This window comes from Salinicola sp. DM10 (assembly GCF_017306975.2).
GTDB lineage: Bacteria > Pseudomonadota > Gammaproteobacteria > Pseudomonadales > Halomonadaceae > Salinicola.
The window spans coordinates 597,784-655,454 of the sequence record NZ_JAFLEN020000001.1; the positions used below are offsets into that span (position 1 = coordinate 597,784).

Annotated in this window: 45 protein-coding genes and 4 tRNA genes (1 of these 49 running past the window's edge); 17 read left to right on the top strand and 32 right to left on the bottom strand. The window is 66.8% G+C overall.

The window, feature by feature from the left end:
* Window position 1 precedes the first annotated feature (1 nt).
* Window positions 2–75 (bottom strand) — tRNA-Val (locus J0A90_RS02785).
* Window positions 76–101: 26 nt separating this feature from the next.
* Window positions 102–178: transfer RNA gene (locus tag J0A90_RS02790), tRNA-Val, on the bottom strand.
* Window positions 179–563: 385 nt separating this feature from the next.
* On the opposite strand from J0A90_RS02790, the gene J0A90_RS02795 reads away from it, so the two are divergent.
* From J0A90_RS02795 to J0A90_RS02805, 3 genes are all read left to right on the top strand, one after another.
* Window positions 564–1,355 (top strand): DeoR/GlpR family transcriptional regulator, encoded by a 792-nt coding sequence (locus tag J0A90_RS02795; RefSeq protein ID WP_207035986.1) that lies wholly within the window; start codon window positions 564–566, stop codon window positions 1,353–1,355.
* Window positions 1,356–1,729: 374 nt separating this feature from the next.
* A complete protein-coding gene (gene glpD / locus J0A90_RS02800; protein ID WP_207035987.1) occupies window positions 1,730–3,286 on the top strand; it encodes a glycerol-3-phosphate dehydrogenase in 1,557 nt (518 codons plus the stop codon).
* Window positions 3,287–3,401: 115 nt separating this feature from the next.
* On the top strand, window positions 3,402–4,475 hold the full coding sequence (locus J0A90_RS02805) for an endonuclease/exonuclease/phosphatase family protein (protein ID WP_207035989.1): 1,074 nt from the start codon (window positions 3,402–3,404) through the stop codon (window positions 4,473–4,475).
* Window positions 4,476–4,743: 268 nt separating this feature from the next.
* Here J0A90_RS02805 and J0A90_RS02810 read toward each other — a convergent pair whose 3' ends face one another.
* The 3 genes from J0A90_RS02810 to attM all read right to left on the bottom strand — a co-directional run bounded on the left by J0A90_RS02810 (window position 4,744) and on the right by attM (window position 8,393).
* Window positions 4,744–6,123 (bottom strand): aspartate ammonia-lyase, encoded by a 1,380-nt coding sequence (locus tag J0A90_RS02810; RefSeq protein WP_207035991.1) that lies wholly within the window; start codon window positions 6,121–6,123, stop codon window positions 4,744–4,746.
* 208 nt (window positions 6,124–6,331) lie between these two features.
* Window positions 6,332–7,459: a zinc-dependent alcohol dehydrogenase family protein gene (locus J0A90_RS02815; protein ID WP_207035993.1), complete on the bottom strand. Its 1,128-nt coding sequence runs from the start codon at window positions 7,457–7,459 to the stop codon at window positions 6,332–6,334.
* A gap of 148 nt (window positions 7,460–7,607) precedes the next feature.
* Window positions 7,608–8,393: an N-acyl homoserine lactonase AttM gene (gene attM, locus J0A90_RS02820; protein WP_207035995.1), complete on the bottom strand. Its 786-nt coding sequence runs from the start codon at window positions 8,391–8,393 to the stop codon at window positions 7,608–7,610.
* Window positions 8,394–8,579: 186 nt separating this feature from the next.
* Between attM and J0A90_RS02825 the strand changes: the two genes are divergently transcribed.
* A complete protein-coding gene (locus J0A90_RS02825) occupies window positions 8,580–8,999 on the top strand; it encodes a secondary thiamine-phosphate synthase enzyme YjbQ (protein WP_207035997.1) in 420 nt (139 codons plus the stop codon).
* 18 nt (window positions 9,000–9,017) lie between these two features.
* Here the strand turns inward: J0A90_RS02825 and J0A90_RS02830 are convergent, their stop codons facing one another.
* The 6 genes from J0A90_RS02830 to J0A90_RS02855 all read right to left on the bottom strand — a co-directional run bounded on the left by J0A90_RS02830 (window position 9,018) and on the right by J0A90_RS02855 (window position 17,575).
* The gene (locus J0A90_RS02830; RefSeq protein WP_207035998.1) at window positions 9,018–10,772 is read right to left on the bottom strand and encodes an IlvD/Edd family dehydratase; all 1,755 of its coding nucleotides are present in this window, start codon (window positions 10,770–10,772) and stop codon (window positions 9,018–9,020) included.
* Window positions 10,773–10,842: 70 nt separating this feature from the next.
* Complete coding sequence (locus J0A90_RS02835; RefSeq protein WP_207036000.1) at window positions 10,843–12,243, bottom strand: GntP family permease; 1,401 nt, start codon at window positions 12,241–12,243, stop codon at window positions 10,843–10,845.
* 235 nt (window positions 12,244–12,478) lie between these two features.
* The gene (gene araH, locus J0A90_RS02840; RefSeq protein ID WP_035471575.1) at window positions 12,479–13,480 is read right to left on the bottom strand and encodes an L-arabinose ABC transporter permease AraH; all 1,002 of its coding nucleotides are present in this window, start codon (window positions 13,478–13,480) and stop codon (window positions 12,479–12,481) included.
* Window positions 13,481–13,543: 63 nt separating this feature from the next.
* Window positions 13,544–15,043 (bottom strand): L-arabinose ABC transporter ATP-binding protein AraG, encoded by a 1,500-nt coding sequence (gene araG / locus J0A90_RS02845; protein WP_207036002.1) that lies wholly within the window; start codon window positions 15,041–15,043, stop codon window positions 13,544–13,546.
* A 110-nt stretch (window positions 15,044–15,153) separates the two neighbouring features.
* Window positions 15,154–16,143: an arabinose ABC transporter substrate-binding protein gene (locus J0A90_RS02850; RefSeq protein WP_207036004.1), complete on the bottom strand. Its 990-nt coding sequence runs from the start codon at window positions 16,141–16,143 to the stop codon at window positions 15,154–15,156.
* A gap of 310 nt (window positions 16,144–16,453) precedes the next feature.
* Complete coding sequence (locus tag J0A90_RS02855; RefSeq protein ID WP_207036006.1) at window positions 16,454–17,575, bottom strand: aldose epimerase family protein; 1,122 nt, start codon at window positions 17,573–17,575, stop codon at window positions 16,454–16,456.
* A gap of 131 nt (window positions 17,576–17,706) precedes the next feature.
* Here J0A90_RS02855 and J0A90_RS02860 point away from each other — a divergent pair, with 131 nt between their 5' ends.
* Window positions 17,707–18,681 (top strand): LysR substrate-binding domain-containing protein, encoded by a 975-nt coding sequence (locus J0A90_RS02860; protein ID WP_207036008.1) that lies wholly within the window; start codon window positions 17,707–17,709, stop codon window positions 18,679–18,681.
* Between the two features lie 64 nt (window positions 18,682–18,745).
* Here J0A90_RS02860 and J0A90_RS02865 read toward each other — a convergent pair whose 3' ends face one another.
* Window positions 18,746–20,038 carry an FAD-binding oxidoreductase gene (locus J0A90_RS02865; RefSeq protein ID WP_207036010.1) on the bottom strand — a complete coding sequence of 431 codons (1,293 nt, stop codon included), beginning with the start codon at window positions 20,036–20,038 and terminating at the stop codon, window positions 18,746–18,748.
* 227 nt (window positions 20,039–20,265) lie between these two features.
* Between J0A90_RS02865 and J0A90_RS02870 the strand changes: the two genes are divergently transcribed.
* Entirely contained in the window at window positions 20,266–21,027 is a 762-nt protein-coding gene (locus tag J0A90_RS02870; RefSeq protein ID WP_207036012.1) for a lipopolysaccharide kinase InaA family protein, read from the top strand.
* A gap of 15 nt (window positions 21,028–21,042) precedes the next feature.
* Here the strand turns inward: J0A90_RS02870 and J0A90_RS02875 are convergent, their stop codons facing one another.
* From J0A90_RS02875 to hemA, 5 genes are all read right to left on the bottom strand, one after another.
* Window positions 21,043–21,786 (bottom strand): molybdopterin-synthase adenylyltransferase MoeB, encoded by a 744-nt coding sequence (locus tag J0A90_RS02875; RefSeq protein WP_035471564.1) that lies wholly within the window; start codon window positions 21,784–21,786, stop codon window positions 21,043–21,045.
* Window positions 21,787–21,825: 39 nt separating this feature from the next.
* Window positions 21,826–22,326 (bottom strand): Lrp/AsnC ligand binding domain-containing protein, encoded by a 501-nt coding sequence (locus J0A90_RS02880; protein WP_035471562.1) that lies wholly within the window; start codon window positions 22,324–22,326, stop codon window positions 21,826–21,828.
* A gap of 452 nt (window positions 22,327–22,778) precedes the next feature.
* Window positions 22,779–23,609: a peptide chain release factor N(5)-glutamine methyltransferase gene (prmC, locus tag J0A90_RS02885; protein WP_207036014.1), complete on the bottom strand. Its 831-nt coding sequence runs from the start codon at window positions 23,607–23,609 to the stop codon at window positions 22,779–22,781.
* Window positions 23,606–24,694 carry a peptide chain release factor 1 gene (gene prfA, locus J0A90_RS02890; RefSeq protein WP_207036016.1) on the bottom strand — a complete coding sequence of 363 codons (1,089 nt, stop codon included), beginning with the start codon at window positions 24,692–24,694 and terminating at the stop codon, window positions 23,606–23,608. Before prfA ends, prmC begins: the two co-directional genes overlap by 4 nt.
* A 16-nt stretch (window positions 24,695–24,710) precedes the next feature.
* Window positions 24,711–25,985: a glutamyl-tRNA reductase gene (hemA, locus tag J0A90_RS02895; protein WP_207036017.1), complete on the bottom strand. Its 1,275-nt coding sequence runs from the start codon at window positions 25,983–25,985 to the stop codon at window positions 24,711–24,713.
* A 305-nt stretch (window positions 25,986–26,290) separates the two neighbouring features.
* Between hemA and J0A90_RS02900 the strand changes: the two genes are divergently transcribed.
* The 9 genes from J0A90_RS02900 (at window position 26,291) to J0A90_RS02940 (ending at window position 33,807) form a co-directional block, all read left to right on the top strand.
* The gene (locus tag J0A90_RS02900; protein WP_207036019.1) at window positions 26,291–28,054 is read left to right on the top strand and encodes a tetratricopeptide repeat protein; all 1,764 of its coding nucleotides are present in this window, start codon (window positions 26,291–26,293) and stop codon (window positions 28,052–28,054) included.
* The gene (gene lolB, locus J0A90_RS02905; RefSeq protein ID WP_233076443.1) at window positions 28,029–28,721 is read left to right on the top strand and encodes a lipoprotein insertase outer membrane protein LolB; all 693 of its coding nucleotides are present in this window, start codon (window positions 28,029–28,031) and stop codon (window positions 28,719–28,721) included. Before J0A90_RS02900 ends, lolB begins: the two co-directional genes overlap by 26 nt.
* Complete coding sequence (gene ispE / locus J0A90_RS02910; protein ID WP_233076445.1) at window positions 28,718–29,581, top strand: 4-(cytidine 5'-diphospho)-2-C-methyl-D-erythritol kinase; 864 nt, start codon at window positions 28,718–28,720, stop codon at window positions 29,579–29,581. The genes lolB and ispE overlap by 4 nt, the downstream gene beginning before the upstream one ends.
* 123 nt (window positions 29,582–29,704) lie before the next feature.
* A tRNA-Gln gene (locus tag J0A90_RS02915) sits at window positions 29,705–29,779 on the top strand.
* Between the two features lie 270 nt (window positions 29,780–30,049).
* On the top strand, window positions 30,050–30,991 hold the full coding sequence (locus J0A90_RS02920; protein WP_207036021.1) for a ribose-phosphate pyrophosphokinase: 942 nt from the start codon (window positions 30,050–30,052) through the stop codon (window positions 30,989–30,991).
* A 131-nt stretch (window positions 30,992–31,122) separates the two neighbouring features.
* On the top strand, window positions 31,123–31,770 hold the full coding sequence (locus J0A90_RS02925) for a 50S ribosomal protein L25/general stress protein Ctc (protein ID WP_035471551.1): 648 nt from the start codon (window positions 31,123–31,125) through the stop codon (window positions 31,768–31,770).
* Window positions 31,771–31,803: 33 nt separating this feature from the next.
* Window positions 31,804–32,388: an aminoacyl-tRNA hydrolase gene (gene pth / locus J0A90_RS02930; protein ID WP_233076447.1), complete on the top strand. Its 585-nt coding sequence runs from the start codon at window positions 31,804–31,806 to the stop codon at window positions 32,386–32,388.
* Window positions 32,389–32,500: 112 nt separating this feature from the next.
* Window positions 32,501–33,592, top strand: a complete 1,092-nt coding sequence (gene ychF / locus J0A90_RS02935; RefSeq protein ID WP_106420049.1) for a redox-regulated ATPase YchF — start codon at window positions 32,501–32,503, stop codon at window positions 33,590–33,592.
* A gap of 138 nt (window positions 33,593–33,730) precedes the next feature.
* Window positions 33,731–33,807, top strand: a tRNA-Met gene (locus J0A90_RS02940).
* A gap of 101 nt (window positions 33,808–33,908) precedes the next feature.
* On the opposite strand, the gene dgcA is transcribed toward J0A90_RS02940, so the two are convergent.
* Both dgcA and J0A90_RS02950 read right to left on the bottom strand, forming a co-directional pair.
* The gene (gene dgcA / locus J0A90_RS02945; protein ID WP_207036023.1) at window positions 33,909–34,889 is read right to left on the bottom strand and encodes an N-acetyl-D-Glu racemase DgcA; all 981 of its coding nucleotides are present in this window, start codon (window positions 34,887–34,889) and stop codon (window positions 33,909–33,911) included.
* 77 nt (window positions 34,890–34,966) lie between these two features.
* Window positions 34,967–36,322, bottom strand: a complete 1,356-nt coding sequence (locus J0A90_RS02950; protein WP_207036025.1) for a M18 family aminopeptidase — start codon at window positions 36,320–36,322, stop codon at window positions 34,967–34,969.
* Window positions 36,323–36,508: 186 nt separating this feature from the next.
* Here J0A90_RS02950 and J0A90_RS02955 point away from each other — a divergent pair, with 186 nt between their 5' ends.
* Together J0A90_RS02955 and J0A90_RS02960 are read left to right on the top strand one after the other, a co-directional pair.
* The gene (locus J0A90_RS02955; protein WP_207036027.1) at window positions 36,509–38,614 is read left to right on the top strand and encodes a carboxy terminal-processing peptidase; all 2,106 of its coding nucleotides are present in this window, start codon (window positions 36,509–36,511) and stop codon (window positions 38,612–38,614) included.
* A 319-nt stretch (window positions 38,615–38,933) separates the two neighbouring features.
* Entirely contained in the window at window positions 38,934–40,148 is a 1,215-nt protein-coding gene (locus J0A90_RS02960; RefSeq protein WP_207036029.1) for a hypothetical protein, read from the top strand.
* A gap of 136 nt (window positions 40,149–40,284) precedes the next feature.
* On the opposite strand, the gene J0A90_RS02965 is transcribed toward J0A90_RS02960, so the two are convergent.
* The 13 genes from J0A90_RS02965 to J0A90_RS03025 all read right to left on the bottom strand — a co-directional run.
* Window positions 40,285–41,310: a glycosyltransferase gene (locus tag J0A90_RS02965; RefSeq protein ID WP_207036032.1), complete on the bottom strand. Its 1,026-nt coding sequence runs from the start codon at window positions 41,308–41,310 to the stop codon at window positions 40,285–40,287.
* Window positions 41,311–41,371: 61 nt separating this feature from the next.
* A complete protein-coding gene (locus J0A90_RS02970) occupies window positions 41,372–42,322 on the bottom strand; it encodes a glycosyltransferase family 2 protein (protein ID WP_035471541.1) in 951 nt (316 codons plus the stop codon).
* Between the two features lie 119 nt (window positions 42,323–42,441).
* Window positions 42,442–44,748 carry a glycosyltransferase gene (locus J0A90_RS02975; RefSeq protein WP_207036034.1) on the bottom strand — a complete coding sequence of 769 codons (2,307 nt, stop codon included), beginning with the start codon at window positions 44,746–44,748 and terminating at the stop codon, window positions 42,442–42,444.
* Window positions 44,748–46,589: a glycosyltransferase family 2 protein gene (locus tag J0A90_RS02980; RefSeq protein WP_207036035.1), complete on the bottom strand. Its 1,842-nt coding sequence runs from the start codon at window positions 46,587–46,589 to the stop codon at window positions 44,748–44,750. Before J0A90_RS02980 ends, J0A90_RS02975 begins: the two co-directional genes overlap by 1 nt.
* A 54-nt stretch (window positions 46,590–46,643) precedes the next feature.
* Window positions 46,644–48,809 (bottom strand): rhamnan synthesis F family protein, encoded by a 2,166-nt coding sequence (locus J0A90_RS02985; RefSeq protein ID WP_207036037.1) that lies wholly within the window; start codon window positions 48,807–48,809, stop codon window positions 46,644–46,646.
* A 20-nt stretch (window positions 48,810–48,829) separates the two neighbouring features.
* Window positions 48,830–49,876: a hypothetical protein gene (locus J0A90_RS02990; RefSeq protein WP_207036039.1), complete on the bottom strand. Its 1,047-nt coding sequence runs from the start codon at window positions 49,874–49,876 to the stop codon at window positions 48,830–48,832.
* Between the two features lie 1,090 nt (window positions 49,877–50,966).
* Window positions 50,967–52,313, bottom strand: coding sequence for a UDP-glucose/GDP-mannose dehydrogenase family protein (locus J0A90_RS02995; RefSeq protein ID WP_207036041.1), 1,347 nt, complete (start codon window positions 52,311–52,313; stop codon window positions 50,967–50,969).
* A gap of 239 nt (window positions 52,314–52,552) precedes the next feature.
* Window positions 52,553–53,098, bottom strand: a complete 546-nt coding sequence (gene rfbC / locus J0A90_RS03000) for a dTDP-4-dehydrorhamnose 3,5-epimerase (protein ID WP_207036044.1) — start codon at window positions 53,096–53,098, stop codon at window positions 52,553–52,555.
* Between the two features lie 82 nt (window positions 53,099–53,180).
* Complete coding sequence (gene rfbA, locus J0A90_RS03005) at window positions 53,181–54,074, bottom strand: glucose-1-phosphate thymidylyltransferase RfbA (RefSeq protein ID WP_106420039.1); 894 nt, start codon at window positions 54,072–54,074, stop codon at window positions 53,181–53,183.
* A 113-nt stretch (window positions 54,075–54,187) separates the two neighbouring features.
* Complete coding sequence (rfbD, locus tag J0A90_RS03010; protein ID WP_207036046.1) at window positions 54,188–55,072, bottom strand: dTDP-4-dehydrorhamnose reductase; 885 nt, start codon at window positions 55,070–55,072, stop codon at window positions 54,188–54,190.
* On the bottom strand, window positions 55,069–56,172 hold the full coding sequence (gene rfbB / locus J0A90_RS03015) for a dTDP-glucose 4,6-dehydratase (RefSeq protein ID WP_207036048.1): 1,104 nt from the start codon (window positions 56,170–56,172) through the stop codon (window positions 55,069–55,071). Before rfbB ends, rfbD begins: the two co-directional genes overlap by 4 nt.
* Before the next feature lie 87 nt (window positions 56,173–56,259).
* Window positions 56,260–57,357 (bottom strand): chain-length determining protein, encoded by a 1,098-nt coding sequence (locus J0A90_RS03020; protein ID WP_207036050.1) that lies wholly within the window; start codon window positions 57,355–57,357, stop codon window positions 56,260–56,262.
* Window positions 57,354–57,671, bottom strand: partial view of an ABC transporter ATP-binding protein gene (locus J0A90_RS03025; RefSeq protein ID WP_207036052.1) — the end only. It continues 660 nt past the right edge of the window; 318 of the gene's 978 nt are visible here — the last part of the coding sequence; its start codon lies off the right edge, out of view; the stop codon is at window positions 57,354–57,356. Before J0A90_RS03025 ends, J0A90_RS03020 begins: the two co-directional genes overlap by 4 nt.

The window sequence follows — 57,671 nt, forward strand, 5'->3', positions numbered from 1 at the left end:
GTAGGACCGAGCGGATTTGAACCGCTGACCTCCACGATGTCAACGTGGCGCTCTAACCAACTGAGCTACGGTCCTGCAAACTGAGGGCACTTTGAAGCGACTGGTAGGACCGAGCGGATTTGAACCGCTGACCTCCACGATGTCAACGTGGCGCTCTAACCAACTGAGCTACGGTCCTGCTGATGTCGCTGTGGTGCTGCCGCCAAACTGATTTAGCTGACTTTGCACCGAAGTCATCCGGCCTGCCTCGCCGTGACAACGGAAGCGAATTCTACCCATGCCGCAGAGTATTGCAACCCTTGGCGCGTAAAAAAATTCGCCAAGCCGTTGTCTGCCCTGACTTTAATCACCCCAAGCGAACAGATACCAGACCATGGTCTACCCCTGGAGGGCCCTGTAGAAGCCGTCTCGGGCCCCTTTTATGCCTGCGTGAACGGCACCTTCTGATAATATTCGCATCACAACATCGGCCGTGCAGCTCGCCGGCCATGGCAGGACAACGCCGCGCTCGAGCCTGTGCCCGCGGCGTTGTCACCGTGTCGCCAGCCGCCCCAGGACCCAACATGACCCAGCAGGACCGCCACGAAGCCATCATCGCCCTGGTCAAACGTCAGGGCTACGCCGCCATCGAGCAGCTGGCAACAGAGTTCAACGTCACCCCGCAGACCATTCGCCGGGACCTCAACCAGCTCGCCGAAGAGGGCGCGGTACGCCGAGTCCATGGTGGCGCCGGGCTGGAATCGAGCACCGTCAACACCGCCTACCACACGCGCAAGACGCTCAATCTCGAGGCCAAGCGACGCATTGCCGAGCTGTTGGTCACCCAGATTCCCGACTCGGCCTCCCTGTTCATCAACATCGGCACCAGCAACGAGTTCATCGCCGAGGCGCTGTGCCAGCACAGCGGTCTCGAGGTGATCACCAACAATCTCAACGTCGCCGCCATCCTCCAGCACAAGACCGACTTCAACGTCATCGTCGCCGGCGGCCAGGTGCGCTCTCGCGATGGCGGCATCATCGGCGAGGCGACGATCGACTTCATCAATCAGTTCAAGGTCGACTACGGCATCATCGGCATCAGCGGTATCGACCGCGACGGCTCGCTGCTGGAGTTCGACTATCAGGAAGTGCGCGTGGCCCAGGCGATCATCCGCAACTCGCGCCAGGTCTACCTCGCCGCCGATCACTCCAAGTTCCAGCGCAACGCCGTGGTACGCCAGGGCAACCTGAGCCAGGTCGACGCCTTCTTCACCGACCGCCAGCCGCCGGATACCCTGGTCCGCCTGATGCACGAGCACGGCGTCGAACTGCATGTGGCCGGCGAAGCGGCGGCGGCCCAGGCCAGCGAGAACTGAGCCACAGCGCACTGAGCCGGCGCCGGACACGCGGCCTGCTCTGCTCCCACCGCCCCACCCCCGGTTCGGGGCGGCGTCACGGCACCGGCCTATCTTCTGCCCCCTGTTCTAGCCCCGCTGTGCTAGCCCGCCTTGTTCCGCCCCGCTGGACGCCATCTCGAGACGCCACCACGGGACGGCCAGGCTCACCGCCGACGCCGCGGCACGGCGTCCCGCGATTCGACCATCCGAGGCGAGCGGCGAGTCAGCGACTCATGCCCCCGCCCTCAGCGCCGATTTTCACCGCGAAAACAGATACCGCCTATTGATGTTCGAAAATGATTGGTCTATTTTCGTTTTCGAAAACACATCTCACACGACACGGGGGAGACGGCATGAGCACGGTGGCGCAAGACAAGACCTACGACATGATCGTCGTGGGCGGCGGCATCAATGGCACCGGTATCGCCAACGATGCCGCTGGCCGCGGCCTGTCGGTGCTGCTGTGCGAGCAGGCCGACTTGGCCAGCGCGACCTCTTCCGCCAGCAGCAAGCTGATCCATGGCGGTCTGCGCTATCTCGAACACCGCGAGTTCCGACTGGTGCGCGAGGCGTTGCGCGAGCGCGAGGTGATGCTGCGCAAGGCACCGCATATCGTCTGGCCGATGCGCTTCATTCTGCCCCACCAGCCGCACCTGCGCCCCGCCTGGATGATCCGTGCCGGGCTCTTCCTCTATGATCACCTCAGCCACCGCGACAGCCTGCCCAACGCCAAGCGGCTGACATTCGATGCCCAAGGCCCCCTCGTGCCGGAGATCAAGCGCGGCTTCGAGTACTCCGACTGCTGGGTGGACGACGCCCGTCTGGTGCTGCTCAACGCGCTCCAGGCCCAGGACAAGGGCGCCGATATCCGCCTGCGTACGCGCTGCAGCGCGGCCAACGAGGAGAATGGCGGCTGGCGGGTGACGCTGGAAGATCGTCTCTCCGGCGAGACCCGTCAGGTCCGCGGCAAGGTACTGGTCAACGCCAGCGGGCCGTGGGTCGAGTCCTTCGTCAAGGGCAGCGCCCAGCGCCAGTCGCGCTACGGTATCCGCATGATCCAGGGCAGCCATCTGATCGTACCGCGGCTCAACCAGGACGAGCGCGCCTACATCCTGCAGAATCAGGATGGGCGTATCGTCTTCGTGCTGCCCTACCAGCAGCACTACAGCCTGATCGGCACCACCGACCGCCGCTATCAGGGCGATCCGTCCTGCGTCGGTATCAGCGAGGAGGAGATCGGCTATCTGCTCGAGGTACTCAATGGCCATTTCCAGCGTCAGCTCAGCCGCGACGATGTCATCGCCACCTACTCCGGGGTGCGCCCGCTGTGCGACGACGAGTCGGAAAACCCCTCGGCGATGACCCGCGACTACACCTTGGACCTCGACACCCACGGCGCCCCGCTGCTGTCGATCTTCGGCGGCAAGATCACCACCTATCGCAAGCTCGCCGAAGCGGCCCTGCGCAAGCTGCAGCCGCTGCTGCCGCAGATGCGCGCGGCCTGGACCGCCGAGGCCACCCTGCCCGGGGGCGACATCGATGGCCGCGAGGCGTTCGCCGCCCGCCTCCAGCGCGACTACGCGTTTCTGCCGGCGGCGTGGGCAGAGCGCTTCGCCTCCAGCTACGGCAGCCTGTGTCTTCGCTTCCTCGACGGCGTCAGCCGCCGTGAGGCGCTGGGGGAAGAATTCGGTGGCGGCCTGACCCGCGCCGAGGTCGACTATCTGATCGACCACGAGTGGGCCCGCACCAGTGACGACATCCTGTGGCGACGCACCAAGCTGGGGCTGGCGATGACGCCGGCCCAGGTCGCGGCGCTGGACGCCTATCTCGCCACCCATCCGCGCCTGACCGCAACCAGCAATGTAGCCAGCGACGTAGCCAGCCCGGCAGCGGCGGTGAGCGAGACCTGAGCCGGGCAGCGATCCCCGCGCCGGGCGTCGTTCCCTGCGCTCGGAAAACGGCGGTGTGTTCCCGGCCCTCTGCTACGCTGGAGGCACCCGCCGCTCTTTTCCGAGGATTTCCGCCTTGCAACTCCTGTTCACGCTGCTGGGCTGCCTGGTACTGATCGTGACCCTGGTGCCCTATCTGCGGATCCGGCACTGGAGCGTGAGAAGTTTCGACTTCCCCCTGCTGCAGATCGCCTGTATCGCCACCGCGCTGGCACTGCTCCAGCTCGCCTGTCAGCCCCACGCCTGGTGGCACTGGTGCGGCGTCGGCGCCAGCCTGGTCGCCGCCGGCGTGCAGTGGGCCCGCATCTACCCCTGGACCCCGCTGGCCCGCTGCGCGGTGGTCAAGGCACGCGAGCGCGATGCCAGCCACGAGCTCACGCTGCTGGTCTCCAACGTGCTCACCCCCAACCGCCAGGCACACAAGCTGATCTCTCAGGTCGAGCAGCACCGGCCCGACCTGCTGCTGACGCTGGAATCCGACCGCTGGTGGGGAGACCGCCTCGACGAAGCGCTGGGCGAACAGTTCCCCGACGCGGTGCGCATTCCGCTCGACAACCTCTACGGCATGCACCTCTATTCGCGCCTCCCGCTCGAAGAGGTCGAAGTGAAGTGGCTGATCCAGGATGACATCCCCTCGATCCACGCCTGGGTGCGCCTGGAAAGCGGCAAGCGCATACGGCTGCATGCCCTGCACCCGCGCCCGCCCGCGCCATCGGAGAGCGACGAGTCACTGTGGCGCGATGCCGAGCTGCTGCTGGTGGGCGAAGCAATCGCCGGTGACAAGCGAGCGACGCTGGTGGCCGGAGACCTCAACGATGTCGCCTGGTCGCGCACCACCAAGCTGTTCTGCAAGGTCAGCGGCATGCTCGATCTACGCCGCGGCCGCGGTCAGTACAGTACCTTCCACGCCAAGTATCCGTTCCTGCGCTGGCCGCTGGATCACGTCTTCGTCTCCGAGCAGTTCACGCTGGTGGCGATGCGCAGATTGGAAGAGGTCGGTTCGGATCACTTCCCGATGCTGGTCACCCTGCGTCACGATCCCAGCCGGGCCGACGAGAACGAGCCGGAAGCCGCCGACGCCGAGGAACGCCGCGACGCCGACGACACCATCGAAGAGGCCAAGGAGCGTCACGGCGAAGCGCCGGTATGAGCCACACGCTGACTCTGGCCGGCAACAGCAGCGCTCCCCTTCACGCCACCAACGCCAGATCATATCTGCTGTAGGAGCGAGCTCTGCTCGCGAATCTTTGGCCGGCGGCCATCGCCGGGCATGACGCAACGCACGCGCAAGCCCAAGCCCCGCTGCCCACGTCAGCCGAAGATGAATGTATCAGCTACTGCCCTTCGCGAGCGAGCCCACTCCTACAGGCGGCTGAACCCGGTGCGCCACCCCGAAAGGTGGCGCGCGTCGCATTCGTTCACTCGGGAATACCACCCTCGGTCAGCTTGGCCGGGTCGAGCAGACGTTTCAGCTCTTCGCGGGAAAGATCGGTCTCCTCCTCGGCCACGTCGATGATCGGGCGGCCACCCTGGTAGGCTTTCTTGGCCACGGCGGCGGCGGCATCGTAGCCGATCACCGAGTTGAGCGCGGTGACCAGGATCGGATTCTTGGACAGCGGCGTCTCGATGTTGTCCCGACGCACGTTGAAGGTGGCGATAGCCCGATCCGCCAGCAGCCGGCTGACGTTGGTCAGCAGCCGGATCGATCCGAGCAGATTGTGGGCGATCAGCGGCAGCATCACGTTGAGCTGGAAGTTGCCGCTCTGGCCCGCCACGGTGATCGCGGTGTCATTGCCGATCACCTGGGCCGCCACCTGGATCGCCGACTCCGGAATCACCGGATTGACCTTGCCCGGCATGATCGAGCTGCCCGGCTGCAGCGCCTCCAGCTCGATCTCGCCCAGGCCCGCCAGCGGCCCAGAGTTCATCCAGCGCAGGTCGTTGGCGATTTTCATCACCGCGCAGGCGTAGGTGCGCAGATGCCCGGAGAGTTCCACCGCCGCGTCCTGGGAAGCGAGGCTGGCGAAGAAACTGTCGTTGGGCCGGAACTCGAGATGGGTATCGCGGGCCAGCCGCTCCGCCACCCGCTGGGCGAACTCGGGGTGGGCATTGACCCCGGTCCCCACCGCGGTGCCGCCCAGCGCCAGGCGCGTCACCCGCTTGAGCCCATCCTCCAGCCGCTCGATCGCCTGGCCGATCTGACTCGACCAGCCGCCCAGCTCCTGGCTCAGACGCACCGGCATGGCGTCCATCAGGTGGGTGCGCCCGGTCTTGACCACGTCGTCGAGACTCTGCGCCTTGTCGTCGATGCTCGAGCGCAGGTAGTGCAGCGCCGGCAGCAGCCGCTCTCTCACCTGAACCGCCGCGGCCAGATGGATCGCAGTGGGGATCACGTCGTTGCTCGACTGCCCCATGTTGACATGATCGTTGGGGCCGACCGTGAGCGAATCGCTGCTGGCCAGATGCGAGATCACCTCGTTGACGTTCATGTTGGTCGAGGTGCCGGAGCCGGTCTGGAACACGTCCACCGGAAACTGATCGGCGTGCTGCCCCGCGATGATCTCGTCGGCGGCGGCGATGATCGCCCGTGAGCGCGCCTCGTCGAGCAGCCCCAGCTCCTGATTGACCTCGGCGGCGGCGCGCTTGATCTGCGCCACCGCGGCGATGAACTCGCCCGGCAGCGGCTGCCCGCTGACCGGGAAGTTGTTCACGGCGCGCTGGGTCTGGGCGCCGTAGCGTGCACTGGCGGGCACCTCGAGCTCGCCCATGCTGTCACGTTCGATACGCTGTTGAGTCATGGTTGCCTCCTGACGATGGCGGATGAATGCCGTTGAAATCGGGCCGCGGGACGGCGCTAAGAACACTCACGGAACTCACTCAAGACTAGCAGGCCCAGCACCGCTTGCAGCGCCCATCGCTAGCGCTGGGCATGCCCCGAAAACGCCACCGCCCGCGCGGATGGAGCGCGGGCGGTGGCAGGTCTCGCCGAGGCGCAGCCTGGACGCGTCAGTCGAAGTCGATGATCTGGCGGATCGCCTCGCCACTGGCAAGCCGGTCGAAACCCAGATTGATCTCGTCCAGCTTCAGACGGTGGGTCAGCAGCTTCTCCACCGGCAGCCGGCCGGCGCGGTAGAGCGCGATATACTCAGGCACGTCCAGCGACGGCACGTGCCCGCCCAGATAGGAACCCTTGAGCGTACGCTCCTCGGCGACCATCCGCGTAGGGCTGATGGCGAAACGCACGTCCGGATGCGGTAGCCCCGAGGTCACCGTGGTACCGCCGCGGGCGGTAGACTCGTAGGCGAACTCCAGCGCCCTGGAGACACCGGCGAACTCGGCGGCGATATCCACCCCACCGCCGCTGATCTCGCGCACCTGCTCGATGGCATCGGCGTCGCTGCTGTTGACCACATGGGTGGCGCCCATTGCCTTGGCGGTTTCCAGCTTGTCTGGGGCGATGTCGGCGGCAATCACCTGACGAGCGCCGCCCCCGGCAGCCCCCATCACCGCCGCCAGACCGACCCCACCGAGGCCGACCACCAGCACCGACTGCCCCAGACGCAGGCCGGCGGTATGAACCACCGCGCCGACCCCGGTGAGCACGGCGCAACCGAACAGCGCCGCGATATGGAACGGCAGATCGGCATCGATCCGCGTCAGCGACCGTCGCGAGGCCACCGCGTACTCGGCGAAGCCGGAAACCCCGATATGGTGATAGATCTTCTGCCCGCCCCGGTGCAGGCGCATGCCCCCGCCCAGCAGGTGCCCGGCGCCATTGGCCACCTGCCCCGGCGCGCACAGCGCCGCACGCCCGGAGAGACACGAAGCGCAGGCGCCGCAGCTGGGAGCGAACGAGAACACCACATGATCGCCGGGCGCGAGATCCTCGACGCCCTCGCCGACCTCGACCACCTCGCCGGCGGCCTCGTGCCCCAGCACCATCGGCAGCGGTCGCGGCCGATCGCCGTTGATGGTGGAGAGATCCGAGTGGCACAGCCCGGCGGCGCGCATGCGCACCAGCACCTCGCCGCGCCCGGGCGGGTCGAGCTCGACCTCCTCGATCGACAACGGCTGCGACTCCCGGTACGGGCGTGGCTTCTGCATCTCGTGGATCACGGCTGCATGCATTTTCATCGCGACTTCCCTATTCGATGGATCGCCCCGGCACGCCTCATCATGCCGGGTGCGCCTGGCGTTGATGTGCCAGGCCCGGCATTCGACATGCCAGGCCCGGCACTCCGTCTGTCAGAAAAACTCGGCCTGTCAGGAGAATCTAGGTCTGTCAGGAATAGTACTCGGGCGCGTGACGGAAGGTCGGCCACGCCTGCGGGTCGTGGCCGGTGACCACCAGCGCCCCGGTTTTCTCGGCCAGTGCATGCAGCTTGCGCACGGAGCGCACCGTATCCACGGTCGAGGCGAGAAAGCCCGGTAGCGCCTTCTCCTCCCAGTGATCGGTGGTGTAGGCCGCATCCACCGCCAGCAGAACCGGGCCGGTCTCGGGGAGCTGGAGCAGAAAGCTGGCATGCCCAGGGGCATGCCCCGGGGTGAAGATGAAGCGGATGCTGCCGTCGCCGAAGACGTCATAGCCGTCGTCGCCATCCTCGAGCAGATGCCACTTCAGCCCAGGGCGATCGAAATCGGCGCGGATATAGCCGCCGGCGGCGAACCAGTCCGGCGCCATGGCATACTCGTATTCGCGCCGCCGTACGATATGCGTGGCATTGGGGAAGCGCCCGGTGGCGCCGGTGTGATCCAGGTGCAGGTGGCTGTGCAGGACATAGCGCACGTCCTCGGGTTCGATGCCGAAGGCCTTCAGCGCCTGGACACACCCCTCCTCCTCCCGCATCACCGGCCAGTAGACCGCGGTGACGTCTCCCCAGTGGGCCACCGGGTCGCTGGCGCACTCGACGGCGCAGCCACCATCGATGACCACATTGCCCTGCGGATGCGTGATCAGATACCAGGGCACCGGAATCTCGTACTCATCCAGCCCCGCATTCATCTTGATATTGCACACCCGGCACTTGAGCGTGCCGGTCTGGAACATGTAAAGACGTGGGGTAGTCATGACGCACTCCTGGTTGGAACACACGAAGACGACATTGCCCACTAGGTGAGCACTTCGGTTCTCGGCATCGAACCTCGCAGCCGGGCGACCGGACGTGTCAGAGTAGGCCAGCGCCAAACGGCATGAACAGCGGACTTTGGTCCCAGGCATGCCCGCTCTCAACATACTCATGGAGACGTCTCAACCATGTGGCACCGCCAGCAATTCACGCTCTCCGCGCGCCCGCGCGGCTTTCATCTGGTCACCGACGAGATCCTGGCGGCACTGCCGCGACTGGCAGAGGTCCAGACCGGCCTGCTCCACCTCCAACTGATGCACACCTCGGCCTCGCTGACCCTGAACGAGAACGCCGACCCCGACGTGCGCCATGACATGGCGCTGTTCGCCGCCCGCATCGCCCCCGAGCGGCTCGACGGCCTGCGTCACACCCTCGAAGGCCCTGATGACATGCCCGCCCACGTTCTCGCCAGCCTGTTCGGCACCCAGCTGACCCTGGCGGTGGACAACGGCCGCCTGCTCAGCGGCACCTGGCAGGGCATCTGGCTGGGCGAGCACCGCCAGCACGGCGGCGCGCGCCGGATCACCGCCACCCTGAGTGGCGAGTGATTCCGCCGAACTAGCCTCTCAGTGCGAGTGGCGCGGCACCTCGGCGCCGCGACAGCCGCGCAGGAAGTCGAAGTCGCAGCCTTCGTCGGCCTGCAGCACGTGCTCGATATAGAGTTGACGATAACCGCCGCTGCTGGCGATCTGATTCGACGCCGCGGTGGGATCGGCGGCAGCCAGGCGGCGTGCGATCTCGGCGTCGTCGACCTCCAGCTCGAGCTTGCCGCTGTCGCAGTCCAGGCTGATCCAGTCGCCGTTCTCGACCGCCGCCAGCGGGCCGCCGGCGGCCGCCTCCGGGGCCACGTGCAGCACCACGGTGCCGTAGGCGGTGCCGCTCATGCGGGCATCCGAGATGCGCACCATGTCGGTGATGCCCTGGGCCAGAATCTTCGGCGGCAGGCCCATGTTGCCGACCTCGGCCATGCCGTGATAACCCCGCGGGCCGCAGTGTTTCATCACCAGGATGTCGTCCGGCGAGACCTCCAGATCGGGGTCGTTGATGCGCGCCTTGTAGTCGTCGAAGTTCTCGAACACCACCGCCCGCCCGCGATGACTCATCAGCGCCGCGGTCGCCGCCGAGGGCTTGAGCACCGCACCGTTGGGCGCCAGGTTGCCGCGCAGGATGCACATGCCGCCGTCGTCGCGCAGCGGGTTGTCGAGCGGGCGGATCACGTCGTCGTTGTAGAGCGGCGCCTCGCGCACGTTTTCCCACAGCGTGCGGCCATTGACCGTCAGCGCATCCGGGTGCGGCAGGCGGTCGGCATCGCCCAGACGCTTGAGTACCGCCGGCAGGCCGCCGGCATAGTAGAACTCCTCCATCAGATAGCGCCCGGAGGGCTGCAGGTCGACGATCGTCGGCGTGCCGCGCCCCATCCGGGTCCAGTCGTCGAGGCTCAGATCGACCCCGATACGCCCGGCGATCGCCTTGAGGTGGATCACCGCATTGGTCGAGCCGCCAATGGCGGCATTGGTGCGAATGGCGTTCTCGAACGCCTCACGGGTGAGGATCTTCGACAGCTTGAGGTCCTCGTGGACCATCTCGACGATACGGTTGCCGGAGAGGTGGGCGAGCACGTAGCGGCGTGAGTCCACCGCCGGGATGGCGGCATTGTGGGGCAGCGATACCCCCAGCGACTCGGCCATGCAGGCCATCGTCGAGGCCGTGCCCATGGTGTTGCAGGTACCCGCCGAGCGCGACATACCCGCCTCTGCCGCCATGAAGTCGTGCATCGAGATCTGACCCGCCTTGACCTGCTCGGAGAGCTGCCACACCACCGTGCCGGAGCCGATATCCTTGCCCTGGTGCTTGCCGTTGAGCATCGGCCCGCCGGTCACCACGATCGCCGGAATATCGCAGCTCGCCGCGCCCATCAGCAGTGCCGGGGTGGTCTTGTCGCAGCCCACCAACAGCACCACGCCATCGATGGGGTTGCCGCGGATCGCCTCCTCGACATCCATGCTCGCCAGATTGCGGGTGAACATCGCCGTGGGGCGCAGATTGGACTCACCGTTGGAGAACACCGGGAACTCCACCGGATAGCCCCCCGCCTCGAGCACGCCCTGCTTGACGTGCTCGGCGAGCTTGCGGAAATGGGCGTTGCAGGGCGTCAGTTCCGACCAGGTGTTGCAGATGCCGATGATCGGCTTGCCCTGGAATTCGTGGTCCGGAATGCCCTGATTCTTCATCCAGCTACGGTACATGAAGCCGTTCTTGTCGGCCCGGCCAAACCACTCCGCGGAGCGCAGTCGCGGGGTCTTGTCGCCAGCATCGCTCATCTCGTCTCTCCTTGGTCCGCCGGGGCCGGCAACGCGGCCCCGCAGGGTCTAGTACGTGTCAGGGTCGTGCCTACAGCGCCGCGAACAGCAGCCAGGCCAGGGCAAAGGCCAGCAGCGAGATCGCGGTGGAAATCACGGTCCAGGTCTTGAGCATGGTCTTGGTATCGACGGCGAGAAAACGCCCCACCAGCCAGAAACCGGAATCGTTGACGTGCGAATAGCCGATCGCGCCGGCGACGATCGCCACGGTGATGCAGGCCGCCGGCAGCCCGGCCAGCGAGGGATCGGCGAGGACCACCGGCGCCATGATGCCGGCGGCGGTGGTGCCGGCCACGGTGGCCGAACCCTGAGCCACACGGATCACCGCGGCGATCACGTAGCCGGCGAGAATCACCGGTAGACCCAGCGTCTGCAGACTGTCCGCCAACGCATCGCCGATGCCGCTGGCCGTCAGCACCCCGCCGAACATGCCCCCCGCCCCAGTGATCAGGATGATGCTGCAGACCGGCGCCAGCGCCTGCTCGACGATCTCGTTGATCGACTCCATCGCGCCGCGTTCGCGTGAACGCAGCACCAGCAACCACATCGCCACGCAGGTGCTGATGAGCATCGCGATGGGCGTCTCGCCGATCAGCATCAGCGCGTGGACCAGGTCGCCATCGGCGGCGATCGCCCCACTCTGGGCCAGCGTCGACAGCCCGGTGTTGAGAAAGATCAGCGCCAGCGGCAGCAGCAGCACCAGCAGCACGGTGGCAAACGCCGGACGCCGGGCGGCGGGAACCTGCTCCTGCTCGCCCCCCATCAGATCGGGCACGCGCTGAAAGGGCGCACGCCGAGCCAGGACCAGCGACAGTCGATAGCCCGTGAGATACCAGGTCGGCAGCCCCACCAGCAGCGCCACGAACAGCACCTGACCGATATCCGCCTGCAAGAACACCGCCGCGGCCACCGGTCCCGGATGCGGCGGCATCAGCGCATGCATCACCAGAAAGGCGCCGGCGGCCGGCAAGCCGTACAGCAGCAGCGAAGCCTTCAGCTCGCGGGCCACCGAGTAGATCACCGGCAGCATCACCACGAAGGCAGCGTCGAGAAAGATCGGAAAGCCGAACAGCAGACACGCAATCGACAGCCCCAGCGGGGCCTTGTCACGTCCGAACAGGCGAATCAGCGTGTCGGCCAGCACCCGCGCCCCGCCGGAAACCGCCACCAGGCGTCCGAGCACCGCCCCGAAGCCGATCAACAGCGCCACGTTACCCAGGGTCTTGCCGAAGCCGCCGAGTAGTGTCGGCAGCAGGTCGGCGACCGAGATCCCGGTCGCCAGCGCGGTGCCGATACTGACGATCACCAGGGCAAAGAACGGATGCAGCCGCACCCGGATGATCAGCACCAGCAGGATGGCGATGGCCAGCGCCGCGATCCCCATCAGGCCCAGGGTCGACAATCCCGAAGCCGCCTGTGCGCTCTCTTGCATGAACTCCTCCTCACGGGCCCGGGCGATGGCTCGGGCGTCTTGGCGTGGAAGCCTGCACGTTACGGGCGGAGATCAATAACCAACTAATAGCAATTTAGGCTTTTTAAGATATGTTTTTTAATATCAATCTTGCGAAGCCGGCACCCCGTCTGCCGCGTCCCACCGTGGCGGCTGGCGCTACCCAGACCAAAGTCGAGGCACCGGAGACCAAAGTCGTAGGCCAGATCGTCGCCGCTCAACCCGCCCGTCGCGCCTGTTTCCAGCGATCGAACATCACCGCCAGCAGCAGGATCGCGCCGCGTACCAGGTATTGATAGAAGGTCGGCACGTTGAGCAGCCCCATGGCGTTCTGCACGCAGCCCATGATCAATACCCCCACCAGCACCCCGGTGATCGAGGCGACCCCGCCGGAGAGCGAGACCCCGCCCAGCACGCAGGCGGAGATCACCGCCAGCTCCAGCCCCTGTGACGTATTGGGGTCGCCCAGCCCCATGCGCGAGGTGAGCAGGACACCAGCGATACCCGCCACCAGCCCCTGCAGCGCGAACACGATGATCTTGAGCCGGCGCACGTTGACCCCGGCCAGCGCGGCAGCCTCAGCGTTGCCCCCGGTGGCCAGGGTGTTACGGCCGAAAGCGGTCAGGTTGAGCACAACGCCGAACACCACGAAACAGGCGATCATGGTCCACACCGGCAGGGTCAGGCCGAGAAAGGCGGCACTGCCAAGATCGAAGAAGCCGGGCACGGTGATCATCACCGCGTCGCCGCCGGAGGTGATGTAGGCCAGCCCGCGCACGAACTCCATCGCCGCCAGGGTGGCGATCAGCGAGTTGATGCCGAAGCGCGCCACCACGAAACCGTTGAAGGCGCCCACCGCGGCGCCGGCGGCAACCCCCACCAGCACCCCGACGACGACGCTGCCGGTATTGGAGGTGACCATCGCCGCCACCACGCCGGCGAAGGCGACGATCGAGGCGACCGACAGATCCACCTCACCCAGCGCCAACACCATCATCATGGTGGTGGCGATGGTGCCGATCAGGGTCACCGAAAGCAGCAGACCGACGATGTTGCGCCCGGTCAGGAAGTCCGGCACCAGCACCGAGAGGCCGATGAACAGCAGCACGAATACGGCAATCAGCCCCGAGGTATCGAGCAAGGTGCGCAGCGGCTTGGGCAGCCCGCGCCGGCCCACCGCGGCCGGGGCTGCCTGGGAGACGAGTTTGTCACTGGACATGCGGGGTCATCCTCTGGAACGGAAAAGGTCGATGGAGATCGTCAGCGCCGGCGGCTCGGCGCCTCACGCCGGCAGTGCCAGGCCGAGCAGGCGCTCGGGGGTGGCCTCCTCGCGCGCCACCACCTCGATCAGTTCGCCGTCGCGCATCACCCCGATGCGGTCACAGATCGAGCTCACCTCGGCGAGATCGCTGGAGATCACCAGCACGCTCTTGCCCTGCTCGGCAAGATCGTAGAGCAGCGCGTAGATATCGCGTCGGGCGCCGACGTCGATACCGCGGGTCGGCTCGTCCATCACGAACAGCTCGATCTGCTCGGCCAGCCAGCGCGCCAGGATCACCTTCTGCTGATTGCCACCGGAGAGATTGGCGATCGGCGTACGCGGCCCGGGCGTCTTGATCCGCAACTGGCGGATATAGTGATGCGCGTTCTCGGTCTCGCGGCCGACATGGCGAAACACGCCCCAGCGGCGGAAGAAACGCCGACAGCTGATATTGAGATTGTCGGCGACGCTGGCGACCGGAAAGATGCCCTGGGACTTGCGATCCTCGGGGCACATCGCGATGCCGGCGCGAATCGCCGCCCGGGCGCTGGCGAAACGCTGCGCCTCGCCGGCGAACACCACCTGCCCCGCCGAGGCGCGCTCGGCGCCGCAGACCAGGCGCATCAGTTCGCTACGTCCAGCGCCCACCAGTCCGAACAGACCCAGCACCTCGCCGCGGCGAATCTCCAGCGACACCGGCGCGCGCACCCCACGCCCCGCAAGCCCCTCCAGGCGCATCAGCACCTCGCCGTGCTGACGCGGGCGGTAGCCGTAGACATCCTCGATCTCGCGCCCAACCATCTCGCTGACCAGGGTGTCGTGGTCGAGCCCATCGAGGGTCGGGTGGGTCCGAATATGGCGCCCGTCACGAAACACCGTGACCGCGTCGCACATCTCGAACACCTCCTCCATGCGATGGGTGACATACAGCACCACCCGGCCCTCGTCGCGCAGCCGCGCCACGATGCGCTTGAGATGGCGTGTCTCCTGCACCGACAGCGAGCTGGTGGGCTCGTCGAAGGCGATGATGCGCGCATCGCGCAGCAGCGCGCGGCCGATCTCGATCATCTGCTGCTGGCCGATGGAGAGCTCGCGCACCTTGGTCGCGGGGTGAATGACGCCCTCGCCCAGCTCCTCGAGAATGGCCAGCGCTCGCTTGCGCAGGGCGCGCCGGTCGACCATGCCGTAACGCACCGGCAGCTGGCCCAGCAGCAGGTTCTCGGCCACCGAGAGGTTGGGCGACAGCGTCAGTTCCTGGTAGATGATCGCCACTCCGCGAGCGAGCGCCTCGCGGGCGTTGGCGAACACGTGGCGCTCGCCGTCGATCCACAGGGCGCCGTCGGTGACCTTGTTGACGCCGCTGAGCACCTTGAGCAGGGTCGACTTGCCCGCGCCGTTCTCGCCCATCAGCGCGTGCACTTCGCCACGGCGGGCCTCGAAGCTGACCGCATCGAGGGCCTTGACCCCGGGGAAGGTCACCGTGACGCCCTCGACGCGCAGATAGGCTGGGGAATTCGCCATCTCGACTCTCCTGATCGCGGCCGTCGACCGCGGGGGTGAACACTGAAGACAGTGCAGGGATCGCTCACAGTGGTCGTGGCGGCGCCCGTGGGCACCGCCACGTCACGCGCTCAGAGCCCCAGGTCGGCGCGCACCTGCTGCCAGTTGTCGCGGGTCATCAGCGTGCCGGTGGTTTCGGTATTGGCCGGGGGTTTCTTGTCCTGGGTGATCCAGGTGTAGAGATTGTCGGCGCTCTGGCGCCCATGCATGGTCGAACTCACCGCCACGGTGCCGTAGAAGCCGGTCGGCTTCTGGCGCGAGAACTCGGCGAAGGCGGCGCCCGAGCCGTTGATGCCCACGCCGATCACCTGCTCCGGAGAGAGGCCGTACTGTTCACTGGCGCGCACGCCGCCGAGCACGCTCTCCTCGTTGAGGGCGTAGATCACCCAGTGCTCGAAGCGCCCGTTCTTGGAGAACACCGGCGAGGCGGCAGCGAAGGCGCTGCTGGTATCGGTGTTCTGCTGCGGCGCATCGAAGATGTTCTGCTTGACGAAGCCGGCATCGAGCAGCGCGTCGGTGGCACCGTCAGTGCGCGCCTTGGCGGTGGGCAGCTCATTGTTGCTGATACGCAGCGCCGCTACCTCCTGCGGGTCCCAGCCGCGCCGCTTCATCTCGGCGGCGATCGCCTCGCCCACCTGACGCCCGATCTTGTAGCCCGACATGCCCAGGTGCGGCACATCCGCCATCGGCTTGCCGTCGGCGCCCAGGAACTGGTCGTCGACGGTCACCACCTTCATGCCGTACTGTTTGGCACGGTTGACGATCGCCGGCCCCAGGCGCACGTCCGGCGGGCAGATCACGAACCCCTGCGCACCCTGGGAGTTGAGATTGTCGATCGCGCTCAGCACCTGCTGGCCATCCTCGCCGGCCAGCCGCACCACCTCGAAACCCTTCTCCTGGCCGAGCTTGGTCGCCGCATCCTGCTCGTTGATGAACCACGCCTGCTCCGGTTTCTTGACGATGAAACCGATCTTGACCTCGTCCTGCGCCAGCGCAGGCGTGAAACACAGGCTCAGGCTGACGCCCAGCGCCAGCAGCGACGGTATGACCTTGCGATTCATGCGACTCTCCCCCTGCCCTCGTGGGCGCGTGGTTGTCATTCTTGGCGCGCCGGGAGCCGGCGCCGTACGCGCTCGACGATAAGCGCTGCCGCAATAACCAACTAATAACGAGGAGCGCGATTTGCGATACGCAAATGGGTATCCAGCGGGAGAGACACGAGACGCGGCGCGGTGCCGCCGTCTGCAATGGGGCGATAGCGCCAGACTAAAGTCTTCCGCGACTTTCGTTCACAGTGTCAACTAACTCCTGACAGCGCCACCAGGCGCGGATCGCTGCGGGTCGACGAACGAACCGTCGCGTCACCAACCCTCAGGCGGAAGCGGCGAGGCAGGAGAAGCGATAGCGGGTGCGCGACCGGTAGACCTCACCCGGCTGCAGGATCGTATCGGGGAAATCGGGCCGATGCGGCGAATCGGGGAAGTGCTGGGTCTCCAGCGCCAGCCCGGCATGCTGTCGGTAGGGCTGGCCGGCCTTGCCTGTCAGCGTGCCATCGAGCGCGTTGCCGGCGTAGAACTGAAGCCCCGGCTCGCTGGTGGCGACCTCGAGCACCCGGCCGCTCTCGGGCTCGGTCACCCGCGCAGCGAACCTGACCCCCGGCTCGTCGGCGTCGGCGTCGTCGACGTCACCGCCATCGAGCACGAAATTGTGATCATAGCCGCCGGCCCGCAGCAGCTGCGGGTGGTGCTGGCGCGAGCGCGCGCCGATCGCCATCGGCGTGGTGAAATCGAACGGCGTACCCGCCACCGGCGCGATCTCGCCGCTGGGAATCAGCTGCTCGTCGACCGGGGTGAAGGCGCTGGCCGCCAGCATCAGGCGGTGGTCGAGCACATCGCCGTTGCCCTCGCCGCGCAGGTTGAAGTAGCTGTGCTGGGTCAGGTTGACCGGGGTCGCCCGAGTGGTCTCGGCGTGGTAGGCGATCTCGAGGCTGTCGTCATCGCCCAGCAGATAGCTGACCCGCACGCTCAATCGCCCCGGATAGCCCGCCTCGCCATCGTCACTGACACGGCTCAGCACCAGGCCGCTGCCGCGGGCCTCGGTGAAGGTCTCGGCCTGCCACAGGCAACGATCGAAGCCGGGGTCGCCACCATGCAGCGAGTTGCCGCCATCGTTGCTGGCCAGCCGGTAGCGCTGGCCCGCCAGGCTGAATTCGGCGCCACCGATACGATTGGCGTAACGTCCGATCAGGGCACCAAAGTAGGGGTTGGCCTGACGGTAGGCCGGAGAGAGATAATCGGCCAGCGAATCGAAGCCGAGCACGATATCGTCGAGCCGCCCATCACGGTCCGCTGTCTTCAGCGAGAGGATGATGCCGCCGTAGTCGATCACCCGCAGCTCGATGCCGCTTTCGTTGGTGATCCGATAGCAGCTGACCGGGCGTCCATCGGGCAGGGTGCCGAAAGCGCTGCGCTGGATATTGGCGGGCAAGGGCATGGGGGCTGAAACTCCTGTGGCAGAGGCAGTCCGCGGCGACCGGGGCCGCTGACGGGTTGTCGCGCCGATTGAGCCTGTGCCGGGCGGCGATCGCTATCGGTAAAACGTCGAATGGAGGCATCACCCCGCGCATGAAATCCCGACCCGAGGCCCCGTTGCCCGCCGACTGGTTCCTGCAAGCACGACTCAAGTTCCGCCATCTGCAGCTGTTCGTGACGCTCGACGAGTGCCGCAATCTGCATCGCGCGGCGGCCCAGCTGGGCATGAGCCAGCCCGCCGCCTCCAAGCTCCTGAGCGATATCGAAGGCCAGCTCGGGGTCAGCCTGTTCGAGCGCCACGCCCGCGGCGTGACGCCCAACTGGTACGGTGAGATCCTGATCCGCCACGCCCGCAGCATGTTCACCTCGCTGGCCCAGGCCGGCGACGAGCTCAATGCCTTCAGCGCCGGCAACGCCGGTACGGTCTCGGTGGGTACGGTGCTGGCGCCGGCGGTCACCCTGCTCGCCAGCGCGGTCGAGCGCGTACACCGCGACAGCCCGCATTTGCAGGTCAACATCGATGTCGATGTCAGCCACAATCTGGTGCCGCGACTGCGCGACGGCGAGTTCGATTTCGCCATCGCGCGCATTCCCAGCGCCCTGCCCGCGGGCGACTTCGTCTTCGAGGAGATCGGCGAGGAGGCGCTGTGCTTCATCTGCCGTCACGACCATCCGCTGGCGCGCGTCGAGGCGCCGGCCCTGACCACCATGCGCGACTATCCCTGGGTGCTGCAGCCGACCGGTTCACTCATGCGTCAGCGGGTGGAACACCTGTTTCTGCACTTCGGTGTCGCGCCCCCCGAGCGCATCATCAACACCCCGGACATCTACATGGCGCTGGCGATGGTCGACAAGTCAGAGGCGATCACGGTGACGACCCAGGAGGTCGCCGAGCTGCTCTGCGCCCAGCCACGCTTCGCCACGCTACCCTCGCCCGAGGCGCTGAGCGTCCAGCCCTATGGCCTGATCAGCCTGCGCGAGCGCCGTCTCTCGCCGGGAGCAGCAAGGCTGATGCACGTGCTGCACCTGATGATCCGCGACTACCGCGCCGACCCGAGCAAGCGCTGACACGACCCGCACGCACTAGTCGAGCCCAGCCGAGTGCCGTTCGCGGCCACCCGGCGGGAGCCTCTCAGAGACGGTCGCGCAGTCGATAGAAAGTCGTCGCCAGCGCCAGCAGCGGCACCCGCCAGCGCTCGCCGCCGGGGAAATGGCGATGGCGGATGGCGGCGAAGTCGTCGAAACGCTCGAACTGCCCGCCGATCGCTTCGGCCAGGATCTGCCCGGCGAGGCCGGCCAGGGCCATGCCGTGGCCGGAGTATCCCTGGGCGTAGTAGAGGTTGCGACCGATCCGCCCCAGATCCGGGGCACGGTTCAGGGTGATGCCGACGTCCCCGCCCCAGCGATAGTCGATACCCACGCCGCGCAGCGCCGGAAACAGCGCCTGCATCTTGTCACGCATGCGCCGATCGAGCCCGCGCGGCTCGCGCCCGGTGTAGCTCACCTCACCGCCGTAGAGCAGCCGGCGGTCGGCGGAGAGGCGGTAGTAGTCGAGCACGAAGTTGGCATCCGAGACCGCGGCATCGCTGGGCAGCAGGCTCGCCGCCCGGGTCTCGCCCAGCGGCTCGGTGGCGATGATGTAGTTGGCCACGCGCATGACGCGCCCGGTCAGTGCCGGTACCAGGTTGCCCAGATACGCATTGCCGGCGACCACCACGGCATCGCACCGCACCTCGCCGGCCGCGGTGGTGACCCGCGGCCGGTCGCCCTGGATCACATCGAGGGCACGGCTGTCGGGGTGCAGCTCGGCGCCGGCGCGCTGAGCGGCACGGGCCAGACCCAGGGTGTAGTTGAGCGGGTGGAGGTGGCCGCCACCGGCATCGTAGAGCCCGCCCAGATAGCGCGGGGTGCGCACGTGGGCGGCCAGGGCCTCGCGGTCGAGCCACTGCTCGCCGTGGTAGTCGAAGGTCCGCGCCATATAGTCGGCGTGCTCGCGCATCGCCTTCAGGTGGCGCGGCTTGACCGCCGCATGCACGTAACCCCAGCGCAGATCGCAGGGGATGGCATGCGTCTCGATCAGCGTCTGGGTCAGGCGCACCGCCTCGCAGCTCATCGCCCACAGCCGCCGCGCCGCATCACGCCCCACCGCCTTGTCGATCACCGGCATCTCGGTGCCGAAGCCGGGCAGGATCTGGCCACCGCTGCGCCCCGAGGCGCCATGGCCGATCTCCCCCGCCTCGAGCAGCACCACCCGGTAGCCGCGCTCGGCCAGATGCAGCGCCGCCGAGCAGCCGGTGACGCCGCCACCGATCACGCAGACATCCGCCTTGACCTCGCCTCGAAGCGGCGCGGTGGGGGCGAGATCGACCTGGCGACTCGCCCGGTAGTAGGAAAGCGGCGCCTGGGCCGTGGTCTGGGCTGTCATCGGGACATCGAACTCCGCCAATGGGAAGGAAAGCGCCGCGTCGCGGCACGCGCAGGCATCTGTACGGTCTCGCATCGATGACTCGCGTATCGGCATCGAGAGGCGCGAAAGATTAAGCGCCGCTTAAACGAAATGTTAAGATCGGATGAAATCGCGAGGCGTACGGTACCGTCGTCGCGCCATCGACGATACCACGCCCCGCCCTGGCCACAAGTTCGAGAATGCCCGTGAAACGCTTCCTCTCCGCCGACGCACGCCCCTACTTCGCCGCCAACGAACTCGAAGACTTCGACGCCCTGTGGTCGCTCTCGCTGACGCCGGTGGACGCGCCCAATCTGGAACGTGGCGGCCACTCGGAGGTGTGCCGCATGACCCTGGAGGCCCCCGGCCTGCCGCCGCGGGACTTCTTCCTCAAGCGCCAGACCAATCATCTCGGGCGCAGCCTGAGCCGCCCCTGGGGCGAGCCCACCTTCGCCCGCGAGGCGCGCAATATCGCGGCCTTCCAGCGTCTCGGTATTCCCGCGCTGGAGAGCGCCTACTTCGAGGAGCGGCGTCGCGACGGAGGCTGGCAGGCGATTCTGGTGACCCCGGCGCTGAGCGGCTACACCGACATGATCGAGCATCACGCCCACTGGGAGACGCTCGAACCGGCGACCCACGACGCCATCGTCGACACCTGCGCCGACCTGCTCGCCACCCTGCACGGCCGCCGCTGGCGCCACGGTAGCCTGTATGCCAAGCACGTCTTCCTGCGCCCGGCCGCAGACGCGCCCACCGGCTTCGAGGCTCGCTTCATCGACCTGGAGAAGTCACGCCCGCTGCTCAACGCCAACCGCGAGAAGCGCCGCGATCTCGAGGTCTTCGCCCGCCGTCTGCCACAGTGGCGCAGCGCCACCTGGCGCCGCTTCCTTGGCCGCTATCTTCAGCGCCCGGCCGAAAGTGCCGAGGTCGAGCGCTGGTTGGACGCGCTGACCCTGCCCAATCGCTGAGCCCGAGTCCCGCCCTCAGCGCGGCGCGCAGACCGGGCAGGCCGGGTCGCGCGGCAGCGCGAAGTGGCGCCACTCTCCGCTGAGCGCATCGAAGGTGGAGAGCCCGCGGTGCACTCGGCCGGCGCCGCTCAGCCACTTGAGCGCCTCCAGCGCCTGAAAGCTACCGATCACCCCGACCAGCGGCGCGATGACCCCGCTCTCGGCGCAGCTCAGCGCCTCGTCGTCTCCCTGCTCGCCGTAGAGACAGGCGTAGCAGGGGCTGTCATCGGCGTGGTCGAACACCGCCAGTTGGCCCGAGAAGCGGATCGCGGCGCCGCTGATCAGCGGGGTACGGCTCGCCACGCAGGCGCGGTTGATGGCGAAGCGGCTGCTGAAGCGGTCGGTGCAGTCGAGCACCAGGTCGGCCTCGGTGACCGCGGCGAGCAGCGCCTCGCCGCTCAAGCGCGTGGTCAGCGGCTGCGCCTGGCAGTCCGGATTGAGCGCGCGCGCCGCGGCGCACGCCGAGCGGGCCTTGGATTCGCCCAGACTAGCCTGGGTATGCGCAATCTGACGCTGCAGGTTGGAAAGTTCGACGTGGTCGTCATCGGCGATGCTCAACCGCCCCACGCCGGCACTGGCCAGGTAGAGCGCCGCCGGTGACCCCAGCCCGCCGGCCCCCACGATCAGCACATGGGCATCGAGCAGACGCTGCTGCCCCTCGATGTCGATCTCGTCGAGCATGATATGGCGGCTGTAACGCAGCAGTGCTTCATCGTTCATCGTTCATCCCTTGACGCCCGTGCCGCGCCAGCGGACGGGCTACTTCTCTTCCAGCCGGTCGAGGTCGGGGATCGGCAGTGCCAGCTCCTCCTTGACCTCTTCCATGACCACGTAGCTCTTGGATTCTTTCACGCCGGGCAGGGTCAGCACCACATCGCCCAGCAGCTGGCGGTAGGCCGACATCTCGGGAATGCGGCACTTGAGAATGTAGTCGAACTGCCCGGAGACGAGATGACACTCCTGGATCTGCGGCAGCTTGGCCACCGCGCGACGAAATTCGTCGAATACCGCCGGCGACTGCGTGGTCAGGCTGATCTCGACGAACACCAGCAAATTGGCGCGCAGAGCCGCGGGGTCGAGCACCGCCTTGTAGCCGCGAATGATGCCCGCCTTCTCCAGCCGTTTGACCCGCTCCAGGCAGGGCGTGGTGGAGAGCCCCACCTGAGCCGCCAGGTCGACGTAGGAGATGCGCGCATTCTCCTGCAGGCAGCGCAGAATATTGAGATCGATCCGGTCCAGCGATCGTGATTTGGCTTTCATTGCTGTCGTTGTTCCAAGCCGGTGAAAGATAAGCGTGACGAGCCCCCACCCACCGCGAGCGGCAACGGCCGGCAGGCGCTCGGGAAGCGCTGAATCAATCGCCGAACGAGATCAAGGGCAACGCGCACGCAACGCAGAAGGCGAGACATGACATGGGTTTAGGCGAGCCTTCGAGTACTGCGCAACGTAGCCATTCGCTGGGGACGCCGAGTCCGTGCAGGCATTGATGCAGCGCTTCCCCACGGGTAAGGGGGGATCATTACTAACACGATGTCACGTCGGACCTCTAGGCACGCGCCACAATTGAGAAAACGCTGTATCAGCAGCGCTCGGAGATACGGATCATCGTCAGAGGATGGGAAGTGAGGAGCGAAAGTGAGCGACCCAAGCGAGCGCTCGAGGTGAAAGAGCGAGCCTGTGAGACGCGAAAGCGTTCGGCGCATCGCCCGAATTCAGCCCCAGCGGCCGCCGCTGACGCGCTCGTGCCCGCCCAGGTCGGTGAGCGACGCGATCTGGCCGTAGCCCGCGTCGCCGAGCAGCGCACGCACCGCACCGGCCTGGGTATGGCCATGCTCCAGCCAGAGCCAGCCGCCGGGCTCGAGAAAGGCCGGCGCACTCGCCACCAGCGCGCGCAGATCGGCCAGGCCCGCTTCCGCGGCAACCAGCGCCCGGCGCGGTTCGAAGCGCACGTCGTCGCGGCCTAGATGGGGGTCATCGGCATCGATATAGGGCGGGTTGGCAACGATGATTGCGAAGCGCTCCCCGGCCAGCGCGCCGAACCAGTCGCTCTGGACGAAACGCGCATTGGTCAGCCCCAGGCGCGCGCCGTTGGCGCTGGCCAGCGCCACCGCCTGGGGCTCGACGTCGGCCCCCAGCACGTGCCAGTCGGGGCGCTCGCTGGCAAAGGCGAGCGCCACCGCGCCGGTGCCGGTGCCGAGATCGAGCAGCGTGCCCTGGGCCGTCGTCGCCACCGCCAGCGCCGCCTCGACCAGGCGCTCGGTATCCGGCCGCGGGATCAGTGTGACCGGCGAGGTATCCAGCTCGAGCCCCCAGAATTCGCGCCGTCCGGTCAGATAGGCGACCGGCCAGCCCGCCACGCGGCGTTCGATCAGCGCCTCGAAGCGCGCCGCACTCTCGGCCGGCAGCTCGCGGTCGCCCCAGGTGTAGAGCCAGGTACGATCCACCCCATGGGCGTGCATCAGCAGCACCTCGGCATCCAGCCGCGCGCTGGGCGAGGCGCTCAGGCGCCGGGCCGCGTGACGCAGCGCCTCGTCGGCGGTCACGCCTCGCCCTGCAGTGCCGCCAGCTGGTCGGCCTGATACTCGTTGACCAGCGGCTGCACCACCTCGTCGAGATCGCCGGCCATCACCTCACCCAGCTTGTAGAGCGTCAGGTTGATGCGGTGGTCGGTGAGCCGGCCCTGGGGGAAATTGTAAGTGCGGATACGCTCGCTGCGATCCCCCGAGCCCACCAGCGAGCGCCGGGTGTCGGCCTGCTGCTGGCGCTGGGAGTCGACCGCCGCCTGCTTGAGCCGCGCCGCCAGCAGCGACATCGCCTTGGCCCGGTTCTTGTGCTGGCTGCGCTCCTCCTGGCACTCCACCACCAGCCCCGTGGGCAGGTGGGTGATGCGGATCGCCGAGTCGGTGGTGTTGACGTGCTGGCCGCCGGCACCGCTGGAGCGGAAGGTGTCCACGCGCAGGTCGTTGGCGTTGATATCGACCTCGCCGACCGCGTCGGCCTCCGGCATCACCGCCACGGTGCAGGCGGAGGTGTGGATACGCCCCTGGGACTCGGTCGCCGGCACCCGCTGCACGCGGTGCGCACCGGACTCGAACTTGAGCACAGCGTAGACGCTGTCGCCCTTGACCCGGGCGATCAGCTCCTTGTAACCGCCCTGCTCGCCGTGGCTGGCGCTGACCACCTCGATACGCCAGCCGCGGCGCTCGGCGTAGCGCGAGTACATGCGGAACAGATCGCCGGCGAACAGCGCCGCCTCGTCGCCACCGGTGCCGGCGCGGATTTCGAGGAAGACATCGCTGCCGTCATCCGGGTCCTTGGGCACCAGCAGACGCTTGAGGGTCTCTTCCTGAGCGGCAAGGCTGGCACGCGCGGCATGCCACTCCTCTTCGGCCAGTTCGCGCATCTCGGGGTCGCTGTCCTTGAGCATCTGCTCCGCCGCCTCGAGGTCACCCTCGGTGCGACAATAGTCACGCCAGGCCTCGACCAGCGGCTCGAGCTCGGCGTACTCGCGGGAGTAGTCGCGAAAACGCGGCTGGTCGGCGATCACCTCCGGCTCGGAGAGCAGCGCGGAGAGTTCCTCGAAACGGTCACGGAAGGCGTCCAGTCGTTCGCGCAGAGACGCTTTCATGCCCATCCCTGTCTTTTCATACCGAATCCTGTGTCGTGGCGGGGGCGCCGATCAGCAAGCTGTCGGCGGCCTGAATGATATCCTGGCGGGACTGCCCGGAGGCTTCACGCAGACGCAGCGTGGGGCCGTGCATCAGCTTGTTGGCGAGCTGATGCGAAAGACGCTTGATCACCGCTTCCGGGTCCTCGCCGCGGGCCAGCTGGGCCAGCGCCTCGCGCTCGGCGTCCTCGCGCAGCGATTCACCGTGCTGGCGGTAGCGCCGGATCAGATCGCCGGCACCGCGCACCCGGCGCTCGTGCAGCCACTGCTCCACGCCGTGCTCGATCAGCGCCTCGGCCTGACGCGCCGCCACCTCGCGGTGACGCCGGTTCTCGGCGATCACCTGCTGCAGGTCGTCGACGCTGTAGAGGAAGACATCGGCGAGATCGCCCACTTCCGGCTCGATATCCCGGGGCACCGCGATGTCGACCATGAACATGGGGCGATGGCGGCGCACCTTGAGCGCGCGCTCGACCATGCCCTTGCCCAGAATCGGCAGCTCGCTGGCGGTGGAGGCAATGACGATGTCGGCCTGCTCCAGCGCCTGGGGAATGTCGCTCAGCTCGATCGCCCGCGCGCCGCAGGTCTCGGCCAGCGCCTGCGCCCGCGGCAGGGTGCGGTTGGCCACGGTCAGCCCCATGATCCCCGCCTCGCGCAGGTGCCGGGCGACCAGCTCGATGGTCTCACCGGCGCCGATCAGCAGCGCCCGGGCGCGGCCGAAGTCATCGAAGATGCGGCTCGCCAGGCTGACCGCGGCGTAGGCCACCGATACCGGGTTCTCACCGATCGAGGTCTCGGTGCGCACCTGCTTGGCGATCGAGAAGGTCTGCTGGAACAGCCGCTCCAGTTCGCTGCCGAGACCGGCGTGCTGACGCGCGATCTGGTAGGCATCCTTGAGCTGACCGAGAATCTGGGGCTCGCCCAGCACCATCGAATCGAGACCCGCGGCGACCCGCATCAGATGACGCGCGGCCTCGCGCTCGTGATAGTGGTAGGCGCAGCTCAACAGATCCTTGGCCGGCATGCCGTGGAAGTCACCGAGCCACTCCACCAGCTGACGCTCGCCGTCGTCCACGGTGATGCAGTAGAGCTCGGTACGGTTGCAGGTCGACAGCACCGCCGCTTCGCGCACGTCAGGCAGTGCCCGCAGCTGCGTCAGCGCGGATTCGAGCTGCGCCGGCGAAAAGGCCACGCGCTCGCGCACGTCGACCGCGGCGGTCTTGTGATTGATACCCAGAGCTAGCAGCGTCATGAAATCACGGTCAAAATCTTGCAAGGGTCGAGGCGCCATCGCCAACTGTCGTCGCCGGCCAGCGGGCGGGTGAGCGGATGCGGCGATGTCAGGTCGCGGCCCACGCGCTTGCCACAGGTCGGCATGTCCTGCCCGCGGCCGTCGACGGCTGCGCCATTTTAGCACAGCCTAACGACACTTAGCAGGCAACCCGTCTGCGCTCCCCTGCGTCATTGCCGCACGCCCCCGGGCCCGGGCGATGCGTCGAGATTGACCCGCGACCGCCAGCCGTTATGCTGAGTCGATCGACTGATCCCGAGGACGGCATGCCCACACGTCTGTTATACGCCGCCGGCTGCGCGGCTCTGCTGGCCGGCTGTCAGAGCATGTCGGCCGACACCGCTGCCCCCACTGCCGACCCCATGGCCTCGGCGCCGCCGATCACCCGCGGTTTCGACGCCGCCGGTCTGTCGCAGGTGCTGCTGTCGGAGATGGCCGGGCAGCGCGGCGACTTTCACCGCGCGGCCACCGGCTACCTGGCCGCGGCCGAACGCTATCGCAGTGCGGCGCTGGCCGAACGCGCCACCCTCGCCGCACGCTACACCGACGACACCGGGCTGCTCGCCACCACGGCCTCGCGCTGGCAGCAGTACGCCCCCGACGACAGCGCCCCGGAAGAGCTGCTATCGGGCATCGCCATCGATCGCGGCGACTGGCCCGGGGCGTTGAGCCACCGCCTCGAGCTGGCCCGCGACGGCCAGCCGGCGCGTCTGCTCGAACTGGTCGAGCTGGCGATCGAGGCGCGCACCCCGCTGTCACCGCTGCGCGACCAGTTGCAGGCATTTCTCGCCACGCATCCGACCCAGCTCGATGCCCAGCTGGCCATGGCACGGCTGGAAGCGGCCGACGGCGATCCCGATGTGGCCCAGCAACGTCTGGCTCGGCTGACCCGCACCCACGCCGCCGAGCCGCTGCTATGGCTGACCCGTGCCCAGATCGCCATCGAGGCCGGTGACAATGCCCAGGCCGCGGCGCTGGCCCGACGCGGCCAGACCCTGGCCCCGGACGACTCCCGCTTCGTACTGGCCCTGGCCCAGGCCGAGATCGCCGCCGGAGATCTCGACGCCGCCGAGACCCAGGTGAACCGGCTGCTGGCCGAACACGACAACACCCCCAGTCTGCGCCTGGGGCTGGCCCAGCTCTATCTCGAGGCCGGCGCCCTCGACCCGGCGAAACGCCTGCTGCTGCCGCTGCTCGACCGCGACGCCACGCCGCCGACCGCCTATCTGCTGCTGGGTACCATCGCCGAATCCCAGGACGAGCCCGACAATGCCCTGCTCTACTACCGCCAGGTAGCGCCGGGGCCGGGCTTCGCCGAATCCCGGGCGCTGGCGATTCAAATGCTGGTCACGGCCGGACGCCTCGACGACGCCGAGAACTTCGTGCGTATCGAGAGCCTGCGTCACCCGCGTCAGCGCGCGCTGCTGACCCAGATCGGCGTACAGGCGCTGGACGCCGCCGATGACAGCGCCCGCGCCGACGCGCTGCTCGCCGACAGCCTCGCGCGCGACCCCGACAACAGTGACCTGCTCTACAGCCGGGCGATGCGTGACTACGCCCAGGGTGATGTCGACGCCATGATTGCCACCCTGCGCGATATCATCGCCCGCGAACCGGACAACGCCGCCGCGCTCAACGCCCTCGGCTACACGCTCACCACCGACAGCGACCGCTACGATGAGGCCTTCGGTCTGATCCAGCGCGCGCACCAGCTGGAACCGCAGAATCCGGCGATCCTCGATAGCCTCGGCTGGGTCTACTTCAAGCGCGGCGACAGCGACAAGGCACTGGGCTATCTGCGCCGCGCCTATGCCGGCCAGCCCGACCAGGAGGTCGCCGCGCACCTAGCTGAAGTGCTTGCCGCCAAGGGCCTCGACGACGAGGCCAGAGCGCTCGTCGCCCGCGCCCTGGCCGCCAGCGACGAGCATCCGGATATCGACGCGCTGCTGAGCCGCTACCCCCACTTGACCCCTTCACCCGCTTCGGATTCGACAGGACGTCCCGATGACATCAGCGTACCCAACCCCTGACCGGGCCAGCACGTCGCGTGCGGCCCCGTCATCTCTCTCGGCATTCGCATCGCGCCACTGGCGCCTGCTGGGCGCCGCCGCCCTGAGCCTGTGGCTGGCGGGCTGCGCCGGCCAGACCACCGCCCCCAGCGCGCCGCGCCAGGCCGAGGACTGGCAGCGCCAGCAGAGCCGGCTCGAAGCGCTCGACACCTGGACCGTGGCGGGCAAGGTAGGCCTGCGCACCCCGCGTGACAGCACCAGCGCCAATCTCGACTGGACCCAGACGCCGCAGCACTACCGTATGCTCATCAGCGGCCCCTTCGGCACCGGACGCAGCGTCCTCGAGGGGCGCGCCGGCGCGGTCGAGCTGACCACCGGCGACGGCACCTTCCAGGCCAGCTCGCCGGAGGCGCTGATGCAGCAGCAGCTCGGCTGGTCGCTGCCGATCTCGGCACTCGACTACTGGGTACGCGGCCTGCCGGCCCCGGGTGCAGCACACGACGAGACCCGCGACGACCTGGGCTTCCCGGCGCAGCTGCGCCAGGCCGGCTGGACCATCGCCTACCGCGACTGGACCTACGCCGGCGGGCTGTGGCTGCCGCGCCGCCTGGTCATGACCTATGACGACATTCGCGCCGTGCTGGTGGTCAACGAGTGGCAGCCGGGGCAGGCGGACACCACGCCATGACGTCCTGGGTTCTGCCGGCCCCGGCCAAGCTCAACCTGCTGCTGCGCATCACCGGGCGCCGCGCCGACGGCTATCACGAGCTGCAGACGCTGTTCCAACTGCTCGACCATGGCGACACCCTCAGTTTCACCCCGCGTGACGACGGCGCCGTCACCTTGAGCCCGGCGCTCGATGGGGTCAGCGCGGAGGAGAATCTGATCGTACGCGCGGCGCGCCTGCTGCAGCAGGAGACCGGCTGCCGCGCCGGGGTCGATATCGTGCTCGACAAGCGCCTGCCGATGGGTGGCGGTCTGGGTGGTGGCAGCTCCGACGCCGCCACCACCCTGGTCGCGCTGGACCGGCTGTGGCAGCTCGACCTGGGGCGCGAACGGCTCGCCGCGCTGGGCCTCGGCCTGGGTGCCGACGTGCCGGTATTCGTGCGCGGCGACAGCGCCTGGGCCGAGGGCGTGGGCGAGCGCCTGATCCCGGTGGCGCTGGCCGAGCGCTGGTTCGTGGTGGTTCACCCGGGGGTCGCGGTCTCCACCGCGGCGGTGTTTGGGCATCCCGGTTTGACACGTGACAGCACCGCCATTAGTATGCGCCTCGCACTCGACGGGGCCACCCCCGAGACGGTGTGGCGCAACGACTGCGAAAGCGTCGTCCGCGCGCTCTATCCCGAGGTCGACCGCGCCCTCGCCTGGCTTTCGAGCTACGGTAACGCGCTCCTCACCGGGACCGGCGCCTGCGTCTTCTGCCCTGTCGCGGACGAAGCTTCGGCCGATGCGGTCATCGCCGATGCGCCCGACGGGTGGCAGATCTTCAAGGCCCGCGGCGTGGCTCGCTCCCCGCTGCATCGCGCTCTGGAGATCGTGTCGGCCTGACGACGAAAGTCACGCGCCGCAGTGCAGGGTTTTCATGCCCAACGCACTCAGGAGCGTGGTTTTTGGTCCACGGCTAGCCAACGGTCGGCGCTTTTACGCATAATATGCGCTGCCGACGATTGCTGGGGTATCGCCAAGTGGTAAGGCACCGGTTTCTGGTACCGGCATTCCCAGGTTCGAATCCTGGTACCCCAGCCACTTCCTTGACTCTTTGCAAGCCTGCCTACGGAAACCGGGACGCGATGGCCACTCTGCCCACACGACTTCCCTACCGGCGCTGCTGCTTCTCCTGTCGTCCCATGACTGCCGCCCTGCGCCCCGAGCGTCTGGCGTCGTCGTGCGTGACGTCATATCGCCGGTTTCTCGGCACTCTCCGTCAGCACCCGCTCTCCCGCCGCAGTCTTGCTCGTCTCTGCTTCGATCGAATGTCCCAACTGACCTTCAAACAGCTCTCAAAGGTGGCCGCGCGTGTCTAAATTGATGGTTTTCACCGGTAACGCCAACGCTGCCCTGGCGGCGAAAGTGGCCGAGTGCCTCGATAACCGGCTCGGCCACGCCACGGTCGGCCAGTTCAGCGACGGTGAGATCGCCGTCGAGATCAATGAAAACGTGCGCGGCAAGGATGTCTTCATTCTGCAGTCGACCTGCGCGCCGACCAACGACAACCTGATGGAGCTGATTCTGATGGTCGACGCGCTGCGCCGCGCCTCGGCAACCCGAATCACCGCCGTCGTACCCTACTTCGGCTATGCCCGCCAGGATCGCCGCGTGCGCTCGGCGCGCGTACCGATCTCGGCCAAGGTGGTCGCCGACATGATGGTCAAGGCCGGCGTCGACCGCGTCATGACCATGGATCTGCACGCCGACCAGATCCAGGGCTTCTTCGACGTGCCGGTGGACAACGTCTACGGCTCGCCGATCCTGCTCGACGACATCGAGCGCCAGAACTACGACGACCTGGTGGTGGTCTCCCCCGACGTCGGCGGCGTGGTCCGCGCCCGCGCCATCGCCAAGCAGCTCAACGTCGACCTGGCGATCATCGACAAGCGCCGCCCGCAGGCCAACCAGGCCCAGGTGATGCACATCATCGGCGATATCCAGGACCGCACCTGCGTGGTGGTCGACGACATGGTCGACACCGCCGGCACCCTGTGCAAGGCCGCCGAGGCGCTCAAGGATCACGGAGCGCGTCGGGTGGTCGCCTACGCCACCCACCCGATCCTCTCCGGTCCCGCGGTCGACAATATTAGTGGCTCGGTGCTTGACGAACTCGTGGTTGCCGATACCATACCGCTCTCCGAACCTGCGCGTCGCAGTGGCAAGATCCGTCAGCTGACGGTCGCCGGCCTGATCGCCGAAGCCATTCGCCGTGTCAGCAACGAGGAATCCGTCAGCGCGATGTTCCACTGACCGGCAACTACGGTCAGTAACGCGCGCCGACACACAGGCGACTGCCGTGAGGGCAGTCGCGCCAATGGAGACGGCACGGCCTGGTCGCGGGCGGTGCCGTACTCCTTTTCTATCGATAGAGGTGACAACTCATGTCCCATTACACCCTGACAGCCAATGTTCGTACGGAGCTGGGGAAAGGTGCGAGCCGCCGCCTGCGCCGCAAGAACGAACAGGTCGCCGCGATCATCTACGGTGGCGAAGCCGCCCCGCAGCCGATCACCATCGACAAGCCGGCCTTCTACAAGGCGATCGAAGACGAAGCCTTCTTCTCCTCGGTCATCGACATCCAGATCGACGGCAAGAGCGAGCAGGTCGTCATCCGTGACCTCCAGCGCCATCCGTACAAGGCCCTGGTGACCCACGCTGACTTCATGCGTGTCGATGCGACCCACGAGCTGACCCTGAACGTCCCGCTGCACTTCCTCAACGAAGAGAGCTGCAAGGGCGTCAAGGACGAAGGCGGCGTGCTCCACGTCCTCAACAACGACGTCCAGATCAGCTGCCTGCCGTCCAAGCTGCCGGAATACCTCGAAGTCGACGTCGCCAATCTGGGCCTCGGCGAGACCATCCACCTCTCCGACCTCAAGCTGCCGGAAGGTGTGACCCTGGTCGAACTGACCCACGGCGAAGAGCACGATGCCGGCGTGGTCAGCGTGACTCACCCGACCGTGGCACGTGACGACGAAGTGGCCGGTGAAGGCGTCGACGAAGACGGCGAACCGAAAGACGAAGCGTAAGCTTCGCGGCACGCGACGAGAGCAGGCGACGGCATGGGCGACGTGAAAGCGATCATCGGTCTCGGTAACCCGGGGCCGGAATACGAAGACACCCGCCACAATGCCGGCGCCTGGCTGGTCGAGCGCCTCGCGAGGGACGCAGCGCAGACGCTGCGTCCCGAGCGCAAGTTTCTGGGTCTGTACGCCAAGATCCGCCTGGGTAGGCACGATCTGCACCTGCTCAACCCCACCACTTTCATGAACCGCAGCGGTGCCTCAGTGGCCGCGCTGTGCCAGTTCTTCAAGATTGCCCCGGACGAGGTAATCGTGGCTCACGACGAGCTCGACATCGCCCCGGGTACGGCGCGCTACAAGACCGGCGGCGGTCATGGCGGCCACAACGGCCTGCGCGACATCATCAGCGCGTTCGGCAACCACAACGGCTTTCATCGGCTGCGGGTCGGCATCGGCCACCCGGGCAGTGCCAAGCTGGTGACCAACTATGTGCTCGGCCGTCCTGGCAAGACGGAGCGCGAAGCCATCGATGCAGCGCTCGACGAGATCGTCGTCACCCTGCCCGACGCCCTCGACGGCCACTGGGCCAAGGCGATGAATCGCCTGCACGCCTTTTCCGCCTGAGCCACGCCCCCGTCAGCCGACCCCGCGCCATACACGTGTTATCGCCGGCGCCACGGGTCGAGTAGAATAGCGATCTTTCACGCGTCACGAACTCTCTTTCCAGGAAGCGCTCATGGGATTCAACTGCGGCATCGTCGGTCTGCCCAACGTCGGCAAGTCGACGCTCTTCAACGCCTTGACACGCTCCGGCATCGACGCCGAGAACTTCCCCTTCTGCACCATCGAGCCGAACACCGGCATCGTGCCGATGCCGGACCCGCGGCTCGACAAGCTGGCCGAGATCGTCAAGCCGGAGAAGGTCGTGCCCACGACCATGGAGTTCGTCGATATCGCCGGTCTGGTCGAGGGCGCCTCCAAGGGCGAAGGCCTCGGCAACCAGTTCCTGGCCAACATCCGTGAGACCGACGCGATCGCCCATGTGGTGCGCTGCTTCGATGACGACAACGTCATCCACGTCGCCAATCAGGTCGACCCCACCGCCGATATCGAGACCATCAACCTCGAGCTCGCGCTGGCCGATCTCGACGCGGTGGAGCGCTCGATCCAGCGCCTGACCCGAGTGGTCAAGGGCGGCGACAAGGAGGCGATCGCCACCAAGGCGATCCTCGATCGTATCCAGCCGCATCTGGCCGAGGGTCAGCCGCTGCGCAGCTTCGGCCTGGACGAAGACGAGCAGCGCCAGCTGCGCAGCTTCGGTTTCCTGACGCTCAAGCCGACGATGTACATCGCCAACGTCAACGAAGACGGCTTCGAGAACAATCCCCATCTCGATACGGTGCGCCGCATCGCCGCCAGCGAGAACGCCGTCGTGGTGCCGGTGTGCAACAAGCTGGAAGCGGAGATCGCCGAGCTCGAGGACGAGGAGCGTGCCATGTTCCTCGATGAGATGGGCATGGAAGAGCCCGGGCTCGATCGTGTCATCCGGGCAGGCTATGGGCTGCTGGGCCTGCAGACCTACTTCACCGCAGGCGTGAAGGAAGTGCGGGCGTGGACGGTCAAGGTCGGCGCCACCGCTCCGCAGGCGGCGGGCGTGATCCACACCGACTTCGAGAAGGGCTTCATCCGCGCCGAAGTGGTCAGCTACGACGATTTCGTCGCCCTGGGCGGCGAGAACGGCGCCAAGGAAGCCGGCAAGTGGCGCCTGGAAGGCAAGGCCTACGTGGTCCAGGACGGCGACGTGATGCACTTCCGCTTCAACGTCTGAGCGCCGCCATCTGCCGGGGCCCGACAGTAGCGCGCCCCGGCATGGCCCGATGATCGGATTCATGCAAAAAAGCGTTGACGTTTCATCGGGTTATGCTAGTATTCGCCTCCGTTGTCACACATCAAGCGTGACCACGACGGCTACGTAGCTCAGCTGGTTAGAGCACATCACTCATAATGATGGGGTCCCCTGTTCGAATCAGGGCGTAGCCACCAGATACGACGTCAAAGCCCACCTCGCGTGGGCTTTGGCGTTTTTGTGTGCGCTGTTTCCGTATGCGCCGCTGTGTTGTCTGCAGCGACGCGGATAGACCGACTCACCCCCAGAGCGCCGACGGCGCGGGATGCACCCCCATCGCATCGTAGTGCAGTCCCGGGTCGCGGTCCCGGGCCAGCAGCAGCGGCCCGTCGAGATCGACCACCGTCGCCCCCTGGGCCACCAGCAGTGCCGGCGCCATCGACAGCGACGACCCCACCATGCAGCCCACCATCACCCCGAACCCCAAGGCCTGCGCCTCGCGCTTGAGCGCCAGGGCTTCGGTCAGGCCGCCGCTCTTGTCGAGCTTGATATTGATCAGGTCGTAACGCCCCACCAGTGCTGCCAGCGAGCTGCGATCATGACAGGCCTCATCGGCACACACCGGCAGCCGCCGCTCGATCTGCGCCAGTGAGGCGTCGTCAGAGGCGGGCAGCGGCTGCTCGACCATCTCGATACCCAGCTCGACCAGCCGCGGCGCGAGACGCTGGTAAGTGGGCAGATCCCAGCCCTCGTTGGCATCGACGATGAGCCGCGCCCGCGGCGCCCCCTCGCGCACTGCACGCAGGCGTTCGAGATCCCCCTCCCCGCCCAGCTTGATCTTGAGCAGCGGGCGCTCGGCGTGGCGCCGGGCCTTGTCGCGCATGACCGCCGGCGTATCCAGCGACAGCGTATAGGCGCATATCTGGGCCTGGGGCGGCGCCAGCCCCGCCAGCGCCCACACCGGCGTGGCACGCCGCTTGGCCTCCAGATCCCATAGCGCACAGTCCACCGCGTTGCGCGCCGCGCCGGCCGGCAGCCGAGTCTGCAGCGCCTCACGATCCAGCCCACTGGCGAGAGCTTCCCGCAGCGATTCGATCTGCGCGATGACGCTCGCCACCGACTCGCCATAGTGGGCATAGGGCACGCACTCGCCATGGCCCACGTGGCCGGCGTCGCTCAGGCTCACCGTCACCACCCGCGCTTCGCTGCGCGCCCCGCGCGAGATGGTGAAGCGCTCGGCCAGCGCGAAGCGCGTCTCCTCCACCCTCAGTGTCGCCATGCCGTCCCCCTTAGGCCGGGTAAGAGAGTCGCCCAAAAGGCTTCTCTTTTTGTACAACCCCTGGTGTCGTACCACCCTTAGGCGTCGTGCACCGGGTCGAGCGTCGCCCGATTGTAGAACGCGATCAGCGCCCGAATCAGATAGCCCGGGTCGCGGGTACCGGCGGTCTCGCGGATCGAGTGCATGCCCCACTGCGGCACGCCGACATCGATCGTGGGCACGCCCAGCTCGGTAGCGGTGATCGGCCCGATGGTGCTGCCACAGCCCATGTCGGCGCGGGTCACGAACTGCTGCACCGGCACCTCGGCCTCGCGGCAGAGATCGTGGAACAGCGCGGCGGTGGCACTGTTGGTGGCGTAGCGCTGGCTGGCGTTGACCTTGATCACCGGGCCCGCGTTGATCGCCGGACCATGGTTGGGGTCGTGCTTGTCGGCGAAGTTGGGGTGCAGCGCGTGGGCGTTGTCGCAGGAGATCATCAGCGAACGCTGGATCAGGCGCACGAAGCCCTCGTCACCGGCCTCGCCCAGCGCCGCATTGACCCGGCGCAGCACATCGGCCAGAAACGGCCCCTGGGCGCCGCAGGCGCTGGCGCTGCCGACCTCTTCATGGTCGTTGGCGACCAGTACCGCCCCCTGGCTGCCGTCGCAGCCGAGCAGCGCCTCGAGGCCGATGAAACAGGAGAGCAGATTGTCGAGCCGGGCGCTGGCCAAAAGCTCCCCGGCGACCCCGACCCGCGCCGGAGGCTGCACGTCGTGGAAGCCCAGTTCGAAGTCGACGATCTCGGCGTCCTGGATGCCGTGTTCGGCGGCGATCCACTGCTGCAGCAGACGCGTCACGTCGTCCGCCTGGCCGCCCTGCAGAAACACCGGCGCCATCTGGGTCTGGGCGTTCATGGCGCGGCCGCTGTTGGCCTCGCGGTCGAGGTGGATCGCCAGACTGGGGATGATCGCCACGGGTTCGGAAACATTGATCAATAACCCTTGCAGTCGGCCGTCGGCTCGACGAACATGCACCCGGCCGGAGAGTCCCAGATCACGGTCGAACCAGGGCGCCAGCAGCGCTCCGCCGTAGACCTGCACGCCCAGCTGCAGCCAGCCCTTGTTGACCACCGCCGGCTGCGGCTTGAGCCTGAGCGCCGGGCTGTCGGTATGCGCTCCGACCATGCGCAGGGCCTGCAGCGGCGTAGCCGGAAGCTGCAGCGCAATCAGCGAGCTGTCGTTGCGCGTGACGTAGACCTTGTCACCCGGCGCCAGCTGCCAGCTGTCGGTCTCGCGCAGTCGGCGATAGCCAGCGGCTTCGAGACGCTCGATGAGATTGGCCGTGGCGTGCCAGGGCGAAGGCGAACGGGCGAGGAAATCGATCAGGCGATCGATGACGGCAGTGTCAGCGAGCGCAGTGTCGGAAATGGCATCGGCGGCGACGGGGTCGGACATGAGGTTCCTCGAACGGCGGTCGGTCGGCAGTCGATACGACTGCTACAATGGATTTTGGACCTGAAAAAGATTCATGGATCCGGTGGTCTGAAAGGGAACAGCCGGTAGTCTTAAAGGGAACAGAGTGTACAGGAAACCGGGAGTGCTTCATTGATAACCCTGACTGTCGCCGCTCGGCACGCGGCCATGTGTTTGCTACTGCTGGCATGGAGCGTCGTGGCGCTGGCCGGTCCCACCCCAACCGATGCACAGCGCCAAGCGGCGACGGAAGTGGCGGAGGCGATCCAGTACGGCTCTTACGCTGAGGTCACCCTCGACGATGCCTGGTCGAAGCGCGCCTTCAAGCGCCTGCTCGACGTGCTCGACGATCAGCGCGCCTATCTGCTGCAGCGCGACGTCGACGACTTCAGCGACCTCGACACCACGCTCGATGACGCCGTCGAGGATGGCGATCTGAACCGCGTCTATGCCTTCTATTCACGTTACCAGGATCGTGTCGAAGCACGCCTGCAGTGGCTGGTGGCGCGGGTCGATCAAGGCATCGACTACACCTATACCGGTAACGAGCGCCTGGCGCTCGACCGCAAGGACTCGCCCTGGGCAGGCAGCGAAGCGTCGCTCGACGCGCTGTGGAGCAAGCGCCTCGAGAACGCCGCGCTGACGCTATCGCTCAACGACCAGACGCCGGCGCAGATCCAGAAGACGCTGCACGATCGCTACACCAACCAGCTCAACCGGGTGCGTCAGACCAACGCCGAGGACGTGCTGGTGCTGCTGATGGCCGCGGTCACCGGCACCGTCGACCCGCATACCGAATACCTCTCGCCGCAGCAGGGAGAGTCGTTCGACATCCAGATGCGGCTGTCGCTCGAAGGGATCGGCGCGCTGCTCCAGAACGATGGCGAGTACGTCAAGGTCTCTAGCCTGGTGCCCGGCGGGCCGGCGGACAAGAGCGGCGTGCTGCAACCGGCAGATCGCATCGTCGCGGTCGGTCAGGGCAACGACGGCGACATGGTCAATGTGGTCGGCATGCGTCTGGATCAGGTGGTCGAGCTGATTCGCGGGCCCAAGGGCTCCACTGTGCGCCTCGACATCATCCCGGCCAAGGCGGTCGACGTCACCCGCACCCAGCAGGTCAAGATCACCCGCGACACGGTCAAGCTCGAGGACCAGGCTGCCCACAGCAAGGTCGAGGAGATCCAGCGCGACGGTCAAACCCACAAGATCGGGATCATCACCGTGCCTGCCTTCTACGTCGACTTCGACGCCTGGCAGGCGGGTGAGACCGACTACCGCAGCACCACCCGCGACGTGGCCAAGGAGATCGCCAAGCTCAAGGCGCAGAACGTCGAAGGTATCGTGCTCGACCTGCGCAACGACGGCGGCGGCGCCCTGCAGGAGGCCAACTCGATGATCGGCCTGTTCATCGACCGCGGCCCCACGGTGCAGGTGCGCGACGCTCGCGGGCGCATCAACCTGTATGGCGACACCGACGCCGGTGTGGCCTACGACGGCCCGCTGGCGGTGCTGGTCAATCGCCTTTCTGCCTCCGCCTCGGAGATCTTCGCCGGCGCGATCCAGGATTACGGCCGCGGCCTGGTGATCGGTAGCCGCACCTTCGGCAAGGGCACGGTGCAGACCCTGAGCGATCTGAGCCACGGCCAGATCAAACTCACCCGCGCCAAGTTCTACCGCATCTCCGGCGAGAGCACCCAGAACCGCGGTGTCGAGCCCGACATTCTCTTCCCCAGCCTGATCGATCCCGACGAGATCGGTGAGAGCGCCCTCGATAACGCCCTGCCCTGGGATCGCGTGCGTCCGGTGCAGTACCGGCTGTATGGCCAGCCCTGGCGCTATCTGGAGAGCCTGCAGGACCGCCATGACAAGCGTGTCGCCAACGATCCGGACTTCGTCTATCTGGAAAAGCAGGCTCAGTTGATCAAGCGTCTGCGCGAGCAGCAGACCAGCATCAGCCTCAACGCCGAGCAGCGCAAACGCGAGATGGAAGCTCAGGAGACCGAGCAACTGGCGCTGGAGAATCAGCGGCGCCGCGCGCTAGGCCTGGAACCGCTGACGAGCTGGGTCGATGCCCGCGATCGCTCCGCGGCCGACGACGGCCAGTCGAATGCGAGTGACAGTGGCAGCGCGAACGACAAGGGCGCCAAGGGCAAGCAGAACGATAAAGGCGACAAGGCCGACGACGTCGAGCCGATCGACCGCGCCGAGCTGCAGGAGACCTCGCAGATCCTGCTCGACTACGCCCAGCTGATGCAGAAGCCCCCCGCCAGCTGAGCCACCGCGCGCCGGCTATCACCACGGGCCGCGCGCACCCGCGAATACCAGACGCCCCATCCCTGCATGGGGCGTCTGGCATCTAGGTTCTGCCCTCTCCTCCTCCAAACTCCGCCGCCGTGCCGGACTGAGATATCTCGGCCCTGATGAAGCGAAAACGCTGATATAAGCCAGCGCCAGATTCATGCGATCGGGTCATGCCGCGACGCAACGCCGTGGCTAGAGTCAGAATACCCGCCGGCATCGCGTTCCCGCGCGCTCATTACGGGCATCATCACGGGCACGCGCACACCGGTCCTGACACGCCGGATACGCCGCCATGTTCTTTCCCCAACGCACCTATCTGTTCCTGGAAGGCCCCGCCTCTCCCTTCTTCGGCCAGTTGGCCCAGCGCCTGCTGGACGATGGACATCGCGTGGTCAAGTTGCACTTGCATCTCGGTGAGCGTCTCTACTGGCATCACCCCGGCGCGCTGAGCTTTCGCGATCCGCTGGCGATGCTGCCCCATGTACTCGGCGAGCTGTGGCGTCAGTACCACGTGACCGACCAGGTGCTGTTCCAGATGAATACCCCCGCACATGGTCTGGCGGTTGCGCTCGCCCGGCGCTACGGCATCCGCAATCACCTCTTCGAGCACGGCTATCTGGGCCCGGGCCGCATCACGCTGGAGCGTGAAGGCAGCGGCGCGCGCTCGCTGCTGCCACGCGACCCCTGGTGGTTCCACGCCGCCGCCGGAGGGCTCAGCGAGCCGGCCGCACCGGCCGTATGGCCGGCGCCCGGGTTCCTCGCACCAGCGCTGCCCGTGCTCTATCGGCTGGGCGCACGGCTGACCCCGCGGCGTGGAGCCGCGAGCGTGTCTCCCATGACCGAACAGCGGCCCCCCATCTGGCCCATGACGCAATCGCCGGCGGGCCCGCAGACACGCGCCGACGAGTTAGACCAGGGGCCCTTTTTCATTCTCTCCACCGGGGGCCAATTGGGCCACGACGACCAGGCTCCCCAGCGCCGCCACCTCGAGCGCGTGATCGCCGGCTTCGCCCGCGTCGCCTCGGCCCGCTGCCGGCTGCTGCTGCTGCCGACCGCGGCCGATCGCCATCGGTGCCCGCCCCGCCGTTGGGCGGCACGCCTGGCACGGCGGCTGGCCCTGGGCGAGCGTCTCGGCTTTCTCGACCCCATGCAGCTACCGCGACTGCTGCCCCACGCCAGTGGCTGGGTCGGCCAGGGCGAACCCGAAGCTCACCTGGCCCTGGCCGAGGGCTGTCCGCTATTCGCTCTCAGCGACGCCCACTACTGCCTGCCGGGGCTGGCGGCGAGCGACGACCTGGAACTGTTCTGGCGCTATCCGCGCGCGCCCGAGACCGATCTCTACCAGGCCTTCCGGCGGGTGCTGATCCACGTCACCCAGATCGAGGGCGACTTCCACGCCAGCGCCGGGCGCGACCGCGCCGTGATCGAGGCCGCCGAGCGGCTCACCGCCAACATCTCGCCGATCGAGCGCCTGCTCCACGCCTCCCACGCCCGAGTCGCCTCCTGAACCGGAACGGCGAGCCTGCGCGCCGCCGAGCCGACACCAGCGCTGCCATCCCCGCCTGAAACGCCAACCGCCCGCCCGGGTCTCCCCGGGCGGGCGGTCTCTTCTCGATGACGCTGCCGGCGTCAAACGCGACTTCTCAGCGTCGCGCCCACCAGAACGCCCGTGCCCGCGCCGGGTCACCGAGCTCACGCGCCTTGTATGCAGCGCGGCGGGCCATCGCTCGGGCCTCGCCGGGCTGCTGTACCAGTCGCTCCACGGCCTCACGCCAGTTCGCCTCGGCGTTATCCACCAGCAGCCCGTCGACACCATCTTCGACCACATCGCGGTAGGGCGAGCAGCGGCTGTAGATACCTACGCTCCCCATCAGGGCGTTGTCGAGAAACTTGATATGCGACTTGCCGGCATTGAACGGCGTATCAACCATCGGCGTCAGGCCAATGTCCGCACTATGCTGGCCGCGATAGCGCTGGAAGGCGCGCCAGTTCAGCGCCCGCGGCGTCCGCACCCGGGCGAGCCCCTGCAGTGCTCTCGGCGTGTGCTCGCCGAGCATGATCTCGAAGGAGAGCTCGGTGTGGCGTTGGTGCAGGGCTACCAGCGCCGGCGTAATCGCCTCGAGATCGCCCAGATGCGCGCGCGAGCCGTAAAAGCCGATCCGCGTCAGCGCCGGTGGCGGCGTGGTCGCCAGAGGTTCGCCGATCAGCGGCGGGGTCAGCACCGCCACCGTCGGATGGTGGCGACGCAGCTGCTGGCCCAGCGCGGCACTGCTGGCAATCACCTCGTCGGCCAGGGCGAACAGCCGCGGCTGCAGCTGGGTGGCGACATGACGCATGCGCCGGCGATAGCTCGCCGGCAGACGCGGGTCCTCGGCTGCCGCAGGGATATCGTCGTCGACCAGATAGCGGATCGTCGCCAGACGCTCGCGATTGGCCTCCAGCCAGGAGAGCCAGTAGGCATTGAGTGAACGACAGACCAGGACATGGGCATGGCGCATCTCCCCCACCAGCCACGGCATGCACATGATCGGCAGCCGCCAGTAGCTGGTGTCGATACGCCTGACCTCGACACCCCGAGCCTGCAGCCAGGGTGCCGCCGACCCCAGGAAATAGATATCCTCGGTCGGGCAGCTGCCGTCGCTCAGTACCACCCAGCGTGGATAGCGCATGATCGAATCCCCCTCGGGTTGGCGGTGGTGTCACGTGCCCGGCGGCCGCGCCGGTCGCGGTTCAGGCCGGCGGCGCGAGCAGCGCGCGGCCAATGTCCAGGCGCGGCTTGACCATCAGCTTGGTGAAGGCCATCAGCACCATCTCGTCGATCCCCGCGCCCAGGTGGCGCTTGAGTTCGTCGTAATCCTTGAAGCTCGGCTCCGGCGCCACGCACATCTCGAAGAAGTGCTGGCGATTGACATGCGGGTTGTCGAGAAAGAAGCGGCTCAGTCGGTTGTGCTTCTCCTGCTTGGCGGCGCTGGCGACGTAGTTACCGATCCGCGCGAAGAACTGCTCGACGTTGCGCAGCGGCAGGTGGTAGACGCACGCCTCCCACTCACGGGCGAAGGCGGTCGCCTCGGCATCCGGTTCGAGCACGCTCTGGTCGCTCTTGGCCATCAGCCAGTGGTAGCCCATGTGCAGGCGGTGGGACTGGCGATAGAGGCACAGCGCCTTGGTATCCGACGCCTGCTCACCCAGCGACCAGTATTCGGCATCCAGCAGCCGGCCCTGCAGATCGGGCTGGGGCGGTATCGGCGTCTTGCAGATCACGTTGATCCAGGGCATGCGGAAGTAGAAGCGCTTGAGATTCTCTTCACCGGGGAAGCGCTGACAGAAGGCGTCGAAGAACGCCTTCACCCCGCGCCCGTGGTTGAAGGTCAGGAACTCGTCGGCATCGAAGCCGTAGACCACGTTGTGGCAGTCGCGCTTGAGATAGATCTCCAGTGCGCCCTGGATATAGTCGGCCTTGCGCTTGGAGAAACCCTGCTCATCCTCGATCTCGACGAAGCCGATCTCACGTTCGGGGAACTGCGCCCGCAGACGCGCCACGCATTCGCGCAAGAAGGCGTGCTCGACATGACTGAGCACGACCAGGCGGTCGAACCCCAGACGCAGGTGGTGCAGGCAGGCGGCGTAGACCACGTCCTCCTCGCCTCTGACCATGGTGATGGCGGTGAACTCGGTATGCATGTTCGGCTTCCTGTCGTCAGGGTGGAAAGATCAGCGGCGACGAGACCAGGGTCGACGAGGTCTCGGCGTGAAGGAGAAACGATATTCGTGCGCCTTCTCGGCCACGCAAGTGGCCTGATTCAGCGCAGCGAAAAATCCTCATGGGTCAGGGTCAGGTGCGGGTGATAGGCCGGGTCGGTGAACAGCCTCGCCCCCCAGCGGCGGCGCATGTACTGGGCCTCGCTGGCCGCCCGCGCGCGTTTGGCCTGGGTGTCATCGCTGCCGCGCGAGACCGACTCGTAGTGGTAGAGTTCGGCAAACGGCGTCCACAGGTTGCGGTAGCCGGCGTCACGCACCCGCAGGCACAAGTCGACATCGTTGAACGCCACTGCCAGATGGTCTGCATCGAGGCCGCCAACGGCGGTGAAGACCTCGCGGCGCACCACCAGGCAGGCGGCGGTCACCGCTGAGTAGTTCTGGGCCAGATGTAGGCGCGAGAAGTAGCCCGGCTGATGCCCGCTGAAATACTTGTGCGCATGCCCCGCCACGCCGCCCACACCGAGCACCACGCCGGCGTGCTGGATGGTGCCGTTGGGGTAGTAGAGCTTGGCGCCGACGCAGCCGATCTCGGGGCGACAGGCATGGGCGACCATCTCCGTCAGCCACTCCGGATGCATCGGCTCGATATCGTTGTTGACCAGCCCAAGAACCGTGCCGCGGGCCTGGGCCGCACCGAAGTTGTTGAGCGCCGAGTAGTTGAAAGGCCCCGGCCAGCGCAGCACACGCACCCTTGGGTCGGCGGCGATCGCGGTGAAGAAGTCGAGGGTGGCGGGATCGCGCGAATCGTTGTCGAGGATCAGCAGCTCGAGGTTGGGATAGGCCGTGCGCTCCAGCAGCGCACTCACGCAGGGCTCGAGGATCTCGACCCGATCCCGGGTGGGCACCAGCAGGCTGACCAGCGGTGCCGGCTGCGGCAACGGCCAGTGGACCCGATAGGTATTGGGAAAGCGCCCCGCCTCGACCCGCGCCGCGGGAGTATCGATCGCCAGATGCTCGCGCACCGCGCGCAGCCCGGCGACGCCGGTATAGGCCTTGGACGCGGCCGCGCCAGCGGTCGAGGTACCGGCGGCGCGCCAGTGATAGAGCACCTGGGGAATATGCACGATGCGTTCGCCGCTCAGCCCGCGGGTGCAGCGCAGCGCCAGATCATGATCCTGACTCCCTTCCAGGCCGAGTCGGAACCCGCCCAGCGCCCGCACCCGAGCGGTGCGGTAGACGCTCAGATGCGACAGATAGTTCTGGCCCAGGAGCAGATCCGGATTCCATGCCGGCTTGAAGTGGGGATCGAAGCGCTCACCGCGCTCATCGATCTTGTCCTCGTCGCTGTAGAGCACCTCGGCTTGGGGCGTCTGCTGCAGCGCCTCGGCCACATGAAAGAGCGCATCCCGGGCCAGCTCGTCATCGTGGTCGAGCAGCGCCACGAACTCGCCCCGGGCCAGCTCGAGGGCGCTGTTGCTGGCGGCGCAGATATGCCCGTTGTGCTCCCGCCGTATCAGCGCGATGCGCGTATCTGCCGCCGCGTAGCGCGACAGCGTCCGCATCACCTGCGGGTCGCGCGAGGCGTCGTCGGCGATGCACAGCTGCCAGTGGGGGTAGCTCTGCGCCAGCACCGAGTCGAGACAGCGCGTCAGATACGCAGGCTCGGTGTCATGCGTCGGCAGCAGGATCGAGATCGTCGGGGTCCAGTCGAAGGCGGCCAGGCGCGCGGCGATCGCCTCAGCCGGCGGCATGGGGTGACGGTCGAGCCACGCCCGATAGCTGGCGCTGGGGCAGGTCCGGGCGAAGGTCGCCTCGTACTGCGCCAGTGCCAGCTCGCGCCAGGCCAGCCCGCGCTCGCTCGCACGCCGCTTGAGTGAGGTGATCAGCTGCTGTCGGGGCGTCTGCAGCCAGTCCGGGTGCAGGTTGGTCAGCCGCTGGGCGAGTCGCTCATGGGCAAATCCCGGCGTCAGCCAGACCAGACGCAGATGCTCGACGCTGAACTCCCCGGTGCTCTCCAGCGGATCGAAGCGGATCGCGCGCAGGGTCGGCGGGATATAGCACAGCCGCTTGGAGACGCGCCCGGCGCGCAGCGCCAGATAGAGACTGTGCGCCTCGTCGAAGCCGTCGCCGGTATCGAAATAGAGCTTGACCGCGGCGCCGGCGCCAGCGTGATCCAGGCGCACTTCGAGCATGTGCCAGCCGGGCAGCGGCAGCTGGCGCCGCCACAGGAACTGGGGGTCGTCATCGAGCGCCCGCCAGGCGTAGCGTGACCCCGGCACCGTCAGCGCCTCGAGCCCGGCCAGCGGCAGCAAACGCGGCTGGCAGACCAGGCGCGTGGTGCGCTTGAGCCAGCCCCAGGAGCCCGGAAGCGGAGTCAGGGGCGGCGGCGAGGTCAGCGGGCGCAGCATCACGGCGCCAGCGCCTGCGACAGGCGTTCATCGACCGCGATCTGACAGCGCCCCAACGACTGTCCGGTCAGCAGTACCCGGCACTCCACGCGGTCACCGGGGGCCGCCTTGAGCGGCAGATGAAAACCGACCTGGGCGGCACGCGGTGCGCCCCAGCGCAGGAAGCCCGGGCGCAGCCCGCTGGCCACACAGCAGCCGACACGCGTGTCGTTGACGCGCACCTCCACCTCGACCGGGTAGTCATCGACCGCCCACCAGGCCCAGCCCACCACGCGGTCCGGCTGACACTGCTGTATGCCGCCATGGGCATAGGGTCGGCCCTCGCGCCATAGCGCCAGACGCGTCTCGAACAGCGCCAGAGCCTGGGCGTAGAGGCTGAAGTCGCTCGCGTTGAGTTCACGCAGCGCGGCTTCGTCGGCGGGGTCGATGGAATAGACATGGCTCACCGAGTCGTGGCCCAGATTCTCTGCCAAGTCCGGTATCTGCCAGCCGTAGCGGTCGTTGATCAGCGCCAGCGAGTCGGCATAGCGCTCGGTGATGCCGACCATGCCCAGCGCTTCGAGTCGCGTCGACTCGAGAAAGCGCGCCTGGCGGTCGATCATGTCCTGGCGACGGTAGAAGGTCTGGAAGCTGTCACGGTACTGGTGGTGGCGCACGAAGTGGTGATACTCCGACGCGATCCGCTGCAGCGGTTCGCGCACGAAGGTGAAGCTATCGCGCAGGCCGGCCAGATGGCCGTACTTGTCCATGCCCACATGGCCTGCCAGCAGGCGCACCTGGCGCTCGCGCAGACACTGCCAGAGCTGCCAGCTGTCGCGCCGCTGGTGCGCCCACAGCGCCACCTCGGGGGCGGTCTCGCGCTGTTTCTCACCGTAGTCGTGCCACACGCCCTCGCTGCCCAGGTGGTGACGGGCACCCAGGCGGAAGCTGGTGCCGGCGGTCTTGGGAATATGCACGAAGAAGCGCGGGGGCGGCGGCGGGCTCACCACCGGCAGCAGCAGCCGGATCTCCTCGCGCAGGCGTGCCAGCAGCTCCGACGAGAAGCCCAGGCGCTCCTGATTGAGGTCGTGATTGCGGAAATACTGCATGTCGCGGGTATTGCCGGCGGGCATGTTGGCACGCCCGCGGTTGAGCTTGGTGTCGATGAACTCCTGACGCGACTTGATGTTGTAGTGATAGACCTTCAGCGGGGTGGCGATCACCTCCCGGGTTCGCCCGGAGCGTGGCTGATCGTCGAGAAACGTCACCGGATCGCCGTTGGCGCTGACGTAGCGATAGCCCGGCTCGAGGGTCGCCGCATGCGCGGTCATCGCCTTGACCCGCTGCGGCCTGACGATCGACTTGAAGTGGCAGTTGACGGCATGCGCCTCGACGCTGGCCCGGGTGAAGCGCTCCAGCACGCCGCCAGGCTGGCGCCGCTGCATGTGCGAGGAGCCGAAGATACGCCAGTTGATCGCCACCGCGCCGACGTCCGCCGGCGCCAGCACCGGAGCCAGCCACTCCAGCGGCCGGTCGCAGTGGGGATGGACCAGGAACTCGTCGGCGTCGAGAAACGCCATGAACTCCGTCTCGCGCCCCCAGGTCTCCAGGACGTGCGCGTACCAGCTGGTCTGGGCCTTGTCCTCAGGCGTCCAGCTACAGGTAGTCACCAGACCCAGCCGCTGCCAGCTCGCCAGCAGCAGATCGGTGCCGTCATCGCTGCCGTTGTCGGCGATATAAAAGTGCTCGACGCCGATCATGCGGTGGTAGGCGACCCACTCGGGCAGGTAGTCGCGCTCGTTCTTGACGATCGCCACCATCGCAAGGCGGTAGCTCAGCGCCGGGTCTCTGCGTGCCATCATCTCAACCATGAACCTCCGTCCAGCGTTGGGCCGGGTCGCCCCGGCCCGGGGTGCTCACTCACCGATGAAAGGGTTGCGACCGACTTCACTGATCAGTCGGCCCCACTTGAGGATCTCGCCCTCGTCCAGCGCCTCGTCACCGATGAGCACCTCGGGGAAGCCGAGCGCGCGCCACTTGTCGCGGGGATGCAGGATATGGAAGGTCGTCAGGCCCAGATCGCCCGGCATCTGGGCGTCCGCGACCACGTTGTCGCCGATGTGCAGATGGCGCTGGACACCCTCGGCGGCCAGGTCCTGCTTGACCCGGTGCCAGAGGCTGCCATTGTCCTTGCGCGCCTGCTCCGCGCTCGACACCATCAGCCGGTAGGCCGCGGAGACACCGGCCTTGCGCAGCATCAGGCCGACCTGGTCGCGGGTGTAATAGGTATCCGAGATCACCCACAGCACATGGCCGGAGGCCGCCAGATGGTTGAACAGCTCGACCATCTCGTCCTTGGGCCGGATCATCTCCAGATCGAGTTCGAACTCCTGGCGCATCCACGCCTGGGCCTGGGCCGGCGAGACCTCCAGGCGCTCGGCGAGCTCGTCGTAGATCGCGACGATGTCGACGTCACCCTGAAAATTGGCGCGCTGACGCAGGCTCGCCTCGGCATCGTTGCGCAGCTTGACGAAGGCCCGCGCCGAGGCGACCCGGCCCTGCTCGGCGAGCCGCTTGCCGAGCTTGAGCTTGGCGTAGTCGGCCACCATGTATTCGCGCCGCACCAGGGTGTCGAAGACATCGAAGCTGATGTAGGAGTGGGCCTGGATGCTCGCCAGGTGGTTGCCCAGCCGCCCGTGGTAGCTGGCCGTGATGTAGCCCGAATCGGTGGTGAACTGACCGGTCGGAGGGTAGAAGAAGAGCTGACGGTAGCCCCGGTGCTCGACCAGCGGCCCCAGCACCCGCTCCAGCGCATGCAGCATCGAGTTGTCGTTGGGCAGCGGTTCCGGCGGAAAGTCGGCGTAGGTCCAGCCGCGGTCGATCACCCCGTGCAGAGCCTGCGGGCGTGCCCAGAACATGCCGCCGGCGGGATAGCTGAGAAAATCGGGGATCGACCCCAGCCCCAGCTCGCGCTGCCATGTCTGCATGAAACCCTTGTTCATGGTCTGGTGATTGACCCAGGCCGGCATCATCCAGAAGGTGGTCGGATAGTAGAGCCCCAGGCTCTCGTCTTCAGCGAAGGCGTTGAGCAGGCGCGTGATCACCGAGACATCGCGCAGCAGATACTCGATCAGATACTCCGCCCACTGGGTCTGCTCCTTGCCGGAGTAGAGCGACTTCTTCGAGTGCAGATGGCACAGCAGGTCGTACTCCCCCAGCTGCGGGCCGAACTCCACCAGCATCGGGCCGAAGTTGCGCCCGCGATTGGGCACGACCCGAGTGTGCAGCGCGCGCACTCGAGGATGCTCGGCGAATGCCGCCTGCGCCTTGTCCTCGTGCTCCGCCGCCGCCAGCGTCAGGAACACGTCCACCTCGATCGGGAACCGCGCGATCGCTTCGGCGAAGCGGTCGAGGAAATCGGCATAGAAGACGTGCAGGCACAGCGCCACCTTGAGCGTCGACGCCGCCTCCCCCAGCACTACGCTGGGCGTCACCACCTCGCGCGGGTACCAGCGCACCGTCGCCGGCACGTGCTGGCGCCCCTCGCCGCGGCCGTGCAGCAGATAGTGCTGCAGCGGGCTCTGCTGGGCGTGGAACACGTCCATGTACATGCGGTGGTAGGTCTCGCTGTCGAAGCGCGGCGACGGGTTCACCGGCGCAAAGCGCGACTTGCGCAGATAGTCGTCGAAGGCTTCGCGCTGGGTGGCGAAACGCAGGCCATAGGTGGCCTGATACCACTTGGGATCGAACAGCCCGGTACTCAGCGCATCGATGAAGGCCTGGCTGATCAGGGCGGCGTGGCCGTCGCCGCCGGCCTGGCCCAGCGGCAGCTCCTCGTTGGCCGGCTGGCGCTCGGTCAGCGCTTCGGCATCCTCGGCGCTGGTGGCAGCCACCACATCCACCGGGACCACGTCACCACTGGCCATCGACGCCGCCATGTCGACCAGCACCGGGTCCGGCGCCGGCGATTCGACTGCCTGCTCCGTCTCCTCGAGAACGGGCTGCCGCCGGCGCGCGCGTCCCAGCAGATGTGCCTGGAACAGCCATGGCAACAGCGCCGTCACTTTTCCCTCTGGTTTCATGAGATGCCCCTTGCCCTGGTTCAGATCGCGAACATTTGCATCGGATTGATGATGCCGTTGCCGGTAATGTCGTCATCGACGCTGAACAGGTGCCAGACGTCGTGCGGAATGCAGTTGGGCCGCGTGGCGAAGACCTCGTAGAGGTCCTGAACGTCGCGCCGGGTGTAGCTCACGCCGTGGCGGCGGCAGTCGATGACATGATCGATCGCGCCATCGAAGACCATCTTGAGATCCTGGAAGTGGCGCTGGGTGGCGGCCTCACGGCCGTAGAAGTACTCGAAGCCGCCGTCGTGCTTCTGGCGGATATCGACCATCTGGCCGTGCGGCGCGGTCAGCAGTGACTCGAACAGCAGCGAGCGGTCGAGCATCACGCAGCCATTGCGCCAGCCCACGCCTTCGTGGAACACGCCCTTCAAATGGGCATGGTGGGTACCCACCGCCGCGTCGCCCGGCTTGGTGGCGATGAAGTAGAGCCCCGAGGTATCGCGCCCCAGCACATGCGTGAGCACCTTCTGGATCGTCCCCGAGTAGCCCAGGTCGAGCATCAGCGGACGCTTGTCGGGGTCGTCGAGCCCGCACTGCGTCAGGTAGGCGCGCAGCGCCTCGCGGGTCGGTTCCACCAGCCGGGCCAGCCCCGCCAGATGCGGCGCCAGCCACTGCTGCACCAGCGCCTGATCGCGCGGCAGCTCGCAGGTGAAACGCAGCAGTTCGATCGGTAGCGTGGAGAAGATCTCGTGCAGCTGCAGGCCGAAGCGCTTGCGCATCAGATCGAGCACGCTGCCGCTGAAGTCGTTGCCCAGCGCCATCGGCATGATTGCGGGGTCGCCGAGCATGGCGCGGAACAGCAGCGTGCGGGAGACGCGCAGGTAGATCGGCGCATGCGGCAGCGAGATCAGCGAGGCCCGTTCGAGGCGCTGCAGCAAGCGGTAGAAACACCACCCCTCCCGCGCCAGACAGACCGGCAGGTGCCCTTCCGCTTCGGCCTCGATGGACTCCGCGTAGCAGTGGAGTGCCGGACCGAGAAAGGTCGATCCGAAGTCGTGGAGTGCCCGACTCTTGGCTTGCATGAACTGTCCCCTTGGCGTCGCCCGCATGGTGCGTCGTCGTTCGATCCCGCCGGACCGCTGATCACAGCGTCACGGCGATGAGTTTCATCAAACTCTTGCTACTGGTTTTACTGATACGGCTCTGCGTCAATAAAGGCAGCTTCACTGCGCTAAAAAAGACACGCTCACTGCAGAAATAAAAGTTTCGTTACCGAGAGAGACACTCCATGAACGCCAAGCAGCTTCATTTTACGGACATCGAATACCGTCATCTCATCGTTCAGTCATGACATCAGCGATATCATCGACCGACCTACATCGATAAATCTTTTATTCCGCCCATCGTCAGCTCAACGGCTCGCAACCGATCGCCGTTCTCACCTCGACTCTCCCGGGTAACGTCGCCCAACAAGAGCCGCCACCGACTGGCAATTGGTGAACAATGCATCCGCCGCGACATCAGGGAAATAAAAGACCCGATGCGCGTATCCTGGCACTGGCTTCAGCCGCGCTCGATCAATTCCCAATCGCTGCCCACCCACACGCCCAGTCGAATAACAGACAAATAGTTTTTATATTCAATGGCTTGAAAACACAGTCCAAACGACAGACAAGCGTTTGGCGACAACACACTGATGGCGCCGTCATCGCTTCGTATTCAAACCGTCATGCCAGACTCACCTGCTCGCCGCCAGTTATCCCAGGTATTTTTCCAGCAATTGTTATAGACACGGCTGCGGCAACTATTACTGCAACATATGTTCCTGGCAACTTCTGCAACGTGACTAACATGTTCACTACGGAATAACGTCTAGCCGATGTCATGCATTCCCACAGCAACAGGCGATGGCATTCTGGATATCCGATCGGCAAGCGATAATCGCTTGTTATCGCCATTCACCCAAGGTGGCATTTTCGCCATCAAGGAGACGTGCTATTTCATGGCTTTCAGAATAATCTCGCGCCCGAGCGAGTAGAAGATGGTTTTACTCATCGATATCCGCGAAGTGCGGATCAGGCGAACTCACACTCGCCAGATGAGAAGACGCCGTAGCGCCGAGCGCCGATAGTTTTCGTACAGAGCCAAGGGGCCCGCCGGCGCGGGCCCCGCTCATGCCGTCACCTCGGTGAGGGTCTTGCCCCGGCCGACCGCGTAGTAGTCGATACCCGCGTCGAGCATGACATCGGGTTCGTAGAGGTTGCGGCCATCGACCACCACCGGGTGGCGCAGTTGGTCACGAATCCAGGCCGCGTCCAGGGTGCGGAACTCCTTCCACTCGGTGCAGATCACCAGCGCATCGGCTTTTCGGACCGCCTGTATCCGATCGGCGACCAGGATCAGGTCGTCGCGCTCGCCGTAGATGCGTCGACACTCGCGCATCGCCTCCGGATCGTAGGCCTGCACCACCGCGCCGGCCGCCCACAGCGACTCCATCAGCGTACGGCTGGGCGCATCGCGCATGTCATCGGTTTCCGGCTTGAAGGCGAGCCCCCAGAGGGCGATGGTCTTGCCCTGCAAGTCGCCACCGAACGCCGCGGAGAGCTTGTCGAACAGGGTCGTTTTCTGGCGTCGATTGACCGCCTCTACCGCCTCCAGCAGCTCAGCGCTGTAGCCGACCTTGGCCGCGGTGCGCGACAGCGCCTGCACGTCCTTGGGGAAGCAGGAGCCCCCGTAGCCGCAGCCGGGATAGATGAAGTGGTAGCCGATGCGCGGGTCCGAGCCGATGCCACGGCGCACGTCCTCGATATCCGCCCCCAGGCGTTCGGCCAGATTGGCGATCTCGTTCATGAAGCTGATCTTGGTCGCCAGCATGGCGTTGGCGGCGTACTTGGTCAGCTCCGCCGCGCGTACGCTCATGAACATCATCTTTTCGCGGTTGCGGTTGTAGGGGGCGTAGCACTCGCGCATCAGTTCATCGACCTTGGGCGAGGCCGAGCCGACGACGATCCGCGCGCCGCGGGTGAAGTCCTCCAGCGCCGAGCCCTCTTTCAAGAACTCCGGATTGGAGCAGACGTCGAACGCCAGCTCGACGCCACGCTCGGCGAGCACGCTGGCGATGCGCGCCTGCACGCGGTCGGCGGTGCCCACCGGCACGGTCGACTTGTCGACCACCACCTTGTACCCATCCATATGGCGGCCGATGGTCGCGGCCACCGCCAGCACGTACTGCAGGTCGGCGCTGCCATCCTCGTCCGGCGGTGTGCCCACGGCGATGAACTGCAGCACCCCGTGGCGCACCGCCTCGGTGGCATCGGTGGTGAAGGCGAGCCGCTCGGCTTCGACGTTGCGCAGCACCATCGACTCCAGCCCGGGCTCGTAGATCGGGATCTCGCCGCGGCGCAGGCGTGCGATCTTGTCCTCGTCGATATCCACACAGACCACGCTGTGGCCCACGTCGGCGAGACAGGCGCCGGTCACCAGGCCAACGTAGCCGGTGCCGAATACGGTAATTTTCATCGACATCTATCCTCTTGGAAAAATGCGCAAGGCGCGGGTAAGACGGTCAGCAGAGACTTTCAGGAAAGGCGTTCAGGAAAGACGTTCAGCAAAGATGTCCAGACCAGGTGGTCGTGCAGGAGCCTCGGGAAATCGCCTCCCTGCAAACAGGCTCACCAACCGCAACGTAGCGGTCCGCGTGATGGGCGGCGTGGTGAAGGCATGTTGTGAGGGTATAGAGGCGACAAGGGCCCGCCAGATCAGGCGAAGGTAGGCGCCTCGGCAAGCGAGCGGGCCTCGGCATCCTTGGCCGAGAGCACCGGCGCGGCATCAACCAGCGGCCAGTCGATGGCCAGCGCCGGATCGTTCCAGGCCAGGCCATGCTCATCACCGGGGGCGTAGTAGTCGGTGCACTTGTACTGGAACTCCGCCACCTCGGTGGTGACATAAAAGCCATGGGCGAAACCCGGCGGCACCCACAGCTGCTGCTTGTTGTCGGCGCTCAGCAGCGCCCCGACCCAGCGGCCGAAAGTGGGCGAGCTGCGGCGCAGGTCCACCGCGACATCGAACACCTCGCCGCGGGTGACGCGGACCAGCTTGCCCTGCGGGTGCTCGAGCTGATAGTGCAGGCCACGCAGGATGCCGCGGCCGGAGCAGCTGTGGTTGTCCTGCACGAAGCGGTAGTCGCCGCAGTGGGTCACGAACTCGCTGTGGCGGAAGGACTCGAGAAAGAAGCCGCGTGAGTCGCCGAATATCTGCGGCGTCATCAGCACGACATCGGGAATCGCCAGGCGCTCATAGATCATGGTGCGCACTCCCCCTCTTCTATAGATATGGCAGTCGATGGACGTCAGTCGATGTAAGGCACCCGGGGCTGGACCTCGTGCCCTAGGCCACCGACCCCGGCTGTGCGTCCTGCAAACGCTGCATCAGATACTGGCCATAGCCGGTTTTCTTCAGCGCCTCGGCGCGCGCCGCCAGCTGGCGCTCGTCGATCCAGCCCTGGTTCCAGGCGATCTCTTCGAGGCAGGCCACCTTCAGCCCCTGACGGTGCTCGATGGTCTGCACGTACTGACCCGCTTCGAGCAGGCTGTCGTGGGTGCCGGTATCCAGCCAGGCGAAGCCGCGGCCGAGACGTTCGACCTGTAGATCGCCGCGCTCGAGATAGGCGTTGTTGACGCAGGTGATCTCGAGTTCGCCGCGGGCAGAGGGCTTGACGCTTTTGGCGATCTCGACGATGTCGTTGTCGTAGAAGTAGAGTCCGGTCACCGCGTAGGGCGAGCGCGGCCGGATCGGCTTCTCCTCGATCGACAGCGCCCGGCCGTCGGCATCGAACTCGACCACGCCAAAGCGCTCCGGGTCCTTGACCAGATAGCCGAACACGGTGGCACCGCGCTCCCGCGCCGAGGCGCGCTTCAACTGATCCGAAAAGTGCTGGCCGTGGAACAGGTTGTCGCCGAGCACCAGACACACCGGGTCGTCGCCGATGAAGGTTTCGCCGATCAGGAATGCCTGCGCCAGGCCGTCCGGCGAGGGCTGCACGGCGTAGTCGAAGCGCACCCCGAACTGCTCGCCATCACCCAGCAAGTTGCGGTACTGGGGCAGATCGTCCGGGGTCGAGATGATCAGGATGTCGCGGATGCCGGCCAGCATCAGCACCGAGATCGGGTAGTAGATCATCGGCTTGTCATAGACCGGCAGCAGCTGCTTGGAGATACCCTGCGTGATCGGATGCAGCCGCGTGCCGGAACCGCCGGCGAGAATGATGCCCTTGCGTGCCATGGTAGAACTCCCTGTCGGTATGGCCGACGAATCGTTGGATCGCACCGTGACGCCGGTGCCAGCGTGATACCGGGGTCAGCGGCATCGAAAAGACCGTTGAAGCGCGCGCCGCTTCAGCCCAGGCGCTCGTCGAGCGTCAGCGCCAGCTGCGTGCGCCAGTCCGGCAGGCGCACACCGAGCGCGCGCTCCAGCTTGTCGAGCGCCAGGCGCGAATTGAGCGGACGCCGGGCCGGCGTCGGGTAGTCGGCGGTGGCGATGGCGGCCACCGCCTGGTCGTCGGCCAGCGCCAGGGGGACGCCACGGGCACGGGCCTGGGCGAAGATCTCGCGGGCGAAACCGTGCCAGCTGGTCTCGCCTCGGGAGGCCAGGTGGTAGACCCCGCCCGCGAGCCGTCCGGCCAGGCGCGCCCGCAGCGCCAGCAGCGACAGCGTGGCGATCAGCCGCGCCGGTGTCGGCGCACCGATCTGGTCGGCGACCACGCCGAGCCGCTCGCGCTCGGCGCCCAGACGCAACATGGTGTCGAGGAAATTGCGCCCGCGGGCGGCATAGACCCAGCTGGTGCGCAGGATCAGCGCCTCCGGCGCGGCCGTCAGTAGCGCCTCGTCGCCGGCCAGCTTGGTCGCGCCGTAGTGGCCGAGCGGGCCGGTGGCGCTGGTCTCCTGCCAGGGAGCCTGGCCGCTGCCGGGATAGACGTAGTCGGAGCTGTAGTGCAGCAGTTCGCAGCCACCGCCAGCGGCGAAGTCCGCCAGCTGGGCCGGCAGCTCGGCGTTGAGCCGCTGCGCCGCGGCTCGCTCTTTTTCGGCGGCGTCGACCGCAGTCCAGGCGGCGGCGTTGACGATCATCGTCGGACGCAGGGTATCGAGGGCGGCGGCGACCTTGGCTGCGCTCATCAGATCGAGCTCGGCCCGGTTCGGGGCGACGATCTCGCCCAGCGGCGCCAGCTGCCGGCGCAGCTCGAACCCGACCTGGCCGCTGCCCCCCAGAATCAGCAGTGTCATGCGGTCTCCCCCAGGCGTTCGCCCTGATAGCTGCCGTTCTGGACCCGCCGCCACCAGACCTCGTTGTCGAGGAACCAGCGCACCGTCTTGCGCAGCCCACTGTCGAAGGTCTCGCGGGGCTGCCACCCCAGTTCGCGCTGGATCTTGCTGGCATCGATGGCGTAGCGCTGGTCATGCCCGGGGCGATCGCTGACGAAGGTGATCAGATCCGCGTAGTGCGCCACCCCCGCCGGCTTGGCCGGCGCCAGCTCCTCGAGCAGCGCGCAGATCGTGCGCACCACCTCGATATTGGTCTTCTCGTTGTGCCCACCGATGTTGTAGGTCTCGCCCACCGCCCCTTCGGTCGCGACCTGGATCAGCGCCCGGGCGTGATCCTCGACATAGAGCCAGTCGCGCACCTGCAGGCCATTGCCGTAGACCGGGAGCGGGCGTCCGGCGAGGGCGTTGAGGATGGTCAGCGGGATCAGCTTCTCGGGGAAGTGATAGGGCCCGTAGTTGTTGGAGCAGTTGGTGACCAGCGTGGGCAGGTCGAAGGTGCGCTGCCACGCCCGCACCAGGTGATCGGAGCTCGCCTTACTGGCCGAATAGGGCGAGCTCGGCGCGTAAGGGGTGCGCTCGGTGAACAGATCGTCGACGCCGTGCAGGTCGCCGTAGACCTCGTCGGTGGAGATGTGGTGGAAGCGGAACGCCGCCGCCTTGGCCGGATCGCGCGTCTTGAGCTCCTTCCAGTACTGGCGCGCGGTCTCCAGCAGCGTGTAGGTGCCCACCACGTTGGTCTCGATGAATGCCGCGGGACCATCGATGGAGCGGTCGACATGGCTCTCCGCGGCCAGGTGCATGACCACGTCCGGTGCCAGTTCGCGGAACAGCCGCGCCATCACCTTGGCATCGCAGATATCGCCGAGCCGGAACTCGTAGCGCTCGCTGTCGTCGACCGGCGCCAGTGACTCCGGGTTGCCGGCATAGGTCAGCTTGTCGACGTTGACGACACGGTGCGGGGTCTCGCGGATCAGCTCGCGGATCACCGCGGAGCCGATGAAGCCGGCGCCGCCGGTGACCAGAAATGTCTTGGCAGAGGTCGTATCGGTGTATTCGTTCATGGTCGTGTTCTCGTTCTCATGGGCGCCGTCTGTGGCGATAGGCGCTGTCTGTGGGTGCCGTTCAGGTGCCAGGGAGCGCGTACGGCATCAGTCGCGATGGTCTTTCACGATCAGAATCAGCATGTTGAGAATCAAAGTGAGGAACAGGGCGATCACCGCGAACACCACCGAGTTGTAGAGCCGCTCGGGCTGTTCGGGGTACTCCGGCAGGGTCGGCTCCTGCAGCACCGAGACCTGCTTGAGCTTGCGTGCCGCTTCGATGCGCGTGTTCTCCAGCGCCGCCAGCGCGCCGGAGTAGCTGTCCTGGGCGAACTGCGCCTTGAGCAGCAGGGTCTGGTACTCGGAGGAGATGCGGTTCAAGGCCGTACCGGATTGGCGCGCCAGGCGCTCGCGCTCCTGCACGATCTGGTTGTCGAGCGCGGAGATCTCGCTCTCGATGCGCACCATCTCCGGCGAGCGCGTGCTCTGATAGCTGGCCAGCGCGCGCTTGCGCGCCTTGGCGATGGCCAGCTGCCCTTCCAGCCCCGAGACCACCGACTCCAGGCTCTCCACGGTGCCGGTGGGCGACACCAGGCCGTTGACGTTCTGGTAGTCGAGCAGGTCGTTACGAGTCTGCTGGAACTGCTTCTCCAGCACCGCCACCTGCTTCTCCAGGAACTTGACCTGCTCCTGGGCCAGGCGCTGCCCCATCTCGTTCATGTGGCGCTCGCCGTCTTCCAGCAGCAGCTCGGCGATGCGATGGGCCTCCTGCGGGGTAAAGGCCTCGACGTCGATGCGCAGCACCCCGGCATAGTCGTCGAGCTCCACCGAGACCCGCTTGAGGTAGTAGTCGTGGAGCTCCTCCAGCGGCGCGTTCTCATCGTCCAGGGCGCTGAAGTAGTCGGCACCGGCGTTGGCGTAGTGCTGGCGGAAGTCGGCCTGGGTGATCAGCAGCTTGAGCATGTCCACCGAGCGCAGGTAGTCACGCAGCAGCAGCATGTCGGCGGTGTTGGCGGCGCCGCTGCCGCTGAGCAGCGAGCTGAAACTGAGTGTGGGCGCGGCGATCTGCGGGCTCTCGAGCACCACGTTGGCATGGGAGACATAGCGGTCGCTGGCCCATAGCGCCCAGTAGGCGGAGACCACGGCGATCGCCACGAAGCACAGAATCCAGTGCAGGTAGTTGCGTACAGAGAGCGGCTTCTTCATGACCGTTTCGCCTTTGCTGAGGTCTTGTCGGGGGACGTGTTGTTGGCCGTGGACCTTTGCTGGCCCCGGGGGCCACCTTTGCGCCCCTTGCGGGCGGTGAACTGCTGCACCTGGCGACGCGCTTCGTGGACCCGTTCACGAGCGTCGTCGAGACGCCAGCGCAGGGTCTCCTCGGGGGTTGCCGCCGTTTCCGCGGCGCTGTCGCCGACGGCATCGAGGGCTTCTCGGGCGGCGTCGAAGTGCACATTGGCCTCGGCCAGCGCCTGCTTGGCCTCCTCCAGATTGCGGGGCGTGGCCGGCCGCGGCGGTACGTA

Bases quoted from the DNA above. Each gene is read 5' to 3' on its own strand.
- J0A90_RS02795 (WP_207035986.1), top strand. From the start codon at position 564: ATGACCCAGCAGGACCGCCACGAAGCCATCATCGCCCTGGTCAAACGT.
- glpD (WP_207035987.1), top strand. From the start codon at position 1,730: ATGAGCACGGTGGCGCAAGACAAGACCTACGACATGATCGTCGTGGGC.
- J0A90_RS02810 (WP_207035991.1), bottom strand. From the start codon at position 6,123: ATGACTCAACAGCGTATCGAACGTGACAGCATGGGCGAGCTCGAGGTG.
- J0A90_RS02815 (WP_207035993.1), bottom strand. From the start codon at position 7,459: ATGAAAATGCATGCAGCCGTGATCCACGAGATGCAGAAGCCACGCCCG.
- attM (WP_207035995.1), bottom strand. From the start codon at position 8,393: ATGACTACCCCACGTCTTTACATGTTCCAGACCGGCACGCTCAAGTGC.
- J0A90_RS02825 (WP_207035997.1), top strand. From the start codon at position 8,580: ATGTGGCACCGCCAGCAATTCACGCTCTCCGCGCGCCCGCGCGGCTTT.
- J0A90_RS02830 (WP_207035998.1), bottom strand. From the start codon at position 10,772: ATGAGCGATGCTGGCGACAAGACCCCGCGACTGCGCTCCGCGGAGTGG.
- J0A90_RS02835 (WP_207036000.1), bottom strand. From the start codon at position 12,243: ATGCAAGAGAGCGCACAGGCGGCTTCGGGATTGTCGACCCTGGGCCTG.
- araH (WP_035471575.1), bottom strand. From the start codon at position 13,480: ATGTCCAGTGACAAACTCGTCTCCCAGGCAGCCCCGGCCGCGGTGGGC.
- araG (WP_207036002.1), bottom strand. From the start codon at position 15,043: ATGGCGAATTCCCCAGCCTATCTGCGCGTCGAGGGCGTCACGGTGACC.
- J0A90_RS02850 (WP_207036004.1), bottom strand. From the start codon at position 16,143: ATGAATCGCAAGGTCATACCGTCGCTGCTGGCGCTGGGCGTCAGCCTG.
- J0A90_RS02855 (WP_207036006.1), bottom strand. From the start codon at position 17,575: ATGCCCTTGCCCGCCAATATCCAGCGCAGCGCTTTCGGCACCCTGCCC.
- J0A90_RS02860 (WP_207036008.1), top strand. From the start codon at position 17,707: ATGAAATCCCGACCCGAGGCCCCGTTGCCCGCCGACTGGTTCCTGCAA.
- J0A90_RS02865 (WP_207036010.1), bottom strand. From the start codon at position 20,038: ATGACAGCCCAGACCACGGCCCAGGCGCCGCTTTCCTACTACCGGGCG.
- J0A90_RS02875 (WP_035471564.1), bottom strand. From the start codon at position 21,786: ATGAACGATGAAGCACTGCTGCGTTACAGCCGCCATATCATGCTCGAC.
- J0A90_RS02880 (WP_035471562.1), bottom strand. From the start codon at position 22,326: ATGAAAGCCAAATCACGATCGCTGGACCGGATCGATCTCAATATTCTG.
- prfA (WP_207036016.1), bottom strand. From the start codon at position 24,694: ATGAAAGCGTCTCTGCGCGAACGACTGGACGCCTTCCGTGACCGTTTC.
- hemA (WP_207036017.1), bottom strand. From the start codon at position 25,985: ATGACGCTGCTAGCTCTGGGTATCAATCACAAGACCGCCGCGGTCGAC.
- J0A90_RS02900 (WP_207036019.1), top strand. From the start codon at position 26,291: ATGCCCACACGTCTGTTATACGCCGCCGGCTGCGCGGCTCTGCTGGCC.
- lolB (WP_233076443.1), top strand. From the start codon at position 28,029: ATGACATCAGCGTACCCAACCCCTGACCGGGCCAGCACGTCGCGTGCG.
- ispE (WP_233076445.1), top strand. From the start codon at position 28,718: ATGACGTCCTGGGTTCTGCCGGCCCCGGCCAAGCTCAACCTGCTGCTG.
- J0A90_RS02925 (WP_035471551.1), top strand. From the start codon at position 31,123: ATGTCCCATTACACCCTGACAGCCAATGTTCGTACGGAGCTGGGGAAA.
- pth (WP_233076447.1), top strand. From the start codon at position 31,804: ATGGGCGACGTGAAAGCGATCATCGGTCTCGGTAACCCGGGGCCGGAA.
- ychF (WP_106420049.1), top strand. From the start codon at position 32,501: ATGGGATTCAACTGCGGCATCGTCGGTCTGCCCAACGTCGGCAAGTCG.
- dgcA (WP_207036023.1), bottom strand. From the start codon at position 34,889: ATGGCGACACTGAGGGTGGAGGAGACGCGCTTCGCGCTGGCCGAGCGC.
- J0A90_RS02950 (WP_207036025.1), bottom strand. From the start codon at position 36,322: ATGTCCGACCCCGTCGCCGCCGATGCCATTTCCGACACTGCGCTCGCT.
- J0A90_RS02955 (WP_207036027.1), top strand. From the start codon at position 36,509: ATGTGTTTGCTACTGCTGGCATGGAGCGTCGTGGCGCTGGCCGGTCCC.
- J0A90_RS02960 (WP_207036029.1), top strand. From the start codon at position 38,934: ATGTTCTTTCCCCAACGCACCTATCTGTTCCTGGAAGGCCCCGCCTCT.
- J0A90_RS02965 (WP_207036032.1), bottom strand. From the start codon at position 41,310: ATGCGCTATCCACGCTGGGTGGTACTGAGCGACGGCAGCTGCCCGACC.
- J0A90_RS02970 (WP_035471541.1), bottom strand. From the start codon at position 42,322: ATGCATACCGAGTTCACCGCCATCACCATGGTCAGAGGCGAGGAGGAC.
- J0A90_RS02975 (WP_207036034.1), bottom strand. From the start codon at position 44,748: ATGCTGCGCCCGCTGACCTCGCCGCCGCCCCTGACTCCGCTTCCGGGC.
- J0A90_RS02980 (WP_207036035.1), bottom strand. From the start codon at position 46,589: ATGATGGCACGCAGAGACCCGGCGCTGAGCTACCGCCTTGCGATGGTG.
- J0A90_RS02985 (WP_207036037.1), bottom strand. From the start codon at position 48,809: ATGAAACCAGAGGGAAAAGTGACGGCGCTGTTGCCATGGCTGTTCCAG.
- J0A90_RS02990 (WP_207036039.1), bottom strand. From the start codon at position 49,876: ATGCAAGCCAAGAGTCGGGCACTCCACGACTTCGGATCGACCTTTCTC.
- J0A90_RS02995 (WP_207036041.1), bottom strand. From the start codon at position 52,313: ATGAAAATTACCGTATTCGGCACCGGCTACGTTGGCCTGGTGACCGGC.
- rfbC (WP_207036044.1), bottom strand. From the start codon at position 53,098: ATGATCTATGAGCGCCTGGCGATTCCCGATGTCGTGCTGATGACGCCG.
- rfbA (WP_106420039.1), bottom strand. From the start codon at position 54,074: ATGGCACGCAAGGGCATCATTCTCGCCGGCGGTTCCGGCACGCGGCTG.
- rfbD (WP_207036046.1), bottom strand. From the start codon at position 55,072: ATGACACTGCTGATTCTGGGGGGCAGCGGCCAGGTCGGGTTCGAGCTG.
- rfbB (WP_207036048.1), bottom strand. From the start codon at position 56,172: ATGAACGAATACACCGATACGACCTCTGCCAAGACATTTCTGGTCACC.
- J0A90_RS03020 (WP_207036050.1), bottom strand. From the start codon at position 57,357: ATGAAGAAGCCGCTCTCTGTACGCAACTACCTGCACTGGATTCTGTGC.